Origin of the sequence: Paraburkholderia sacchari (assembly GCF_000785435.2) — a bacterium.
Lineage (GTDB): Bacteria > Pseudomonadota > Gammaproteobacteria > Burkholderiales > Burkholderiaceae > Paraburkholderia > Paraburkholderia sacchari.
Genome location: NZ_JTDB02000001.1, coordinates 399,766 through 455,396, shown reverse-complemented (window position 1 = coordinate 455,396; position 55,631 = coordinate 399,766). Strand labels below are relative to the sequence as shown.

The 55,631-nt window shown below is 66.4% G+C and carries 57 protein-coding genes and 1 pseudogene (2 of these 58 only partly in view); 36 read left to right on the top strand and 22 right to left on the bottom strand.

Translation table 11 applies throughout. The features are described from left to right. The 6 genes in view from NH14_RS02080 to NH14_RS02055 are tightly spaced (at most 24 nt apart) and all read left to right on the top strand, a layout consistent with a single transcriptional unit that may run on beyond the window. On the top strand, window positions 1–1,619 hold the 3' portion of the coding sequence (locus NH14_RS02080; protein WP_035527723.1) for a monovalent cation/H+ antiporter subunit A. Its footprint begins 1,183 nt before the window's first position; only the last 1,619 of its 2,802 coding nucleotides appear in the window; its start codon lies off the left edge, out of view; the stop codon is at window positions 1,617–1,619. Continuing rightward, the gene (locus tag NH14_RS02075; protein WP_035527725.1) at window positions 1,619–1,996 is read left to right on the top strand and encodes a Na+/H+ antiporter subunit C; all 378 of its coding nucleotides are present in this window, start codon (window positions 1,619–1,621) and stop codon (window positions 1,994–1,996) included. The genes NH14_RS02080 and NH14_RS02075 overlap by 1 nt, the downstream gene beginning before the upstream one ends. An 8-nt stretch (window positions 1,997–2,004) precedes the next feature. Then, window positions 2,005–3,696, top strand: coding sequence for a monovalent cation/H+ antiporter subunit D (locus NH14_RS02070; RefSeq protein WP_035528219.1), 1,692 nt, complete (start codon window positions 2,005–2,007; stop codon window positions 3,694–3,696). Between the two features lie 2 nt (window positions 3,697–3,698). Then, window positions 3,699–4,193, top strand: a complete 495-nt coding sequence (locus NH14_RS02065) for a Na+/H+ antiporter subunit E (RefSeq protein WP_035527728.1) — start codon at window positions 3,699–3,701, stop codon at window positions 4,191–4,193. Continuing rightward, on the top strand, window positions 4,187–4,462 hold the full coding sequence (locus NH14_RS02060; protein ID WP_035527731.1) for a K+/H+ antiporter subunit F: 276 nt from the start codon (window positions 4,187–4,189) through the stop codon (window positions 4,460–4,462). The genes NH14_RS02065 and NH14_RS02060 overlap by 7 nt, the downstream gene beginning before the upstream one ends. Before the next feature lie 24 nt (window positions 4,463–4,486). Then, window positions 4,487–4,924 carry a Na+/H+ antiporter subunit G gene (locus NH14_RS02055; RefSeq protein WP_052148105.1) on the top strand — a complete coding sequence of 146 codons (438 nt, stop codon included), beginning with the start codon at window positions 4,487–4,489 and terminating at the stop codon, window positions 4,922–4,924. Here the strand turns inward: NH14_RS02055 and NH14_RS02050 are convergent. Further along, on the bottom strand, window positions 4,912–5,835 hold the full coding sequence (locus NH14_RS02050; RefSeq protein ID WP_035528224.1) for a LysR family transcriptional regulator: 924 nt from the start codon (window positions 5,833–5,835) through the stop codon (window positions 4,912–4,914). The two genes, NH14_RS02055 and NH14_RS02050, sit on opposite strands and share 13 nt — an antisense overlap. 185 nt (window positions 5,836–6,020) lie before the next feature. Between NH14_RS02050 and NH14_RS02045 the strand changes: the two genes are divergently transcribed. The 7 genes from NH14_RS02045 to NH14_RS02015 all read left to right on the top strand — a co-directional run bounded on the left by NH14_RS02045 (window position 6,021) and on the right by NH14_RS02015 (window position 16,261). Then, complete coding sequence (locus NH14_RS02045; RefSeq protein WP_035527735.1) at window positions 6,021–8,162, top strand: 3-hydroxyacyl-CoA dehydrogenase NAD-binding domain-containing protein; 2,142 nt, start codon at window positions 6,021–6,023, stop codon at window positions 8,160–8,162. A 50-nt stretch (window positions 8,163–8,212) separates the two neighbouring features. After that, window positions 8,213–9,421: an acyl-CoA dehydrogenase family protein gene (locus tag NH14_RS02040; protein WP_035527738.1), complete on the top strand. Its 1,209-nt coding sequence runs from the start codon at window positions 8,213–8,215 to the stop codon at window positions 9,419–9,421. 11 nt (window positions 9,422–9,432) lie between these two features. Next, window positions 9,433–10,569, top strand: coding sequence for an acyl-CoA dehydrogenase family protein (locus tag NH14_RS02035; protein WP_035527740.1), 1,137 nt, complete (start codon window positions 9,433–9,435; stop codon window positions 10,567–10,569). 85 nt (window positions 10,570–10,654) lie between these two features. Then, complete coding sequence (locus NH14_RS02030) at window positions 10,655–11,869, top strand: CaiB/BaiF CoA transferase family protein (RefSeq protein ID WP_035527742.1); 1,215 nt, start codon at window positions 10,655–10,657, stop codon at window positions 11,867–11,869. 52 nt (window positions 11,870–11,921) lie between these two features. Further along, window positions 11,922–12,245, top strand: coding sequence for a DUF485 domain-containing protein (locus tag NH14_RS02025; RefSeq protein ID WP_035527745.1), 324 nt, complete (start codon window positions 11,922–11,924; stop codon window positions 12,243–12,245). Beyond that, window positions 12,242–13,933, top strand: a complete 1,692-nt coding sequence (locus NH14_RS02020; protein WP_035527748.1) for a cation acetate symporter — start codon at window positions 12,242–12,244, stop codon at window positions 13,931–13,933. Before NH14_RS02025 ends, NH14_RS02020 begins: the two co-directional genes overlap by 4 nt. Before the next feature lie 264 nt (window positions 13,934–14,197). Beyond that, window positions 14,198–16,261 carry a VTT domain-containing protein gene (locus tag NH14_RS02015; RefSeq protein WP_052148106.1) on the top strand — a complete coding sequence of 688 codons (2,064 nt, stop codon included), beginning with the start codon at window positions 14,198–14,200 and terminating at the stop codon, window positions 16,259–16,261. Window positions 16,262–16,289: 28 nt separating this feature from the next. On the opposite strand, the gene NH14_RS02010 is transcribed toward NH14_RS02015, so the two are convergent. Next, window positions 16,290–16,565 carry a hypothetical protein gene (locus tag NH14_RS02010; protein ID WP_035527750.1) on the bottom strand — a complete coding sequence of 92 codons (276 nt, stop codon included), beginning with the start codon at window positions 16,563–16,565 and terminating at the stop codon, window positions 16,290–16,292. Between the two features lie 301 nt (window positions 16,566–16,866). Here NH14_RS02010 and NH14_RS02005 point away from each other — a divergent pair, with 301 nt between their 5' ends. Together NH14_RS02005 and NH14_RS02000 are read left to right on the top strand one after the other, a co-directional pair. After that, window positions 16,867–17,946, top strand: a complete 1,080-nt coding sequence (locus tag NH14_RS02005) for a Dyp-type peroxidase (protein ID WP_035527752.1) — start codon at window positions 16,867–16,869, stop codon at window positions 17,944–17,946. Continuing rightward, window positions 17,939–18,739 (top strand): family 1 encapsulin nanocompartment shell protein, encoded by an 801-nt coding sequence (locus NH14_RS02000; protein WP_035527754.1) that lies wholly within the window; start codon window positions 17,939–17,941, stop codon window positions 18,737–18,739. The genes NH14_RS02005 and NH14_RS02000 overlap by 8 nt, the downstream gene beginning before the upstream one ends. Before the next feature lie 99 nt (window positions 18,740–18,838). Here NH14_RS02000 and NH14_RS01995 read toward each other — a convergent pair whose 3' ends face one another. Further along, window positions 18,839–21,103, bottom strand: coding sequence for a TonB-dependent receptor (locus NH14_RS01995; protein WP_035527756.1), 2,265 nt, complete (start codon window positions 21,101–21,103; stop codon window positions 18,839–18,841). 301 nt (window positions 21,104–21,404) lie between these two features. Between NH14_RS01995 and ppnP the strand changes: the two genes are divergently transcribed. Beyond that, entirely contained in the window at window positions 21,405–21,725 is a 321-nt protein-coding gene (gene ppnP, locus NH14_RS01990; protein ID WP_035527757.1) for a pyrimidine/purine nucleoside phosphorylase, read from the top strand. A gap of 137 nt (window positions 21,726–21,862) precedes the next feature. Here the strand turns inward: ppnP and NH14_RS01985 are convergent, their stop codons facing one another. The 4 genes from NH14_RS01985 to NH14_RS01970 form a co-directional block, all read right to left on the bottom strand. Then, window positions 21,863–23,023: an enoyl-CoA hydratase/isomerase family protein gene (locus tag NH14_RS01985; protein ID WP_035527759.1), complete on the bottom strand. Its 1,161-nt coding sequence runs from the start codon at window positions 23,021–23,023 to the stop codon at window positions 21,863–21,865. A 3-nt stretch (window positions 23,024–23,026) separates the two neighbouring features. Then, window positions 23,027–23,812 carry an enoyl-CoA hydratase gene (locus NH14_RS01980; protein ID WP_035527761.1) on the bottom strand — a complete coding sequence of 262 codons (786 nt, stop codon included), beginning with the start codon at window positions 23,810–23,812 and terminating at the stop codon, window positions 23,027–23,029. Between the two features lie 19 nt (window positions 23,813–23,831). Continuing rightward, a complete protein-coding gene (locus NH14_RS01975; protein ID WP_035527763.1) occupies window positions 23,832–25,547 on the bottom strand; it encodes an AMP-binding protein in 1,716 nt (571 codons plus the stop codon). A 70-nt stretch (window positions 25,548–25,617) separates the two neighbouring features. Next, window positions 25,618–26,751 carry an acyl-CoA dehydrogenase gene (locus NH14_RS01970; protein WP_035527765.1) on the bottom strand — a complete coding sequence of 378 codons (1,134 nt, stop codon included), beginning with the start codon at window positions 26,749–26,751 and terminating at the stop codon, window positions 25,618–25,620. 249 nt (window positions 26,752–27,000) lie between these two features. On the opposite strand from NH14_RS01970, the gene NH14_RS01965 reads away from it, so the two are divergent. The 4 genes from NH14_RS01965 (at window position 27,001) to NH14_RS01950 (ending at window position 30,695) form a co-directional block, all read left to right on the top strand. After that, on the top strand, window positions 27,001–28,005 hold the full coding sequence (locus tag NH14_RS01965) for an AraC family transcriptional regulator (RefSeq protein WP_035528228.1): 1,005 nt from the start codon (window positions 27,001–27,003) through the stop codon (window positions 28,003–28,005). 112 nt (window positions 28,006–28,117) lie between these two features. Further along, window positions 28,118–28,372, top strand: a complete 255-nt coding sequence (locus tag NH14_RS01960) for a DUF4148 domain-containing protein (protein WP_035527767.1) — start codon at window positions 28,118–28,120, stop codon at window positions 28,370–28,372. A gap of 312 nt (window positions 28,373–28,684) precedes the next feature. Then, window positions 28,685–29,986, top strand: coding sequence for an NCS2 family permease (locus NH14_RS01955; RefSeq protein ID WP_035527769.1), 1,302 nt, complete (start codon window positions 28,685–28,687; stop codon window positions 29,984–29,986). A 175-nt stretch (window positions 29,987–30,161) separates the two neighbouring features. Continuing rightward, a complete protein-coding gene (locus NH14_RS01950) occupies window positions 30,162–30,695 on the top strand; it encodes a cytochrome b (protein ID WP_035527772.1) in 534 nt (177 codons plus the stop codon). A gap of 94 nt (window positions 30,696–30,789) precedes the next feature. Here the strand turns inward: NH14_RS01950 and NH14_RS01945 are convergent, their stop codons facing one another. Continuing rightward, window positions 30,790–31,083, bottom strand: coding sequence for a DUF1488 family protein (locus NH14_RS01945; RefSeq protein WP_035527775.1), 294 nt, complete (start codon window positions 31,081–31,083; stop codon window positions 30,790–30,792). Window positions 31,084–31,380: 297 nt separating this feature from the next. Continuing rightward, window positions 31,381–31,599, bottom strand: coding sequence for a DUF2964 family protein (locus NH14_RS01940; protein WP_035527778.1), 219 nt, complete (start codon window positions 31,597–31,599; stop codon window positions 31,381–31,383). Between the two features lie 223 nt (window positions 31,600–31,822). Here NH14_RS01940 and NH14_RS01935 point away from each other — a divergent pair, with 223 nt between their 5' ends. Both NH14_RS01935 and NH14_RS01930 read left to right on the top strand, forming a co-directional pair. Continuing rightward, complete coding sequence (locus NH14_RS01935) at window positions 31,823–32,953, top strand: VIT1/CCC1 transporter family protein (RefSeq protein WP_035527781.1); 1,131 nt, start codon at window positions 31,823–31,825, stop codon at window positions 32,951–32,953. Next, a complete protein-coding gene (locus NH14_RS01930) occupies window positions 32,950–33,264 on the top strand; it encodes a 2Fe-2S iron-sulfur cluster-binding protein (RefSeq protein WP_035527783.1) in 315 nt (104 codons plus the stop codon). The genes NH14_RS01935 and NH14_RS01930 overlap by 4 nt, the downstream gene beginning before the upstream one ends. Before the next feature lie 104 nt (window positions 33,265–33,368). Here the strand turns inward: NH14_RS01930 and NH14_RS01925 are convergent, their stop codons facing one another. Next, window positions 33,369–33,659 carry a DUF4148 domain-containing protein gene (locus NH14_RS01925; protein ID WP_035527786.1) on the bottom strand — a complete coding sequence of 97 codons (291 nt, stop codon included), beginning with the start codon at window positions 33,657–33,659 and terminating at the stop codon, window positions 33,369–33,371. Between the two features lie 353 nt (window positions 33,660–34,012). Between NH14_RS01925 and NH14_RS01920 the strand changes: the two genes are divergently transcribed. Further along, window positions 34,013–34,276, top strand: a complete 264-nt coding sequence (locus NH14_RS01920; RefSeq protein WP_035528231.1) for a DUF4148 domain-containing protein — start codon at window positions 34,013–34,015, stop codon at window positions 34,274–34,276. A 143-nt stretch (window positions 34,277–34,419) separates the two neighbouring features. On the opposite strand, the gene NH14_RS01915 is transcribed toward NH14_RS01920, so the two are convergent. The 4 genes from NH14_RS01915 to NH14_RS01900 all read right to left on the bottom strand — a co-directional run bounded on the left by NH14_RS01915 (window position 34,420) and on the right by NH14_RS01900 (window position 36,606). After that, window positions 34,420–34,959: a hypothetical protein gene (locus tag NH14_RS01915; RefSeq protein WP_208457201.1), complete on the bottom strand. Its 540-nt coding sequence runs from the start codon at window positions 34,957–34,959 to the stop codon at window positions 34,420–34,422. 138 nt (window positions 34,960–35,097) lie between these two features. Next, window positions 35,098–35,292, bottom strand: coding sequence for a YqaE/Pmp3 family membrane protein (locus NH14_RS01910; RefSeq protein ID WP_035527789.1), 195 nt, complete (start codon window positions 35,290–35,292; stop codon window positions 35,098–35,100). 46 nt (window positions 35,293–35,338) lie between these two features. Then, window positions 35,339–35,533 carry a DUF1653 domain-containing protein gene (locus NH14_RS01905; RefSeq protein ID WP_035528235.1) on the bottom strand — a complete coding sequence of 65 codons (195 nt, stop codon included), beginning with the start codon at window positions 35,531–35,533 and terminating at the stop codon, window positions 35,339–35,341. Window positions 35,534–35,817: 284 nt separating this feature from the next. Continuing rightward, entirely contained in the window at window positions 35,818–36,606 is a 789-nt protein-coding gene (locus NH14_RS01900) for a GntR family transcriptional regulator (RefSeq protein ID WP_084225523.1), read from the bottom strand. Between the two features lie 182 nt (window positions 36,607–36,788). On the opposite strand from NH14_RS01900, the gene NH14_RS01895 reads away from it, so the two are divergent. The 8 genes and pseudogenes from NH14_RS01895 (at window position 36,789) to NH14_RS01865 (ending at window position 43,856) form a co-directional block, all read left to right on the top strand. Continuing rightward, a complete protein-coding gene (locus tag NH14_RS01895; protein ID WP_084225525.1) occupies window positions 36,789–38,069 on the top strand; it encodes a cyanate transporter in 1,281 nt (426 codons plus the stop codon). Between the two features lie 252 nt (window positions 38,070–38,321). After that, a complete protein-coding gene (locus NH14_RS01890) occupies window positions 38,322–38,771 on the top strand; it encodes a hypothetical protein (RefSeq protein ID WP_084225527.1) in 450 nt (149 codons plus the stop codon). 383 nt (window positions 38,772–39,154) lie between these two features. Continuing rightward, window positions 39,155–39,850: an NADPH-dependent FMN reductase gene (locus tag NH14_RS01885; protein ID WP_084225529.1), complete on the top strand. Its 696-nt coding sequence runs from the start codon at window positions 39,155–39,157 to the stop codon at window positions 39,848–39,850. Between the two features lie 354 nt (window positions 39,851–40,204). Beyond that, a pseudogene (locus NH14_RS34090) lies at window positions 40,205–40,298 on the top strand (transcriptional regulator); the annotation flags it as partial. Next, window positions 40,271–40,489 (top strand): transcriptional regulator, encoded by a 219-nt coding sequence (locus NH14_RS01880; RefSeq protein ID WP_407947123.1) that lies wholly within the window; start codon window positions 40,271–40,273, stop codon window positions 40,487–40,489. The pseudogene NH14_RS34090 and the gene NH14_RS01880, both read left to right, overlap by 28 nt. Before the next feature lie 64 nt (window positions 40,490–40,553). After that, a complete protein-coding gene (locus NH14_RS01875; protein WP_035527797.1) occupies window positions 40,554–41,486 on the top strand; it encodes a hypothetical protein in 933 nt (310 codons plus the stop codon). A gap of 38 nt (window positions 41,487–41,524) precedes the next feature. Next, a complete protein-coding gene (iaaH, locus tag NH14_RS01870; protein ID WP_035527799.1) occupies window positions 41,525–42,979 on the top strand; it encodes an indoleacetamide hydrolase in 1,455 nt (484 codons plus the stop codon). 73 nt (window positions 42,980–43,052) lie between these two features. Further along, window positions 43,053–43,856: a transporter substrate-binding domain-containing protein gene (locus NH14_RS01865; RefSeq protein ID WP_035527802.1), complete on the top strand. Its 804-nt coding sequence runs from the start codon at window positions 43,053–43,055 to the stop codon at window positions 43,854–43,856. A 66-nt stretch (window positions 43,857–43,922) separates the two neighbouring features. Here the strand turns inward: NH14_RS01865 and NH14_RS01860 are convergent, their stop codons facing one another. Then, window positions 43,923–44,372: a hypothetical protein gene (locus NH14_RS01860; RefSeq protein WP_176329261.1), complete on the bottom strand. Its 450-nt coding sequence runs from the start codon at window positions 44,370–44,372 to the stop codon at window positions 43,923–43,925. 352 nt (window positions 44,373–44,724) lie between these two features. On the opposite strand from NH14_RS01860, the gene NH14_RS01855 reads away from it, so the two are divergent. The 4 genes from NH14_RS01855 (at window position 44,725) to NH14_RS01840 (ending at window position 48,020) form a co-directional block, all read left to right on the top strand. Beyond that, the gene (locus NH14_RS01855) at window positions 44,725–44,982 is read left to right on the top strand and encodes a FeoA family protein (protein ID WP_035527804.1); all 258 of its coding nucleotides are present in this window, start codon (window positions 44,725–44,727) and stop codon (window positions 44,980–44,982) included. Beyond that, complete coding sequence (gene feoB, locus NH14_RS01850) at window positions 44,979–46,823, top strand: ferrous iron transporter B (RefSeq protein ID WP_035527807.1); 1,845 nt, start codon at window positions 44,979–44,981, stop codon at window positions 46,821–46,823. Before NH14_RS01855 ends, feoB begins: the two co-directional genes overlap by 4 nt. Continuing rightward, entirely contained in the window at window positions 46,820–47,131 is a 312-nt protein-coding gene (locus NH14_RS01845; protein WP_052148108.1) for a DUF6587 family protein, read from the top strand. The genes feoB and NH14_RS01845 overlap by 4 nt, the downstream gene beginning before the upstream one ends. 103 nt (window positions 47,132–47,234) lie before the next feature. Next, a complete protein-coding gene (locus tag NH14_RS01840; RefSeq protein WP_035527809.1) occupies window positions 47,235–48,020 on the top strand; it encodes a CDP-diacylglycerol diphosphatase in 786 nt (261 codons plus the stop codon). Window positions 48,021–48,035: 15 nt separating this feature from the next. On the opposite strand, the gene NH14_RS01835 is transcribed toward NH14_RS01840, so the two are convergent. Beyond that, window positions 48,036–48,539, bottom strand: a complete 504-nt coding sequence (locus tag NH14_RS01835) for a MarR family winged helix-turn-helix transcriptional regulator (protein WP_035527811.1) — start codon at window positions 48,537–48,539, stop codon at window positions 48,036–48,038. A 66-nt stretch (window positions 48,540–48,605) separates the two neighbouring features. Here NH14_RS01835 and NH14_RS01830 point away from each other — a divergent pair, with 66 nt between their 5' ends. After that, complete coding sequence (locus NH14_RS01830; protein ID WP_035527814.1) at window positions 48,606–49,079, top strand: carboxymuconolactone decarboxylase family protein; 474 nt, start codon at window positions 48,606–48,608, stop codon at window positions 49,077–49,079. Window positions 49,080–49,084: 5 nt separating this feature from the next. Here the strand turns inward: NH14_RS01830 and NH14_RS01825 are convergent, their stop codons facing one another. The 6 genes from NH14_RS01825 to NH14_RS01800 all read right to left on the bottom strand — a co-directional run. Next, complete coding sequence (locus NH14_RS01825) at window positions 49,085–49,255, bottom strand: hypothetical protein (RefSeq protein WP_152617164.1); 171 nt, start codon at window positions 49,253–49,255, stop codon at window positions 49,085–49,087. A gap of 69 nt (window positions 49,256–49,324) precedes the next feature. Then, the gene (locus NH14_RS01820) at window positions 49,325–50,494 is read right to left on the bottom strand and encodes a DUF4382 domain-containing protein (RefSeq protein ID WP_035527816.1); all 1,170 of its coding nucleotides are present in this window, start codon (window positions 50,492–50,494) and stop codon (window positions 49,325–49,327) included. A gap of 107 nt (window positions 50,495–50,601) precedes the next feature. After that, window positions 50,602–52,620 (bottom strand): acetyl/propionyl/methylcrotonyl-CoA carboxylase subunit alpha, encoded by a 2,019-nt coding sequence (locus NH14_RS01815; RefSeq protein WP_035527819.1) that lies wholly within the window; start codon window positions 52,618–52,620, stop codon window positions 50,602–50,604. 59 nt (window positions 52,621–52,679) lie between these two features. Further along, entirely contained in the window at window positions 52,680–53,471 is a 792-nt protein-coding gene (locus tag NH14_RS01810; protein WP_035528246.1) for an enoyl-CoA hydratase/isomerase family protein, read from the bottom strand. A 32-nt stretch (window positions 53,472–53,503) separates the two neighbouring features. Continuing rightward, window positions 53,504–55,111 carry a carboxyl transferase domain-containing protein gene (locus NH14_RS01805; RefSeq protein ID WP_035527821.1) on the bottom strand — a complete coding sequence of 536 codons (1,608 nt, stop codon included), beginning with the start codon at window positions 55,109–55,111 and terminating at the stop codon, window positions 53,504–53,506. A gap of 24 nt (window positions 55,112–55,135) precedes the next feature. Then, window positions 55,136–55,631: the final stretch of an isovaleryl-CoA dehydrogenase gene (locus tag NH14_RS01800; protein ID WP_035527825.1), read on the bottom strand. The gene runs 686 nt beyond the window's last position; only the last 496 of its 1,182 coding nucleotides appear in the window; its start codon lies beyond the right edge, outside the window; the stop codon is at window positions 55,136–55,138.

Sequence of the window (55,631 nt, the reverse complement as noted above, 5' to 3'; positions counted from 1 at the left end):
TCGGCGAGACGCTCGCGCAGGGCATGTTCGGGCCATTCAACTGGGCGATCCCCGTGATCGCGATCGTGGCCGCCGCGCTTTCGGTTGCGTACTCGCTGCGCTTCGTCTGGGGCGTGTTCTTCGACGGCGCCGCGCCGCGCGACCTGCCGCATTACCCGCCGCACGAGCCGCCGCGCTTCATGAAGCTGCCGGTCGAGATTCTCGTGGTGGTCTGTTTGCTGATCGGCCTGTTCCCGCAGCGGACCATCGGCAGGCTGCTGGAATCGGCGGCATGGTTCACGCTCGGCGGCAAGCTGCCCGAGTACAGCCTGAGCTTGTGGCACGGCGTGAACACACCATTGGTCATGAGCGTGGTGTCGTTCGCGGCGGGCGCGCTGCTGTTCGTGCTGCGCCGCGACGCGTTCCGCCATCATCGCTCGATGCTCTCGGACATGAACGCGAGCGAAGGCTTCGACCGCCTCGTGCAGCGGCTGGAAAAAGGCGCGGCCGTGGTGGTGCGCGTGTTCGAGACGCGCTCGCTGCCCGACTATCTCGCGTGGATGATCGCAGCGATGATCGTCGTGCCGGGCGCCGCGTTCGTCGCGCTCGGTGCGTGGGGCGGCGACTTCGTGCGCCTGCCCATCGACACCATCACGCTGTGCGGCCTCGTGCTGATGGCGCTGCTCGCCGTGGGCGTCGTGATGGTGCGCGCGCACACGCTCTACGCGCTCGTGATGTTGAGCACCTGCGGGCTGCTGGTGACGCTCGCGTTCGCACGCTTTTCGGCACCCGATCTCGCGCTCACGCAGGTCTCCGTGGAAGTGGTGACGGTGCTGCTGCTGGTGCTGGCCATCTATTTCCTGCCCAACTTGCAAACCGCCATCGAGCCGATTCCCGCGCGCATGCGCAACGGCGCGCTCGCGCTCGCGGGCGGCGCGCTGCTCGGCAGCGTGGCGTACCAGGTCATGACGCGTCCGCCCGCGCAAGGCATTGCGCCGTACTTCCTCGCCAATGCGCTGCCCGGCAGCGGCGGCCACAACGTCGTGAACGTGATCCTCGTGGACTTCCGCGGCTTCGACACCATGGTCGAGGTCAGCGTGCTCGTGGTCGCCGGCCTCGCCGTGAAGGCGCTCTTGCGCGGCCTGCGCCTGAAGGCGCCGGACACCGGGCCGGGCGGCCTGCCGTGGTCGTCGCAGTCGCATCCGCTGCTGCTCGCGATTCTCGCGCGCCTCATGCTGCCGCTCACCGCGCTGGTGGCCGTGTTCGTGTTCCTGCGCGGCCACAATCTGCCCGGCGGCGGCTTCATTGCCTCGCTCATTCTGTCTATCGCGCTGCTGCTCCAGTATGTGGCGAGCGGCGTGCTATGGACCGAATCGCGCATCCGCATCAATTACCGCGCACTCGCTGGGCTCGGCATTCTCGTTGCGGCCGCAACTGGTCTGGGCAGCCTCGCGTTCGGCTATCCGTTCCTCACCAGTGCGTTCGGGCATCTGCATCTGCCGCTGATCGGCGAAATCGAGTTGAGCACGGCCATGCTGTTCGATCTCGGCGTGCTGGGCGCGGTGGTGGGTACGACGCTCACGATCGTTTCGCATCTGGGCGTGCGCGACAAGGACCTGCAATCCGTGGAGAAAAGCTGATGGAAGCCGCTTTCGCCGCCGCAATCGGCGTGCTCTGCGCGTGCGGCATCTACCTGTTGCTGTGCGCGCGCGTGCTGCCCGTGATCCTCGGCATCACGCTGTTCTCGTATGCGATCAACCTGTTCCTGCTCGGCATGGGGCGGCTCGCCACGGGCCAGCCGCCCGTGATCGGGAGCGCTGCGGATAGCGCGGGAGCCCGGTACGCGGACCCGGTGCCGCAAGCGCTCGTACTCACGGCCATCGTGATCGGCTTCGCCATGACGGCGTTTACCGTGGTGCTCGCGCTGCGCTCGCTGGCGCTCACCGGCAGCGATCACGTGGATGGCGATGATGCTGCCAATCCGCAAGGCCACGACGGGGAGACGCACGGCACATGAATCACGCACTGGATCACGCCCTTCTGCTCCCCATCCTGATCCCGCTGTTCGCGGCGGGCGCCATCGTCGCGCTGCCACTTCGCGCCAGGCGCTTGCAGCGCGCGCTCAATGCGATCGCAACCGTGGCGCTGCTGCCCGTCGCGACTGTGCTGGCAGCGCGCGCGGCGCAAGGCGAGATCGCCAGCTACGCGCTCGGCGCATGGCCCGCGCCGTTCGGCATCGTGCTCCAGCTCGACCGCCTTGCCGCGCTCATGCTGCTCCTGACCGCCGTGCTCGCATGCTGCTGCCTGCTGGGCACGTCGAGCGCCGACGCGCGGCGCGGCCGCTATTTCCGCGCGCTGTTCCAGTTCGAGCTGATGGGCCTGAACGGCGCGTTCCTCGCGGGCGACATGTTCAACCTGTTCGTGTTCTTCGAGCTGCTGCTGATCGCCTCGTATGCGCTGCTGCTCCACGGCGGCGGCACGCGGCGCGTGCGCAACGGGCTGCACTACCTGATCATGAACCTCGTGGGCTCGTCGTTTTTCCTGATCGCGCTGGGCGTGCTGTACGGCATTACCGGCACGCTCAACATGGCCGACATGGGCGAGCGTCTCGCGCACCTGCACGCCGGATCGCTGCCGCTCGCGCAGTTCGCGGGCGCGACGCTCATGCTCGTGTTCGGCCTGAAGGCCGCCGTGTTTCCGATGTCGTTCTGGCTGCCCCAGGCGTACCGCAGCGCGATCGGCCCCGTGGCGGCGCTGTTCGCGATCATGACCAAGGTGGGGATCTATGCGATGCTGCGCTGCGACGCACTGGTGTTCGGCGGCGGTGGCGCCAACGGTGGCGTGCTCGATGCGTTCATGCACGACTGGGTATGGTGGCTCGCCATCGCGACCATCGCCTTCGGCGCGCTGGGCGCGCTCGCCGTGTCGAGCCTGAAGACCACCACGGGTTACCTCGTGCTGGTTTCGGTCGGACTCCTGATTGCAGCCGTCACGCAGCAAACGCCGCTGGCGTGGAGCGCGCTGCTCTACTACCTGATCAGCACGACGCTGTGCACGGGCGCGCTGTTCCTGCTCGCCGATACGCTGGAGCCCGAAGCCGCTACGGTGTCCCATTCTGCGAACGCAGCGAACCCCGCAGACGGCGCTCACGGCGCCGAACCCGGCTCGCTCGAAGCGCTCGACGACGCGGCAGCCGCAGCCATCTCGCCCGAGCCGGATCGCGAAGCGCTCGCCACGGCGCAAGCGAGCGCGCCGCAACGGATCGAAAAGACGCGCGCCCCCTGGCCCTCGAACGCCGCCGCCCTGCTCTATCTCGCCGCCGCAGTGGGCGCGGCGGGCCTGCCGCCGCTCTCCGGCTTCCTCGGCAAGGCCATGGTGCTCGCGGCCACGCCCACCCACGAGGCGGCCGTGCTATGGCCCGCCGTGCTGATCTCGAGCCTGCTGTTGATCGTCGCGCTGAGCCGCACCGGCACGCGCCTGCTGTGGGCCGAGCCCGCCGCGCGCGCCGCCGCCTTCGCGCCCGCGCGCGCACCGCGAGGCAGCGCCGCCAAGCTCGCGGCCTGCGCGCTGCTGCTCGCCTGCGTGACCGCGGCCACGCTCGGCGCGGGGCCGCTGCGGCAGTATCTCGACGCCACCGCCGCACAACTGTTCGACCGCGCCGCCTACGTGCACGCGATCCTGCCCGCGCCGGCACCCACCCAGACCAGCGGGAGCTGACGATGCTAAAAAGGCTCTTTCCGCACCCGTGGCTCACCGTCGTGCTGCTCGTCTGCTGGGTGCTGCTCATGAACGACGTCTCGCCCGGCAATCTGCTGCTGGGCGCGGCGCTCGGCACCGTGATCTCGCTCTGCGTCGCCAGAGGATTGTGGCTGCAGCCGGTGCGCTTCGGCAGGCCGTGGCTGCTCGTGCGCCTGTTCGGGCACGTGCTGATCGACATCGTCGTGGCCAACGTGGAAGTCGCGCTGCTGGTGCTCGGCCCCACGAAGCGCCTGCGTCCCGCGTTCATCGACGTGCCGCTCGACAGCACCCACGAAATCGCGCTCACCATGCTCATCAGCATCGTTTCGCTGAGCCCCGGCACGCTGTGCGCCGAACTCAGCGACGATCGCACGCGCCTCATCGTCCACGTGCTCGACCTCGACGACGAAGCCGCGCTGGTCGCGCTCATCAAGTCCCGTTATGAAGCCCCGTTGATGGAGATCTTCGCATGCTAGCCATCGTGATCCCGGTCTCGTTCGCGATCCTCGGCATCGCCTTCCTGCTCACGCTCGCGCGCCTCGTGCGCGGCCCTTCGCTGCCCGACCGCATCGTCGCGCTCGACACGCTCAATGTGAACGCGATCGCGCTGATCGTCGTGTACGGCATCAGCCTGCGCTCGACGGTGTTCTTCGAAGCCGCGCTGCTGATCGCGCTGATGGGATTCGTAGGCACCGTCGCGCTCACGAAGTATCTGCAGCGCGGCGACATCATCGAATTGAACTGATTGAACTGACGAAAAGGCTCGCCGATGCAAACCGTCGTTGAAGTGATTGTGAGCGCGCTGCTGCTGATCGGCAGCTTGTTCACCCTGATCGGCGCGATCGGGCTCGCGCGCCTGCCTGATTTTTTCATGCGCCTGCACGGGCCAACCAAGTCGACCACGCTAGGCGTGGGCGGGATCGTGCTCGCCTCCGTGATCTATTTCAGCACGCACAACAACTTCGCGAGCTTGCACGAGTTGCTGATTCCCGCGTTCCTGTTCCTCACCGCGCCCATCAGCGCGCACATGCTCGCGAAGGCCGGCATCCAGCAGCGCGTGCGGGTCGTGGCGGCCACGCGCGGGCGCCCGCCCACGACTGGCGCGTGCGCCGAGCATGGCGATACGCGCGAGATGCGCGAAGCGAGCGACGGCGACGAAGGCGTACAAGCTGCGCGCCCGGAAGGCGAGCACCGTCAGGATCCCTGATCGTCGGCCACCGCGCCGCGCCCGCTCTTGCGTGCTTCGGCCAGTACGAAGTCGATGAAGGTCGAAGCCGCGCGCGTATGGTGGCGATTGGGCATGTAGAGCATGTACATATGCGTGCCAAATATGCTCAGCCGCCACGTGTCGAGCGATGTAACGACTAAACCATTGCGCAGGTCGTCGTGGACCACGTAGTCGGGCACGATGCCCACGCCCAGCCCTTCCAGAATCGACTGACGCAGAAATAAAAAGTTTTCCGAAATGATCGACGGTTCGAGCAGCACCTCGTGCCGTTCATCGCCCAGGTAGCCCGCGAGGCGCAGTTGCCGCCCGACCACCGTCGCGGTAATGACCGGCGCGCGCGCGAGGTCTTCCAGCGTTTCGGGCATGCCATGCTCCGCGGCCCAGGGCGCAGATGCGCACGCGACATACCGCACCGCGCCCATGTCGCGCGCCACGAGGTTTTGCGGCGGCTCGTGCATCACGCGCACCGCGATATCCACTTCGTCGCGCAGCAGGTCTTCCACGCGGTTCTCGAACATCACGTCGAGCACGATGCCCGGATACAGGCGCTTGAAGCGGATCAGCCACTCGGACATCACGAGTTGCCCGTAGCCGCTAGGCACCGACAAGCGAACGCGCCCCTGCAGGCTTTGCCCGAGCGTGGAAACCGACTCGCGCGCCGCGAGCAGCGCGTTCTGGATCGCGCGCCCGTGTTCGTAAAGCTTCAGGCCGATCTCGGTGGGCTCCACGCGGCGCGTGGTGCGCCGCACGAGTTGCAGGCCGATGGATTTTTCGAGGTGGTTGAGGTGGTAGCTCACGTTCGCGCGGCTCATCTTGAGGCGCCGCGCGGCCTCGCTCAGATTGCCGGCGTCGAGGATCTCCACCAGCAGGGTCAGCGCATTGACGTCCACGATCACGCTCATTGTCAAATAATCTTTGACAGCATGTCAATCAACCATGGGATTGTCAATTGGCGCTGGCATCTACAGAATGAAACCCACATTGGAGAACCGCGATCCTGGCCCGCCGGCCGCCACTGCCGGCTACCGCTGCTGGCCGCCGATTTGGCACCCTAATTCCTCTGGAGACATCCCACATGGCAATCGACACGGCTGCCCCCGCCGCTTCCTCCGCTGTTTCCCCGGTTAGCCACGAACTGCGCGGCAAGGTGCTGCTCGTCACCGTCGACAATCCGCCCGTGAATGCGCTGGGCGTGGACGTGCGGCGCGGTCTCGCCGCCGCCATCGAGCACGCCGAGGCCAACGCGGCCGTGCAGGCCGTGCTGATCCTGGGCGCGGGGCGCAACTTCATCGCCGGCGCGGACATCCGCGAATTCGGCAAGCCGCCGCAGTCGCCCGCGCTGCCCGACGTGGTCAACCGCATCGAAGCCTGCCACAAGCCGGTGATCGTCGCGATTCACGGCGCGGCGCTCGGCGGCGGGCTCGAAGTCGCGCTCGCCGCGCACTACCGGGTCGCTGTGGCCGGCGCGAAGCTCGGCCTGCCCGAAGTCCAGCTCGGCCTGCTGCCCGGCGCGGGCGGCACGCAGCGCACGCCGCGCCTGATCGGCGCGGAAGCCGCGCTTGCGCTGATGCTGAGCGGCCGCCACGTGGACGCGCAGGAAGCGCTCAAGCTCGGTCTGGTCGACCGCGTGGGCGCAAGCGACGACATCCTCGCCGAAGGCCTCGCCTACGCGCAGGAATTGCTGGCCGCGCAAACCCACGTGCGCCGCACGCGCGACGCACAAGGTCTCGCCGACCGCGCCGCCGCGCAAGCCGCCATCGACGCCGCGCGCGCCGACACCGCGAAGAAGTCGCGCGGCCTGTTCTCGCCGATGAAAATCGTCGATTGCGTTCAGGCCGCGCTCGACGAGCCGTTCGAGGAAGGCCTGCGTTTCGAGCGCAAGCAATTCCTCGCCTGCCTCGAAAGCCCGCAGCGCGCGGGCCTCATCCATGCGTTCTTCGCCGAGCGCGAAGTGCAGAAAGCGCCTGAAACGAAGAGCGCCGCGCCGCGCGCGATCGAAACTGTGGGCGTGATCGGCGGCGGCACGATGGGCGCGGGCATTGCCGTAGCCGTGCTCGACGCCGGCCTGCCCGTGACGATGATCGAGCGCGACGACGCCGCGCTCGCACGCGGCCGTGCACACGTGGAAAAGGTCTACGACGGCCTGATCGCCAAGGGCCGCATGAAGCCCGAAGCGAAGGCGCAGATCCTCGCGCGTTTGAACGGCAGCACCGCATACGATGCGCTCGCGAACGCCGACCTCGTGATCGAAGCCGTGTTCGAAGACATGGCCGTGAAGCAGGCCGTGTTCGCCGAGCTCGACCGCGTCTGCAAGCCGGGCGCGGTGCTCGCGACCAACACCTCGTATCTCGACATCGACGCCATCGCGGCCAGCATCAAGCGTCCGCAAGAGGTGGTGGGCCTGCACTTCTTCTCGCCCGCGAACATCATGAAGCTGCTCGAAGTCGTGGTGCCGAAGGCCGTGAGCCCCGATGTGGTGGCCACCGCGTTCGAGCTCGCGAAGAAGCTGCGCAAGGTGCCGGTGCGCGCGGGTGTGTGCGACGGCTTCATTGGCAACCGCCTCCTCGCCGTGTACCGCACGGCCGCCGATCATCTGATGGAGGACGGTGCGTCGCCCTACCAGATCGACCAGGCGGTGCGCGAATTCGGCTTCCCGATGGGCCCGTACCAGGTGGTCGATCTCGCGGGCGGCGACATTGGCTGGGCCACGCGCAAGCGCCGCGCGGCCACGCGCGACCCTAACGCGCGCTACGTGCAGATCGCCGACCGCCTGTGCGAGCGCGGCTGGTTCGGCCAGAAAACGGGCCGCGGCTTCTACCTGTACCCCGAAGGCGCGCGCACCGGCACGCCCGATCCGGAAGTGGAAGCCATCATCGCCGCCGAGCGCGAACGCGCCAGCATCAAGCCGCGCACGTTCAGCAACGAGGACATCATGCGCCGCTACATGGCTGCGATGATCAACGAAGGCGCGAACGTGGTGCACGAAAAGATCGCGCTGCGCCCGCTCGACGTGGACGTGACGCTGCTGTACGGCTATGGTTTCCCGCGCTATCGCGGCGGCCCGATGAAATACGCCGATACCGTGGGCCTCGCGAACGTGCTCGCCGACATCCGCGAATTCGCGAAGGAAGACCCGCTGTTCTGGCGTCCTTCGCCGCTGCTCGTCGACCTGGTCGAGCGCGGGGCGGACTTCGCAAGCCTCAATCACATCGCCTGAACACGGCCCGCGCTCGGCTCACCCGAGCAGGGCAGCAAGGAGCAAGACACATGGATCTGAAATTCACCGCCGAAGAAGAAGCCTTCCGCAGCGAAGTGCTCGACTTCCTGCGCGAGCGTCTGCCACAGCGCGTCGCCGACACCGTGCGCAGCGGCAAGCACCTCACGCGCGACGACATGGCCGCGTGGCACGCCACGCTCAACGAAAAAGGCTGGCTCGCGAATCACTGGCCGAAGGAGTACGGCGGCCCGGGCTGGAGCGCCGTGCAGAAGTTCATCTTCGAGAACGAATGCGCGATTGCGGGCGCGCCGCGCATCGTGCCGTTCGGCGTGAACATGCTCGGCCCCGTGCTCATCAAGTATGGCAACGAGGCGCAAAAGCGCTACTGGCTGCCGCGCATTCTCGACGGCTCCGACTGGTGGTGCCAGGGCTATTCGGAGCCGGGCGCGGGCTCGGACCTCGCTTCGGTACGCACGAGCGCCGTGCGCAAGACCGACGCAAGCGGCGACTACTACGTGGTGAACGGCCAGAAGACGTGGACCACGCTCGGCCACTACGCGAACATGATCTTCTGCCTCGTGCGCACCGCCACCGACGTGCGCAAGCAGGAAGGCATCAGCTTCCTGCTGATCGACATGAACACCCCCGGCATCGAGGTTCGCCCGATCATCACGTTCGACGGCGAACATGAGGTGAACGAAGTGTTCTTCACCGATGTGCGCGTGCCGGCGGAAAATCTCGTGGGCGAAGAGAACAAGGGCTGGACTTACGCGAAATACCTGCTCACTTACGAGCGCACCAACATCGCGGGCGTGGGCTTTTCGGTGGCCGCGCTCGCGCGCCTGAAGCGCGCGGCGCAACAGGTCATGCGCAACGGCAAGCCGCTCGCGCAGGACCCGCAGTTCGCGGCACGCCTGGCCAAGGTGGAAATCGACCTGGAAAACATGAAGACCACGAACCTGCGCGTGATCGCAGCCGTGGCGGGCGGCGGCGTGCCGGGCGCGGAAAGCTCGATGCTGAAGATTCGCGGCACCGAGATCCGCCAGGAGATCTCGTCGCTGCTGCGCCGCGCGATGGGCCCGTACGCGGCGCCCTTCGTCGAAGAAGCGCTTCAGGAGGGCTACGAGGGCGAGGCCATCGGCCCCGACGAAGCCGCGAGCGCCGCCGCGCTTTACTTCAACAACCGCAAGCTGTCGATCTTCGGCGGCTCCAACGAGATCCAGAAGAACATCATCTCCAAGATGATTCTCGGTCTTTAAGAGGTCCGGCTATGAATTTCCAGCACACTGAAGACCGCCGCATGCTTGCGGACACGCTCAATCGCTTTATCGCGGAGCAATACGGTTTTGATACGCGCGATAAGATCGCGCGTTCCAGCGAGGGTTTCAGCCCCGACATGTGGCAGCGCTTCGCCGAACTCGGCGTGATCGGCGCGCTGTTCGACGAAGCCGATGGCGGATTCGGCGGCCAGGGCTTCGATGTGGCCGTCGTGTTCGAATCGCTCGGGCGCGGCCTCGTGGTCGAGCCGTTCCTCGACACGCTGATCGTGGGCCGCGCGCTCGCGCATGCGGGCAGCGAAGCACAGCGCGCGCGCATTGCGTCGTTCATCGACGGTTCGCAAATCGCGGCGCTCGCGCACGACGAGCCGGGCTCGCATTACGAAGCATCGCGCGTGAGCACGCGCGCTGAAAAGCACGGCGACGGCTGGGTGCTGCAAGGCGCCAAAGGCGTCGTGCAGCATGGGGAACATGCAGACGTGCTGCTCGTCTCCGCTCGCGTCTGCGGCAACGAATTCGACGAAGCCGGCATTGCGCTCTTCCTCGTGCCGCGCGACGCGAAGGGCGTGAGCGTGCGAGGCTATCGCAAGATCGACGGCGGACGCGCGGCGGAAGTCACGCTCGATCACGTGACGCTTGGCGCCGACGCGCTCGTGGGCGCGCAAGACGCGGGCTTCGCGACGCTCGAGCATGCGCGCGGCTACGGCCTGCTCGCGCTCGCTGCGGAAGCCGTGGGCGCGATGGATGTCGCGCGCGACCACACGCTCGAATACCTGCGCACGCGCAAGCAGTTCGGCGTACCCATTGGCAGCTTCCAGGCGCTGCAGCACCGCATGGCCGACGTGCTGCTCGAAATCGAGCAGACGCGTTCCGCTGTGATCAACGCGGCGGCGGCCATCGACGCGCCGCGCGTGGCGCGCGAGCGCGCGCTTTCGGCGGCGAAGTACACGGTGGGTCGCATCGGCGCACGCGTGGCCGAAGAAGCGATCCAGCTGCACGGCGGCATCGGCATGACGTGGGAGCTGCCGCTCGCCCACTACGCCAAGCGCCTCGTGATGATCGACCACCAGCTCGGCGACGAGGATCATCATCTCGCGCGCTACATCGCGCTGGAATCCGCCGCAGCATGACCGTTGCGAAGGCCGGCCGCCACGCTCCCCTCACGGGCATGCGCAGCGCGGCCTTCCATTCACAACGAACCAGGAGTGCCTTCCGATGCAGACCGACAACAGGAGCCTGCCGCTCGCTGGCGTACGCGTGCTCGATCTTTCGCGCGTGCTGGCCGGGCCGTGGAGCGCGATGGTGCTCGGCGACCTCGGCGCCGAGGTCATCAAGGTAGAGCACCCCGGCCGCGGCGACGACACGCGCGACTGGGGCGTGCGCGTCGGCAAGACCGAGACGGCCTACTTCAATAGCGTGAATCGCAACAAGCGCTCGATCACGCTCGATCTGCAAACGCCGGAGGGCCAGCAGATCGCGCGCGATCTCGCGAAGACCAGCGACGTCTTCATCCAGAATTTCAAGTCGGGCGGCGCGGCGAAGCTGGGCCTCGGCTACGAGGCGCTGAGCGCGGAAAACCCGCGCCTCATTTATTGCTCGATTACCGGCTACGACAGCACCGGACCCGAGGCGAAGCGCCCCGGCTACGACCTCGTCGTGCAGGGCGAAGCGGGCCTGATGGCGCTGAACGGCGAAGCGCATCAGCCGCCGCTGAAGTTCGGCGTGGCCGCCGTCGATCTGTTCACGGGCATGTACTCGGCGCAGGCGATGCTCGCCGCGCTGTATGAGCGCGAGCGCACCGGGCGCGGGCGCCACATCGAAATGGCGCTGTTCGACTGCGGCCTCATGATCACCGCTTATTACGGGCTCGAAGCGCTGCTGCTCGGTGAAGACCCGCCGCGCTACGGCAACGCGCATCCGTCCATCGTTCCTTATGGCGTGTTCGATGCCGCAGATGGTCCGCTCGTCATCACCGTGGGCAACAACGCGCAGTTCGAGCGCTTCTGCCGCGAGGTGATCGAGCGCGACGACCTCGCCGACGACGCGCGCTACAAGACCAACATCCTGCGCGGGCAGAACCGCGCGACGCTCGTTCCCGAACTCACGCGCGAACTCGGCAGCCGCCCGCGCAAGCTGTTGCTCGAACGTCTCGCGAACGCCGGCATTCCGTGCGGCGAGGTGGCGGGCCTGCGCGAAGCGCTGCTCTCGCCACGCGCCGCACGAGGCGGGCTCGTCACGCAGCAACCGCACCCGGACACGGAAAGCGGCACCACGCCGGTGCTCGCGCCGCCGTGGCGCTTCGACGGCGAACGCATGCCCGTGCGCCGCGCGCCTCCGCAACTCGGCGAAGGCACGCGCGACGTGCTAGGTGAGACGCTCGGATACTCAGCGGAAAAAATTTCCGAGCTGAAAAACAAAGGCGTGATCTGATCGAGACACTCGACACAAAAGCACAAGAGACATTGGAGACACAGGAGACATCATGACTACCCCCGCGATCGACACGATCAAGGCGCACCCCGAATACCGGCAGCTCGTCGCCGTGCGCCGGCGCTTCAGCTTCACGCTCACCGCGCTCATGATCGCCCTCTACTACGGCTTCATCCTGATCGTCGCGCTCGCGCCGCACCGGCTCGCGCAGCCGGTCTATGCGGGCGCAACCATCAGTGTCGGGATTGTCGTGGGCGTGGGCATCATCGCCGGCGCCATCGCGCTCACCGGCTTCTATGTGCTGCGCGCCAACCGCCGCTTCGATCCCGCCATGCGCGCGCTCGTCGCGAAGTTCCAGGGCGAGGTGCAAGCATGAAGCTCTGTCGCCTTCTCGGCTCACTCGCGCTCACAGCCGTCAGCAACCTCGCCCTCGCCAATATCCCGGGCGCCGCGGCCGCGCCCATGCCCAAGCCGCAGCACAACCCTGTCGCCATCGGCATGTTCCTGCTGTTCGTGCTCGTGACGCTCGGCATCACGCAATGGGCCGCGCGCCGCACGCGCACCGCGCGCGACTTCTACACGGGCGGCGGCGGCATCAGCGGCTTGCAAAACGGTCTCGCGATTGCGGGCGACTACATGTCGGCGGCCTCGTTCCTCGGTCTTTCGGGCATGGTGTTCATGTTCGGCTTCGACGGCCTCATCTACTCGATCGGCTTCCTGGTCGGCTGGCCGTTCGTGATGTTCCTGATCGCCGAACCGCTGCGCAATCTCGGCAAGTTCACGTTCGCCGACGTGATCGCCTATCGCTTCGAGCAAGGCCCGATCCGCCTGATGACCTCGGCCAACGCGCTGATGGTCGTGATCTTTTACCTGGTTGTGCAGATGGTGGGCGCGGGAAAGCTCATCGAGCTGCTGTTCGGCCTGCCCTACTGGATTGCCGAGATCGTGGTGGGCGCGCTGATGGTGATCTACGTGTTCTTCGGCGGCATGAAGGCCACCACCTGGGTACAGCTCATCAAGGCCGGGCTGCTGCTGTGCGGCGCGACCTTCATGGCGGTGCTCGCGCTCGCGCACTTCGGCTTCAGCCCGAACGAGATGTTCCGCGAGGCCGTCAACGTGCACCCGGGCGCGCTCTCCATCATGGCGCCGGGCAAGCTGATCCGCGACCCGCTCAACGCGCTCTCGCTCGGCATCGCGCTGATGTTCGGCACGGCCGGCTTTCCGCACATCCTGATGCGCTTCTTCACAGTGCCCAACGCCAAGGAAGCGCGCAAGTCGGTGTTCTACGCGACGGGGTTCATCGGCTATTTCTACCTGCTCACGTTCGTGATCGGCTTTTCGGCGATCGCGCTGCTCGCGCAGCATCCGGAGTTCTTCCGCGTCGACGCGGCGGGCCACTTCCATCTCACGACCGACCTGCTCGGCGGCTCGAACATGGTGGCCGTGAAGCTCGCTCAGGCGGTGGGCGGCAACCTGTTCTACGGCTTCATCGCGGCGGTCACGTTCGCGACGATCCTTGCCGTGGTGGCCGGCCTCACGCTCTCGGGCGCGACCACGGTCTCGCACGATCTCTACGCGAGCTGGCTGGCGCGCGGGCGCAAGAACGAGCAGCGCGAGATGCGCATCTCGCGCGTGGCGACGCTCGTGCTCAGCGCGGTGGCGATCGGTCTCGGCATCCTGTTCGAGCATGCGAACGTGGCGTTCCTCGTGGGGCTCGTCGCGGCCGTGGCGGCCAGCGCCAACTTCCCGGTGCTCGTGATGTCGATCTTCTGGAGCGGCATGACCACCCACGGCGCGGTGGCGGGCGGCGTGCTCGGGCTCATTTCCTCGGTACTGCTCACGGTGTTCTCGAAGTCGGTCTGGGTGGACGTGCTCCATCATGCGCACGCTCCCGTGTTCCTCGACAATCCCGCGCTGGTCTCGGTGCCGCTCGCGTTCGCCGGCATCTGGGCGGTCTCGCGGCTCGACACCAGCGCACGCGCGCGCAAGGAACGCGAGGCGTTCGCCGCGCAGGAGTTCTACGGGCAGACCGGGCTCCTGCCGATGGAGGCCGTGAAGCACTGAGGCACTGACAAACATCGGCGCCGTTTTGCGCACCGTCGCGCCCCGCAGCGTCAAGCACACTGCGGGGCGCATTGCTTTTGGCGACGTGACCGACGTGACCGACGTAATCGACACAACGGGCGTACGAACATCACGGACGCGCCGGCCGCTCCCGCTCCACACGCGTAATTGCGCAGCCGGTTATATTGCGCATGGGGCGCAGCCCCTTGCCCCTTGACCTTTGCCGATCAACCGCCGCCCCGCCAGCCCCCAACCGCCTTCCCGATGGAGCACGCCTACGCCCAGTTGCTGCACCTGCTTGCCGACTATCCGGGCTGGACGCTCGCGTTCGTGGCGTTCGCCGCCTTCGTCGAATCGCTCGCGCTGGTCGGCACGTTTTTCCCGGGCAGCACGGCCATGTTCATCGCGGGCGCCTTCGCCGGCACCGGCGCGCTCAATCTGGGCTGGCTGTTCGCCTGGGCCATCGCGGGCGCGGTGGCCGGCGACGCGCTGAGCTTCTGGCTCGGCCGCCGCTATCGCGACTCGATCGCGCAGGTCTGGCCGTTCAGCCACTACCCCGTGATCCTCGAGAAAGCGCAGGTCTACTTCCAGAGCCACGGCACGCGCAGCGTGATTCTCGCGCGCTTCGTCGCGCCGATGCGCGCCGTGGTGCCCGTGGTCGCGGGCATGGCGGACATGTCACCGACGCGCTTCTTCGTGATGAACGTGATCTCGGCGCTCGTCTGGGCGCCCGCGCACATCTTGCCGGGCGTGGTGTTCGGCGCATCGCTGCAACTCGCGGGCGCCGTATCGTTCCGGCTCGTGGTCGCGCTCGCGATCATCGTGTTCGCGGGCTGGCTGGTGTGGAGCGTCACGCGGATGATGCTCGGCCATCTGGACGCCTGGGCCAGCGCCTCGCGCCGCGCGGTGGCGGGCTGGGCCGCGGGCCACCGGGGCCCGGCGGCGCGCCGTCTCGCGCGGACGCTCGATCCGCGGGAGCCGGCGCTCGGCGCGCTCATCGCCGTCACGGCGCTCGTGCCCGTGTGCGCGGCGGTGTTCTCTTACGTGCTCAGCAATCTGCTGCACGGCGCCCCGCTCGTGCAGATCGACCAGTCGGTGCGCCAGTTTCTGCGCTCGATCCACACCACCTGGGCCGACGACGTCCTCGCCCATGTGGAAATGCTCGGCAGCAACTACACGCTCGCGGCGCTCGTGGCCATCGTCACGCTCTGGCTCGCACTCGAGCGGCGCTGGCGCACCATCGGCTACTGGGCGCTCGCCGCGGGCGTCTCGCAGGTCCTCATCGTCGTGCTGCGCGTGGCGATCCATCACGACATCGCCGGCGCCGCCCACGTGGGCGCCTATGTGTTCCCGAGCGACCGCGTGGCCTCGATGGTGATCGTCTATGGCTTCGCGATGTTCCTGCTCGTGCGGCGCGTGAACGTGGTGCAGGCGGCCATGGTCGCGATGCTCGGCAATGGGATCGTGGTGGCGGTGACGTTCGCGGGGCTCTATTTCGACCGCTTCCTGTTCTCCGATGCCATTGGCGGCGCGGCCTTCGCCTCGATCTGGGTGTGGATGGTCGTGCTGCTCTCGCTGTGGCGCTATCCGCAGCGGCCAGCGAATCGCAACTTCATGCCGTCCGTCGTGTTCGCAGTGCTTGCGCTGGCTTTCGCGCTGCAGCGCGGCGCGGCGCAGCGCGAGGTGGCGCTCGCCTCGCATGCCGAAGCGCCGCCGCAAGCCGTCACGCAGCTCGTATGGACCGATTCGCTCTGGAGGACATTCGCGTGCTACCGCATCGACATGAAAGGCGAGCGGCGCGAACCGATGACGATCCAGTGGGCCGCCAGCGCCGCCGACCTGCGCGCGGCGCTGCGCGACGCCGGCTGGAGCGAGGGCGCGCAATTCTCGCTGAAGAGCATGCTCTCGCTGGTCGCGCCGAACGTGGACGCGCTTGCGCTGCCGCTGCTGCCCAAGCTGAACAACGGCATGCCCTCGCCATTGGTATTCGAGCGCGCGCATTTGCCGCATCTGCCCGATGACATCGCGCGCCCCGGCAGCCGCCGCGACGTGCTGCGCTTCTGGCCCACGGGCTATGCGCTGGCTCCGGCGCAAACGGCGAACGACGCCGTGCCCACGCCGATCTGGGTGGGCTCGCTCGTGCACGAGCGCCTGCGGCGCGCGTCCTGGCCGTTCAATATGCTGGTGACTTATGCCGGCAGCCACGACGACACCGCCCCCGTACTGGCCGCACCCGGCCAGCCCGCAGGCTGGCGCGCGATCACCAAGCCCGGCAGCGAGGGCTGCGAGGGCCGCTCCGTGACGCTGATCGTTTCAGGCGGACGCTGAGCAAACCCTGAATCCGCTGACCCGCGCGCTAACCGCCCTGGCTTTCACCCCAGCTCCCCGTGGCGTGGAACCGGTCGATGCGCTTGCGCGCGTCGGCATAGGCTGCGTCCAGCGCGGCGTCGGAGCCAGCATGGTTGCGCATCAGATCGTGGAAGCGGATGCTGCGCCCTTCCACATGCGCGTCCGCGCCATGGCGGCAGATGTAGCCGCTGTAGTGAAACAGCGGCTCGGGCGAGCGCGGGCCGAATGCCGGAATCGGCAACACCCAGATTTCGAAACCTTCATGCTCGGTGTGATCCCACATGACGTCCCTCTCGAACTGTCGACCGGACTTAGCGCTTTAGCTGTCGGCAGGAGTAAGTGCTTCAGCACTTACTCCGGTCCCATGTAAAGCTCTGTGACGATGCCTATCGTCGCACGCCAGGCCACTCGCCTGCAAACCGCCCGTTTCCGCGAGTTTGGCTAAACTATGCGGTCAGCCGGCACGCGCGGCGCGCCGTGCCTGCGCCCGTGCCCGAAACCGCTACAAGCCAACCACAGACCAACCCCAAGCCAACCCCAAGCCAACCCCGACGCCGAATCCAGTCAAGCGACCAGCCCACACCATGACGCAGCCCATTTCAACGCCCGATCCCCAGCCAGTCTCCACCACCGTCACCCGCAGCGCGATCTTCATCGTCGCGACCGTCAACGAAGACGCCGCGAGCCGCGCGACCGTGCGCGCCTGGTGCGCTGACGTCGCCAACCTCGCGCGCGCGGTCGGCAAGCGCGTGCCGAGCGGCAATCTCTCGTGCGTAGTGGGCTTTTCGTCTGACGCATGGGATCGCCTGTTCGGCGACCCGCGCCCGGCCGAGTTGCATCCGTTCCGCGAGTTCGGCTCGGGCGAGCGCGTGGCCGCGGCCACGCCGGGCGACCTGCTGCTGCACATCCGCGCGGACCAGACCGACCTGTGCTTCGAGCTGGCCACACAGTTGATGAACCGTCTCGAAGGCGCGGTCACGACCGTGGACGAAGTGCACGGCTTCCGCAATTTCGACATGCGCGCGATGATCGGCTTCGTCGATGGCACCGAAAACCCCACCGGCAACGACGCCGAGCACTTCACGGTGATCGGCGCGGATGAAGACCCCGGGTTCGCGGGCGGCAGCTACGTGCTCGTGCAAAAGTACCTGCACGACATGAAGGGCTGGAACGCGCTGACCGTGGAGGCGCAGGAACGCATCATCGGGCGCACGAAGCTCCAGGACATCGAGCTCGACGCGGACGTCAAGCCGAGCTGCTCGCATAGTTCGCTCACCACGCTCACCGACGCCAACGGCGACGAAGTCAAGATCGTGCGCGACAACATGCCGTTCGGCCGGCCCGGCTCGGGCGAATTCGGCACCTACTTCATCGGCTACGCGCGCTCGCCCGCGCCCATCGAGCAGATGCTGGAAAACATGTTCGTCGGCAAGCCGCCCGGCAATTACGACCGCCTGCTCGATTTCAGCCGCGCCGTTACGGGCAGCCTGTTCTTCGTGCCTTCGCAGCCGCTGCTCGAAGCGCTCGCCGAGCGCGAGCCGAGCCTGGCCGGAGCGGTGGATGCAAGCATCGACAGCCAACCCTCATTCGAGCCCGCCGCCGCGCTCAGCGCGGACGGCTCGCTCGCCATTGGATCTCTCAAAGGAGCACCCCGGCATGAATAATCTCCATCGCGAGCTGGCGCCCATTTCCTCGGCGGCGTGGTCGCAAATCGAAGAAGAAGTCGCACGCACCTTCAAACGCTCGCTCGCGGGCCGCCGCGTGGTGGACGTGAACGGCCCCGGTGGCGTGGATCTCGCCGGCATCGGCACGGGTCACCAGAACGGCATCGAATCGCCGCTCGAAGGTATCCGCGCGCGCCAGCGCGAAGTGAAGGCGCTGGTCGAGCTGCGCGTGCCGTTCGAGCTGTCGCGCGAAGCCATCGACGACGTCGAGCGCGGCGCGCAAGACTCCGACTGGCAGCCCGCCAAGGACGCGGCCACGCGTCTTGCGTTCGCCGAAGACCGCGCGATTTTCGACGGTTACAAGTCGGCGCAAATCACGGGCATCCGCGAAGGCACCTCGAACCCGATCCTGCAAATGCCCGCCGACGTGGCCGATTACCCCGTCGTGATCGCGCGAGCGCTCGAGCAACTGCGTCTGCAAGGCGTGGACGGCCCGTACGCGGTGCTGCTCGGCTCCGACGCCTACACTGCCGTGAGCGAGGCGAGCGATTCGGGCTACCCGGTTCTCGAGCACATTCGCCGCCTCGTGAAAGGCGAGATCATCTGGGCGCCGGCGCTCGAAGGCGGCAGCATCCTCACGACGCGCGGCGGCGACTTCGCGCTGCACCTGGGCCAGGACGTCTCGATCGGCTATTCGTCGCACGACGAGAACACCGTGCGCCTCTATCTGCAGGAGAGCTTTACGTTCATGATGTTCACGTCCGAGGCTTCGGTCACGGTTGCGGGCGAGTAAGGAACAGTAAGTTCGGAAAAGCAAATCCCGCAAAAAAGCAGGGGGCGCCCGTTGTACTTCAGGCACCCCCTGCTTCGTTTACATCCCAGGCTCAAAGCTTCACTGATAAAAATTGAGCGTCACCATCGCCGAGCGGCCCGGCGCCCAGGTCGCGTAGATCGGATACGCGCTCTGGTAGTACTTCTTGTCGAAGATATTGTTCACGTTCAGCTGCAAGTCCACCGACTTCGTCACGCGCCACGTCGCCGAGGCGTCGAAGCGCGCGTAGCCCGGAATCCACTTGCGCGTAGTCGACGTGACCGACGCATACATCTCGCTCGACACCGTAGCGCCCGCGCCCAGCGCGAGCTTGGGCATCACGTCATAACTGGTCCACAGCGTGAAGTTGTGCCTGGGCACCATCACCATCGGCAAGCCCGAATTCTGCGGGCTGGTCGGACCCGCGTTGGTCGTGATCGCGTCGAGATACGAATAGCCGCCGAACACGGCCCACTTGTTCGTCACGTTGCCCGCGAAGCCGAACTCGAAACCGCGCACGCGCTGCGAGCCCGCGTTGATGGTGCCGCCCAGGCCGTCGCTCACGCGCGCATTGGTCTTGTCGGTCTGGAACAGCGCGGTGGTCAGCGACAGGCGCTCCTGGAGCACGTCCCACTTCGCGCCCACTTCGATATTGCGCGCGCGCTCGGGCGCGAGGTCCTGGTTGGTCGCCGTGATCTGGTCGGTGCCGCCGCCGAGGCCCGAGTTCGAACCCGGCGGATTCGCCGACGTGCCGTACGACGCGTACAGGCTCACCGTGCGCACCGGCTTGAACACGAGGCCGAACTGGTAGCTGAAGAGGTTCGAGGTGTTCGACAGATCGGGCACGCCCGCCTGCTGCGCCGTGACGTCATAGCGGTCGAAGCGCAGCCCCGCGTTGAAGATCCAGCGCTCGGAAAGCTGCACGCTGTCGAACAGGTAGGCCGAGGCGATGTTGGTCTGCGTGTTCGTGGTGGGCCCCGGGAAGGCCTTGTCGCCGTTGAGCAGCACGCTGCCGGTCCACGGATTATTCGGGTTCCAGTACGCGAGCGGCGTGCAGTTGTAGGCCACCGAGCAAGGCCCGCCCGTGCGGATGTTGTTGCCCTTCGAGTCCGTGACGAGATAGCCCTCGTAGCGGTTCTGCTCGTTGCTGAACTCCACGCCCGCCGTGAACGTGTGGCGCATGCCGTAGAGGTCGAATTTGCCGTTGGCCTCGGTCTGGTTCGCGATGCTGTTGGTCGCGTATTTGCCGCTCTTCGCCTGCAGGCTCAGGATGTTCGAAGTCGCGCTCGTGAGCTGCGGATTCGTCGCGATGTAATCGAGCGTCGAGCGGCCGAACATCGTCGTGTTCTTGATCTTCCAGGCGTCGTTGATGCGATGCTCCACCTTGATCTCGCCCGTGTCGTTCTGGCCGCGCCGGTAGTCGCGCGCATTCAGGCCGTAGAACTGGCCCCGGTCGGTGGGCACCGGCGTGCCGCCCGTCGAGCGGAATGGCACGCTGAAGTCGGGCATGTCGTAGCTGTTCAGGTGGTAGTAGCTCAGCGTGACCGTGGTGGGCGTGTTCAGGCCGAACGCGATCGACGGCGCGACGCCCCAGCGCTTGCTGTAGATGTCGGTGCGGCCCGGCTGGTCGGCGTCGTGGCCCATCGCGTTCAGGCGGATCGCGGTGGTGTCGTCGAGCTTCTGGTTCCAGTCGATGGTCGCGCGGCGGTAGCTGTCCGTGCCGAGGCCGAGGCTGCCGTTGAAGAAATTGTCGTTTAGCGGCGTCTTCGTGGTGATGTCGATGCTGCCGCCCACCGAGCCGCGCCCTGCGTAGACCGAGTCCGGGCCCTTGATGACGCTGATGTTCTCCACGTCGAAGGTCTCGCGGTTCTGCACGCCCGAATCGCGCATGCCGTCCACGAAAATCGAGTTGCGCGACTCGAAGCCGCGAATCACGGGGCGGTCCGCCGACGGGTTCGCGGCCGCGTCGCCGCCGAGGAAGGTGACGCCGGGCACCGTGCGCAGCGCATCCTGGAAGGTCGTGACGTTCTTCTTCTTGAGCACTTCCTGCGGAATCACGGTGACCGAGCGCGGCGTATCGATGAGTGGCGAGGTGAACTTGTACGAGTCGAGCGTCTTCGCCTGCATCTCCGAAGCTGCCGATATCACCTTGACGGCGGGCAGCGTGGCTTCGGCGGCGCTGGGGGCGTTGGTGACGTTTGCTGTCGCTGGCGTGGCAACTGCCTCAGGCATCGCGGATGCCGGCTGCGTGGTCTGGCCGTGAACGGGCGATGCAAAAAAACCGGAGCAATAGAGGGCTGCAACGGACGCGACAGCGCGCATCGGCGTCGGGAAGAGGACGGACATGGTGAGCGGTTGGATCGAAGGCGGAGACGTCTTGAGCCGGGCGTCACGCGCCGCCCGCGTCAAAGGAATCCTGTGTTGAATCTTTTTTGCAAATGCTTATGATTCTCATTTGCTTTTATTGATTGTAATAACTTGTCAGGCGTGTGTAAACATTCACTACGCATTTCGAGGGGATTTCGAGGAATTTCGCTGAAGGCGCGCGGCGAGTGCCGGTATGATGTCGGTCCGGCTGCAGGCGCGCAGGACCGCACCCGCCATACGCCAACGCACCCATTTCACGAAGACTAAGAGGAAGACCGCCATGACGGCTGCAACACAATTCGACCAGGTTTCCGTGGTCCGCAAGGCCAATGTCTATTTCGACGGCAAGTGCGTCTCGCACACCGTGCTGTTCGCCGACGGCTCGCGCAAGACGCTCGGCGTGATCCTGCCGGGCCAGCTGAACTTCGGCACCGACGCGCCCGAACTCATGGAAGTGCAAGGCGGCAAGTGCCGCATCCGCCTCGATGGCAGCGACGAGTGGAAGACCTACGGCGCCGGCGAGTCGTTCTCGGTGCCGGGCAAGAGCCGCTTCGATATCGACGTGGTCGAGACGCTCGACTACTGCTGCAGCTATCTGTAAAGCGCGCTGGAGCGCCAGCGGCTGCAAGCCCGCGCCCGCCGTGCTTTGCGCACGGCGGGCTTTTTTTTATTTCCTCCTGGCGGGCTATGGATTGCTGAGGAACACGCCGCGCGGATTCAAATGCGCGGCGGCGCACATCACGCGCCCAGCCCGGCGAGCGGATGCTTCTCCTCGCGCCACGGCGAGCACAAGAAATGCTGCACGCGCTCCTCGCGCAATTCGGCGAGCGTCGCGGGCGCCCAGCGCGGCTTGCGGTCCTTGTCGACGAGATGCGCACGCACGCCTTCGCAGAAGTCGCCCTCCTCGATTGCGCGCGCAACGATCCCGAGCTCCATGCGGAAGTTCTCCGCGAGCGTCATTTGGCGGCCGCGCAGCAGCGCCTCGCGCGTGACTTCGAGCATGGTCGGCGAATAATGTGTGAGCGCTTCGAGCGTGGCCACGAGCCATGCGCGCACGTCCTCAGGCTGATCGTGTTCGAGATCGGCCTGCAACGAAGCAACGATCTGCTCAACGCGCGCACGGCGCACGAAGTGCCGCTCGATCAGCGGTGCACGCGCGGCCAACGCGCTTGAAGCGTCTGATGCACCCGACGCGTCGCCCGACACATCAAACACGCCGCGCAGCGCCGCAAACACGTCGCCATCCATGCTCGCCCGCGCGAGACGCGCCTCATAACCGTCGAGCCATTCACCCGGCACGCAAATATCGGCGAGGTGGCAATGGAGTGCGTCGGTACCGGTGAGCAGCACGCCGGTCAGCCCCACATAGAGCTCGGTCTCCACTGGCATCTTCGCGAGGAAATGCGTGGCGCCCACGTCGGGCAACATGCCGATGCGCGTTTCCGGCATCGCGATCTTCGTGCGCGTGGTGGCCACACGCAGCGACGCCGCCTGGCCGAGGCCCATGCCGCCGCCCATCGTCACGCCGTCGAGCAGCGCGACGAGCGGCTTGTCGAACGTATGCAACGCGTAGTCGAGCCGATATTCGTCGACGAAAAACTGCTGCCAGCCGTTGTCGCCGAGCCGCTCGCCCGCGCGCGCGAGACTGTCGATCGCGCGCACGTCGCCGCCCGCGCAAAAGCCCTTCGGCCCCGCGCCTTCGAGCACGAGCGCGACGACGCTGTCGTCATGGCGCACGCGTTCGAGCAGCATGGCAATCTCGCGCACCATCGCGTGCGAGAGCGCGTTGAGCGCGGCGGGACGATTCAGGGTGATGATCGCGACGCGATTGACCACGCGGTACAGCACGTCCGGTCCGGCCTCCGATGCTGTTTGAGCGGAAGCGGGTGTTGCATTCATTGCTTAATTCTCCGTATCAATTTGCCATTGCGGCTTGCGCTTCTCGAGGAAGGCGTTGACACCTTCGCGCTGGTTGGGCGAATCGAACAGGTCGACGAAACGCTCGCGCTCCACGGCAAGCGCCGCGCCGCGCGGCACGCCGTTGCGCGCCTGATGAATGAGCGACTTGCTGAACGACACGGCCTGCGGGCTCAGCGACGCCACGCGCGCGGCCATGGCGAGCGCGACTTCACGCGCACCGCCCTGCGGCACCACTTCCTCCACGAGGCCGATGCGCAGCGCCGTGGCGGCATCCACGCGCTCGCCGGTCAGGACGATGCGCTTGGCCCAGCCCTCGCCCACGAGCCAGGGCAGCGTCTGCGTACCGCACCCGCACGGTAGCAGGCCCACAGCGGGTTCGGGCAGCGCGAGTTGCGCATGCTCCTCGGCGATGCGGATATCGCAAGCGAGCGCGCATTCGAGCCCGCCGCCCATCGCGTAGCCGTTGATCGCGGCAATCACCACAGGCCGTGCAATCTGCAGCGCCTCGAACGCGGCGCCGAATGCCGCGGCCGCCGTGCGCGCGATTTGGCGATCGCCCGTGGCGAACGCGTTCAGGTCCGCGCCCGCGCTGAAGAACTTCGTGCCGTGGCCGGTGATGACGATGGCGCGAACTTTCGCCTCGCGGTCGAACGCCTCGATCACCTCTTGAAGCTGGCACAGGCCATCGACGGTAAAGGCGTTCGCGGGCGGTCGCGCCAGCGTGATGAGCGCCACCGTGCCGTCATGCATGTACTCGAATTCGATCATTTCGGATTCCACTCCGTTTTCATCGCAGCTCGGGAAAATCCTCTTCCCAGTATTCGTCGGGCTGGCGCGCGGGTTCCTCGGTGCGCTCCATTTCGCGGCGGCGCAGTTCGACGCGACGAATCTTGCCCGAGATCGTCTTCGGCAAGTCGCTGAACTGAAGCCGGCGAATGCGCTTGTACGGCGCGAGCTTTTCACGCGAGAAGCGGAACACCTCGCGCGCAAGATCGGGGCCGGCCTCGTAGCCCTGGCGCACGATCACGAATGCCTTGGGCACCGAAAGCCGCAACGGGTCGGGGCTCGGCACCACCGCTGCTTCGGCAATCGCCTCGTGCTCGATCAACACGCTCTCCAGTTCGAACGGGCTCAGGCGGTAGTCGGATGACTTGAACACGTCGTCGGCGCGGCCCACGTAGACGAAGTAGCCGTCGTCGCGGCGCATTGCGACGTCGGACGTGTGATAGTACCCGTTGCGCATGGCCTGCTCGGTGGCCTTTGCGTTGTTCGCGTAGCCGGTCATCAGGCCGAGCGGGCGCTGCGACGGGTTCTGCCCGAGCGTCAACGCGATTTCGCCTTCGCTCACGGGCTGATCGTCGGGATCGACGAGTTCGACGCGGTAGCCCGGAAGCGGCCGGCCCATCGCGCCCGCCACCACCGGCTGGCCCGGCGAGTTGCCGATCTGGCAGGTGGTTTCGGTCTGGCCGTAGCCGTCGCGGATCGTGATGCCCCACGCGTGGCGCACGCGCTCGATGATCTCGGGATTGAGCGGCTCGCCCGCACCCACGATCTCGCGCAGCTTCACCGCGTAGCTCGCGAGCGGTTCCTGCACGAGCATGCGCCACACGGTAGGCGGCGCGCACAGCGTGGTCACGCCGCATTGCACGAGCACGTTGAGCACATCCTTCGGCACGAAGCGCGCGTAGTTGTAGACGAATACGCACGCCTGCGCATTCCACGGCGCGAAGAAGCAGCTCCACGCATGCTTGGCCCAGCCCGGCGAGCTGATGTTCCAGTGCACGTCGCCAGGCATGAGGCCGATCCAGTACATCGTGGAGAGGTGCCCAACGGGATAGCTCTGATGCGTGTGCTCGACGAGCTTCGGCTTCGAGGTGGTGCCCGAGGTGAAGTAGAGCAGCATCGGGTCGCTCGCGCGCGTCGGGCCATCGGGCTCGAACGCGGCGCTCGCTTCATAGGCACGCGAGAGATCGATCCAGCCGTCGCGCGCCCCGCCCACCGCGATGCGCTTCACGCTCGCATCGAGCGCATCGAATTTCGCAAGCTCGGCCGCATCGACTACCACGAAGCGCGCGCCGCCGGCTTCCACGCGCTCGCGCACGTCGCCGGGAGCCAGCTGCGTGGTGGCCGGCAGCACTATGGCGCCGAGCTTCATCGCGGCCAGCATCACGTCCCACAGTTCGACGCGGTTGGGCAGCATCAGAAGGAGACGATCGCCGCGGCCCACGCCGTTTTCGCGCAGGAAATTCGCCATGCGCGAGGAGCGCTCGGACATCTGCGCGAACGAATAGCGCGTGCCGCCGTTCGCGAGATCGTCGACGATCCAGAGCGCCGGATTGTCGTTGCCGCGCGCCATCACGTCGAAGTAGTCGAGCGCCCAGTTGAAGGTGTCGAGCTGCGGCCACGCGAAGGCTTCATACGCACGCGCATAGTCGGTGCGGTGACGCAGCAGCAGCTCGCGTGCGTCGATGAAGGCCTGCGCGGATGAGGTGAACCCGGTCATCGTCGTCTCCTGTTAGTCTGCGGCGCGTGCGCGCTCTTTTTCAAAGCATCGAATACTTCGCCATCCTTTCTTATAGCTGCCGTGCGATCACCATGCGCTGCACTTCGCTCGTGCCTTCATAGATTTGCGTAATGCGCGCGTCGCGGTAGTGGCGCTCCACCGGGTAGTCGTTCAGGAAGCCATACCCGCCGTGAATCTGGATCGCGTGCGAGCACACTTCCTCGGCCATTTCGGACGCATAGAGCTTGGCTTGCGAGGCTTCGGAAAGGCAGGGCAAGCCGCGCGTGCGCAGCTTCGCAGCATGATGCACGAGATGGCGCGCGGCGTTGATGCGCGTGTGCATGTCGGCGAGCATGTTCGCCACGCTCTGATGCCGGATCAGCGGCTCGCCGAACTGCACGCGCTCGTGCGCATAGGTACGCGCCGCATCGAAAGCCGCGCGCGCGATGCCAAGCGCCTGCGCCGCAATGCCGATGCGCCCGCCTTCGAGATTCGACAGCGCGATCTTGAGGCCCTCGCCGCGCTGGCCGAGCAGGTTCGCCTCGGGAACCGCGCAGTCGACGAGCGAGATCGGGCAGGTGTCCGAGGCGCGAATGCCCATCTTCTTCTCATGCGGCCCGACGTTGAAGCCCGGCGTATCGGTGGGCACGACGAAGGCCGAGATGCCGCGCTTGCCCGCACCGGGATCGGTCACCGCGAACACGATCGCGAGGCTCGCGCGCGAGCCGTTCGTCACGAATTGCTTGTTGCCGTTGAGCACCCACTTGCCGTCGCGCAGCTCGGCGCGCGTGCGCAGGTTGTTGGCCTCGGAGCCGGCCTGCGGCTCGGTCAGGCAGAACGCGCCGATCAGCTCGCCGCTCGCGAGCTTCGTGAGCCAGCGGTCTTTCTGTTCCGCATTGCCGTACTGGAGGATCGGCCCGCAGCCCACCGAGTTGTGCACGCTCACGAGCGTCGCGCACGACGCGCAGCCCGCGGCGATCTCCTCCATCGCGAGCGCATAAGCCACGTAGTCGGTATAAGAGCCGCCCTGCTCCTGCGGCACGATCATGCCGAGAAAGCCCAGCTCGCCCAGTTGCTTGACGACCTCGTCGGGCAGCCTGGCGTCGCGGTCCCATTGCGCCGCGTTGGGCGCGAGGCGCTCGCTCGCGAAATCGCGCGCAGCGTCGCGAATCATGCGCTGGTCGTCGGTATAGAACTCGTCCATCTGTGTCCCCTTCCTGTCTTGCCTGCGCGCTCGCGCCGCGAGACGCGCGTTCGGTGCATCCACTGTCGCGCCGTGCAGCCGTCGCCGCAAGGCCCATGAAAAGTTTAGGCATCGGCGCGCGCTCATTCGATGCCCGCCACGATCAAAATCGATGAGCGAATTTGCCATAATGTCGTCGATAACCCCACCGGAGGCCGATCCGTGCAGCCAGGACAAACCAGCAAAGTGAGCGAAAAAGGCACGATCGCGATGAGCCTCGTGCGCGAGACGGTTGCGCGCGCGCGCGTGGGCGGGTTCGACGTAGCGCCCATCGTCGAGGCGGCAGGCATCGCGGCGAGCGCGCTCGATGCGCCGCACGCGCGCGTGAGCGCGGCGCAGTACGGCGCGCTGTGGGCCGGCATCGCGCGCGCGCTCGACGACGAATTCCTCGGCCAGGACTCGCACGCCATGAAGAGCGGCAGTTTCATCGCCATGACGCACGCGGCACTCGGCGCGCAGACGGGCCGCCAGGCGCTGCAGCGCAGCGTGCACTTCATGCGCCTCGTGCTCGACGACCTGGGCGGAGAAGTCGACATCGACGCCACCCGCGTTCGCATCGCATTCCGCCAGCGCGCGGGCACGCCCGTGCCGGCAATGTTCGCCTACGCCACCTGGTTCATCCTCGTCTACGGCCTGCTGTGCTGGCTCGTGGGCCGGCGCATTCCGGTGCTTGCCGCGCGCTTTCGCTGCGCCGCGCCGCCCGACGCGCGCGAGTATCAACTGATGATCTGCGAGGACATGGCCTTCGACCAGCCCGATTCGTGGTTCGACCTCGCGCCCGCGTTCCTCGACCTTCCCGTAATTCAGAGCGCAGCCTCGGCGCGCGCTTTCCTGCGCAACGCGCCCGGCAATTTCGTCGTGAAGTACCGTAATCCGGCCTCGTTCGCCGCGCGCGTGAGGCGCGCGCTGCGCGCCCTGCCTGCTCACGCGTGGCCCGACGCCGACGCCCTCGCGCAACGCCTGAACGTCGCGCCCGCGACCTTGCGCCGGCGCCTGCACCAGGAAGGCCACAGTTGTCAGTCGATCAAGGACGAACTGCGCCGCGACCTCGCGCTCGAGGCTTTGCGCGACCCCACGCGCTCGGTCGCCGACGTCGCGGCCGCCGTGGGCTTCGCTGAGCCGAGCGCATTTCATCGCGCGTTCCGCAAGTGGACCGGGCGGCGTCCCGCCGAATACCGGAAGCTGTCCGAACGACCAGCTTCGAAGACGCGCTGAATACGACAGCAGGATCGACGCATGGCACGCGCATTTTTCTCATTGCAAACCTTTCCCTTATCGAGATAAGACCTATAATTTTAGGGTTATCCCTTATACGAAAGGCATAGCCATGGACACTCTTTCACGTGTGGCGCTTGGCGTGCTGACAGTGGCTTGCTGTGTTGTTTCGGCAAGCGCGCTGGGCCAACCGAATAACCCCACGGGCCCGCTGACACGCGCCGAGGTGCGCGCCGATCTCGCAGCATGGCGTGCGGCGGGCTACGACCCGCTCGATTGGCTGCACTACCCCGAAAACGCCCAGCGCGCCGCGGCAATCGTCGCGCAACGCCGCGCTTCGGGCGCGATGCCGCAGCCGGCGCAGTAAGCGCACCGCGCTGCAGATTCTCCCCACTGCGGGAGCGTCGATCCGTCTGCGAAGACGGACCGCCGCTCCCGCTTTGTGCTTTTTAGAGCTGACACGCTGGCGCTCGCTGATACTCGCTGACACCCGCAATTGACGCATAGCAACCTGTTGCGGCCCTTCCACGCTCGTCCAAGCTTTTATGCGCTTGCGGAACAATTGTTTACAATCGCGCCCATCAATGCGTGAAGCGGCCCGGAGCGACACTCCCATCGCCCCTGCCCACGCCGAACGCCAGAACAAATCAACCCTCACGACTCTCGAGGCCCAACCTCCATGGACGCCATCAAACGCTATTTCGGATTCGAAGAAGCAGGCACGAACCTGCGCACCGAAGTGCTAGCCGGCTTCACCACGTTCCTCACGATGGCGTACATCATCTTCGTGAACCCGGCGATTCTCGGCGACGCCGGCATGCCCAAGGACGCCGTGTTCGTCGCCACCTGCCTCGTCTCGGCGCTCGCCTCGATCATCATGGGGCTCTACGCGAACTACCCGATCGCGCTCGCGCCCGGCATGGGCCTGAACGCGTACTTCGCGTACGCCGTGGTCAAGGGCATGGGCTTTACGTGGGAGGCGGCGCTGGGCGCGGTGTTCATCTCCGGCTGCCTGTTCTTCGTGGTCACGCTGCTGCGCGTGCGCGAGGCCATCATCAACGGGATTCCGCATTCGATCCGCGTGTCGATCACGGCCGGCATCGGCCTCTTTCTCGCGATCATCTCGCTCAAGACGTCCGGCGTGATCGTCGCGAGCCCGGCCACGCTCGTCGAACTCGGCAATCTGCACGACCCGCACACGCTTCTCGCGATCGTCGGCTTTTTCGCCATCGTCACGCTCGACGTGCTCAAGGTGCGCGGCGCAATCCTGATCGGCATCGTGGGCGTGACGGTCCTCTCGTTCTTCTTCGGCGGCAATCAGTTCCACGGCATCTTTTCCGCGCCGCCCTCGATCGCGCCGACCTTCGCCCACCTCGACATCAAGGCTGCGCTTTCGACCGGCATCCTGAACGTGGTGCTGGTGTTCTTCCTGGTCGAGCTGTTCGACGCGACCGGCACGCTGATGGGCGTGGCCAACCGCGCGGGCCTGCTCGTGCACGGCAAGATGCACCGCCTGAACCGCGCGCTGCTCGCGGACAGCACCGCGATTCTCGCGGGCTCGGTGCTCGGCACCTCGTCGACCACGGCCTATATCGAAAGCGCTTCGGGCGTGCAGGCCGGCGGCCGCACGGGCGTGACGGCGCTCACCGTGGCCGTGCTGTTCCTCGCGAGCCTGTTCGTCGCGCCGCTCGCGGGTGTGGTGCCCGCCTACGCCACGGCGCCGGCGCTGCTCTACGTATCGTGCCTGATGCTGCGCGAACTCGCGGAACTGCCGTGGGACGACGCCACCGAAGTCGTGCCCGCCGCGCTCACGGCGCTCGCGATGCCGTTCACGTATTCGATCGCGAACGGCGTGGCCTTCGGCTTCATCTCGTATGCGGGCCTGAAGCTGCTGACGGGCCGCGCGCGCCAGGTGCGTCCGATCGTCTGGATCATCGCGGCGGTGTTCCTGTTCCGCTACTTCTACCTGGGCTCGGCGTAAGTCCTTCAGTCTCGGGGGTTCGCGCACGCCCCGGCGGCGTGCGCCCGTGGTCCGGATCCGGCGGTGCCATATCAAGGATTCCGGCCACGCAAATGCCCGGCGCGCGGCGGCGTCCTTATCATACGGATACTCGACCATCCCGACGATAACGATCCATCCATCAAGGAGCCGCCCCGTGGCCACCTATTCCGCCTCCTCAGAGCGCTACTCGAAGCCCGCCATCTTCTTTCACTGGGCGGTCTTCCTGCTCGTCGCGCTCGCCTATCTCGCCATCGAAGTGCGCGGCCCCAAGGGCTCGGACAGCCGCGAGTTCTGGAGCAACGTGCACTTCTGGGCGGGCACGCTAGTGCTCGCGCTCGCCGCGCTGCGCCTGTTGTGGCGCATGTGGGAAGGCGCCCCGCGGGACATCGATTCCAACCGCCTGCTCACGTTCCTTTCGCGGCTCGTGCACGTGGCGCTTTATGTGTTCATCGTCGCGCAGCCGCTGCTCGGCATCCTGACGATCAATCTGGGCGGCAAGCCCGTCATGCTCGCGGGCATCGACCTGCAGATCACGCTGGTGGGCGCGGACCCGGTCGCGCGCAAGGCCGTCAAGGCCGCGCACGAACTCATCGGCAATGCGTTCTACTGGATCATCGGCATTCACGCGCTCGCGGCCATCGCGCACCACGTGATGTTCCGCGACAACACACTGCGCCGCATGATCTGACGCGCACGCGCGAGCCACGCGGAAGAACAAACGCAAACACCCCGCGGCCTCTCACTGGCCGCGGGGGAATCTCAAGACATCAACAACGGGAAACTCAGGACGCCGCGCCGTGCGCCTGCACGAAGCGGACGTAGCCGCTGCGCAGCGTGAGGCATTGTGCGCGCGTTTCGGAAAGCAGGCGGCGCGCGACCGCCTCGATGCGCTCGCGATGGTGATCGAAAGCGTCAAGCATGTCTTCCGCGCGCGGAGAGGCCGCGCCGAAGTGGTCTTCCAGCGCCGCCGCCGTGATCGTACATTCCACCCGCTCTCCATCGATCATTGCCGGAAACGCCAAGGTCAAATCGGGTCCCGAGTATTCGGGCGCCTCATTCGGAAACAGGATCTGCATGGGAATGGCCTTAGGTTGAGGGTCAGCGGGCCGCGCCTGTACGATGCACCTCCTCGGCATACGCGCGGATTAAATGCCGACCGCCGCAAGTGTCGCTACGTTCGACACGATTGCGGCGGCCGTCTGGATTCACTTTAGGATACTTCCCGCGACCCGCAAGGGCGACTTTGTCACACGCGCGAAAAGATTCGCGCGGCCCGGTTTTTCCGGTGTTTTTTCAGCGTTTTGCGAACTGGCCGTTGCGCGCGCAAACAGCTTTCCCTCGCTCGCGGCATGGCGCACCGCAACATCGCGCGCTCACGATTCACGATGCTGTCGATGCTCGATTTCGATGTCCTTCGGGTGCACGGTGAGCATCGCCACGAACGCGACGATGCCGCACGCTACGATCGTCATGCCGTACAGCACGACCCGAGGTTCGTCGAAGAGCAACCCATGAATCGCAACCGCGAGACCCGCGAGCGCGACAAAGACGGCCAGCGCCGCCACCAGGATCCTCAATTCGCCTTGGACCATGACAGCCCCTCCGCAAGGAGCCGCAGCCGCGCCAAAGACCCCGTATACCCGCTGCGCCGCCGCCGGGACGCGCATGCGCGCGCCCCTGTCTTCATCATGGCACTCGCGCGCGCAAAGGCAAGCGGCACGTGCGGCGCACGGGAAGCACGCAAGGGCTGGGCGAGGCGAATCGAGCCAGGTGAACCAGGTTAAGCTTCGCTGGAACGCATTTCCAACACGCATCATGGCCTCCGCCCAGGAACTCCACCGCTACCGGCGCAATCTCGCCGACGAACTCGACAGCGCCGCTGTCTACGACACGCTCAGCGCCGTCGAAAAAGACGCGGGCAGGCGCCAGATCTTTGCCGAGCTTGCGGCGTCGGAGCGCGAGCACGCCCAAGTCTGGCGCGACAAGCTTGCCGCCAACGGCGTGCGCGTGCGCTCGCACCGGCGCAGCGCGAAGACACATCTCTTGCAAACGCTTACACGCATCTTCGGCCCCTCGGTCGTGCTGCCCACCGTGGCGGCCACCGAATACGCCGACCGCGACCGCTACGCGCGCGAGCCCGGAGCGGAAACGCTCTCGGCGCAGGAGCATCAGCACGCCGCGATCGTTCAGTCGATCGTCGCCAGCAAGCGCGCGCACGGCCAGTCGAAGGGCGCGCAGATCGCAGGCGCCGAGTCGTGGCACAAGGGCGCGACCTCGGGCAACGACTTGCGCGCAGCCGTGCTCGGCGCAAACGACGGGCTCGTTTCGAACTTCTGCCTGATCATGGGCGTGGCCGGCGCGGGCAGCGCCAACCGCGCGATCCTGCTGACGGGCCTGGCCGGGTTGATCGCGGGGGCGTGCTCGATGGCGCTCGGCGAATGGCTCTCGGTAACCAACGCGCGCGAACTCGCGCGCACCCAGCTCGCCAAGGAAGCCGACGAGCTCGAACACACCCCCGACGCCGAGCGCCACGAACTCGCGCTCATCTATCAGGCGAAGGGCATCGACGCCGATGAAGCCCGCCGTGTAGCCGCGCAGATCATGCGCGACAAGAACGAGGCGCTCAACACGCTCGCGCGCGAAGAACTGGGCATCGATCCGAAAGAGCTGGGCGGCAATCCGTGGACGGCCGCAGCCGTGTCGTTCTGCCTGTTCGCGCTGGGCGCGGCGTTTCCGACAGCGGCGTTCCTGTGGGCGCACGGCACAGCGGCCATCGTCCAGTGCGTCGTGCTGAGCGCGCTCGGGCTCGCTGCCGTTGGCGTTTTCACGTCGCTGTTCAACGGGCGTAGCGCGGCGTTCTCGGCGTTCCGGCAAATCGCCATCGGCCTCGCCGCCGCCGCGTTCACCGCGGGCGCGGGCCATTTGCTGGGGGTATCGGTGTCATGAGCGCCAACGATTTGCCCGCAACGCAAGCGGTGCCGCTCGTGCGCGTGGAGCCGCTGGGATACACATTCGAGGCGCCGCCCGAGCTCACGCTGCTCGAAGCCGCCGCATTCGCAGGCATTCGCCTGCCGCGCCTGTGCCGCAACGGTACGTGCCGCACCTGCCTGTGCCGCGTCGTGAGCGGCGAGACAAGCTTCACGATCGAATGGCCGGGCCTGTCACGCGAAGAAAAAGCCGAGGGCTATGTGCTGACCTGCGTAGCGGTGGCGCGCACCGATCTCGTGCTCGACGTGCCCGAAGCCGAGCTTCTGTAGTTTTCGTAGACCACGCCCATCCAAAAAGAAACCGGCCCGCGACGTCACATCGCGGGCCGGTTGTCTTGTGCGCAAGCCGGCGGACGGCGCCCCGGCGAACGGCGTTACTGGCCGCCGAAGTACACCGATTGCGGACCCTTGCGGGCCGCTTCGGAAACGTAGCGCGCGCCGGCCATCGACGTGGCGCTGCTCACGCCACCGTACGCGCTGTCGCCCTGGGTAACGGGCGTGGCGACGGCTGCCGTGACCACATTCTGATTGCGCTGGGTCTGCTGGAACTCGACGAGCTGGGCGCGCACCTGATCGCGCGTGAGGCCCTGGTTGGACTGGGCGAAAGCGGCCAGCGGCGCAGCGCAGGCAGTGGCGATGACAACGGCTTGAATGAGCGACTTCATGACGATTACCTCCGATATTGTACGAATCGCCTGAGATGCGGGTTTGTGTCGCACAGCAGGCGTCGACTGGATTCTAGGCAAGCGGCCATGCCGGATATAGCGCGATTACGGCGAATTCCAGTTGCTGATTTTGCAATAATCGGCGCGCCCGACGGCTCGAATATGGTCCAGGGAGAATTTCTTGGGCGGCTTCGGGACGGAATAATCAGACAAAAGGTGGCTCGGATTATTTCAGTTAGAAGAACACTGAATTCGCTTTATAAGTATTTACCCTTAGAGCAAGAAGGCCTAAAGTGCGGCCATGGGTCACGCCGTCGTGCGGACCACTTATAAAGAACCTGGAGGTCATCGTTATGAAGTCGCTCATCAAGGCAGCCGTGTTTGCCGCCATCGTCGCCGTGCCGGCACTTTCGTTCGCTCAAGCGCAGCAACAACAACCCGTCACGCGCGCGGAAGTTCGCGCCGAACTCGCCCAGCTGCGCGCAGCAGGCTACGATCCGAGCGACTGGATGCACTATCCGCAAAACATTCAGGCAGCAGAAGCGCGCGTTGCCGCCGAGAAGGCCAATACGGCCTACGGCCCGTCGACGACCGGCACTTCGCAGTCGGGTCAGTAATTTCCAGACGGTTACGCCTGCGCTTTCCCTGCCAGGCACGTAGCGCCGAATAAATCAGGCCCGCCGCTCGTGAGAGCGGCGGGCCTGATCGTTTTTACAATGGATATATCGGCGCGGTGAGCGGGCCAGATTTGCTGTGATGGTCAGTGACGGCTTTCGTGGATTTCTCCATCGCCGTTACCGTTGCCAGTGCGGCCACTGCTCCAAGACCCGCCACGGCCTCCTCCGCCGCCGCCACCACGCGAGTTATTCGCGTCGCCGCCACGATTGCCACCGCCGCCATGCCAGCCGTTCGCATCGCCGCCACGATTGCCACCGCCGCCGTGCCAGCCGTTCGCATCGCCGCCACGGTTGCCACCGCCGCCATGCCAGCCGTTCGCATCGCCGCCACGGTTGCCACCGCCGCCATGCCAGTTGCCCGAGTCGCCGCCTGGCCGGCTCCACCATCCACCACGGCCGCTGTCGTTCCAGCCACGGCGATCATAATCACGGCCACGGTAATAATTATCGCCGCCGCCCCAGATGGCGACATTCACGCCGCCGTACACCGGCTCGGCATAGCCCGGCGCGTAGCTGTAGTAATTGTCATAACCGGGTTGGCCATAGCCGTAGTTGTCGTAACCCGGCGCCACACACCCTGCTAGCAGGGCGACAGCGCCAGCCATCAGCGCATACTTGAACATGACGTAGTCTCCTTTCCGTCTGTAAGAAAGGGGCGCTCGTCTTAGGTTCTCGCCCAATTGTGAGCATGCGTTAAGAATGTAACCGCGCTGCCGGCCAACGCCTTCCAATCCACCCTTCATCCACTTCATGATTGGTATTTAGTTTCGGCGGCCCAGTGCGGCGTCGATCTTCTGATCGGTCTTGAACTGGCTGAGCGAATACACGGCCCAGATCGCGGCGGGAATCCAGCCGATCAATGTGCATTGCAGGATCAGGCAGATGATGCCGGCGATCGGCCGGCCAATCGTGAAGAACAGCAACCACGGCAAAACGAGTGCAATCAGTAGACGCATTGCGGGACGAGCCTCGTAAGTAAAAAGCGTTATTAGTTAGTTAAAGTTAGTTGACGGGCGCGAATCGCGGCACGAGCGCGCCTTCGAATTCGACCTGTTCGAAGAAAACCGAGGCGGGCCGCGTCCAGATCGTGCCGTTCGCCGCCCGATACACGATCATCGTGACGGAAGGATCGGATTCGAGCGTCGCCTCGCATACCAGTTCGTAGATACCACCCTTGTAGTGCCGATAACGCACCATTGCCGTTCCCCAGTCAAACACGCCGATCGCGCAAAACGCGTAGTTTAACAACGGTTCGCGCGCGTCCCCGAAGGCGCATTGGCCCGCGCCGACGTGCCGCAGATCAGGGCCACGCCGGCCGCCGCCGTCGCGCGCAACGTTGCATGCGGCTCGCCCGCACGCGCGCGCCATGGCCGAAGAGCTCGAACTTTTCAGGCGCGAACGCGAAAAGCAGCAGTAGCCGGCAAGTGGGGGCGAGACGCTTGTCGATGCGCGCCGGTGCGCGCCGGTGCGCGCCGGCACGCTCAAATCGCGAAATCGGCGAACACGGCTTTCAGGTCGCGGCCCGCGCGCGCACGCGCCTGGCGCACCACGCGCTCCTCGATTTCGGCGAGGTGCTCGCGCAGGGTCGTGAGCGCCGCCGCCTGGTCGCCGGCCTCCAGTGCCGCGATGATCTGCTCGTGCTCGTCGGGCGCGCACGAGGTGGCCTTCGATGGATCGAACAGCGCCTTGTAGAGCTCCGTGCGCGCGACGAGCTGCGCGAGCGCCGCCACCAGCGCCGCGCCGCCCGCGAGCTCGGTCAGGATCAGATGGAACTGGCCCGCGAGGCGCACCGCTTCGTCCACGCGGCCCTCGCGCAGCGCTTTCTTCTCGCTGCGCACGTGCGCGGCGAGCTTGCGGCGCATGCCCGCGTCGAGCGCGCCGCACAGCGTCACGGCCACGCCCGCCTCCACCACCTGGCGCGCGCGGTAGGTCGCGCGAATGTCTTCCTCGGACGGCGACGGCACGAATGCGCCGCGATTGGGTTCGAGCACGAGCTTGCCTTCGAAGCCGAGGCGCGCGAGCACCTTGCGCAGCGCGCCGCGCGTGCAGCCGAACGCAGCCGCGAGCTCGCGCTCCACGAGCTGCTGGCCCGGCGCGAGCTTGCCTTGCAGCAGCGCCGAGTTGATGGAGGCGTAGACGAGCGCTTCGACGTCGTCGGCGCTTTCGCCCACTACGGGCTCGGCAGGTTTGCCCGTCGCTTCGCGAATGCGAGCAACTTGAGGCGGCTCGCCCGCGCAGGTGGATCGTGCGGATCGTGTTGAAGAAGCCATGTGAAATCGCGCATGCGGACGGAATCAGGCGGCATTGTAGCGACGCGCACCCACCGATGAAATACGCGGGGCGCGCCGCACCACGAATTCTCTCGCTATACCCAGCATAGCAGCGCCGCCCATGATTGTTGACAATCATTTCGTATAATGGTCAACCAAAAGTTGCAATTAAGGTTGACCCGATGAGCACGACTTCCGACCCTTTCGACTCCTGCCAGCGCGCCACGGGCGTGTCGGCGCGCACGAGCGCGCTCGTCTGGTACGCCGCCATCGTCGCTATCGGGTTGAATCTGCGGCCACTGCTCACGTCGATCAGTCCGCTCATGGCCACCATCCGCGAAGCCACCGGCCTCTCGTTCTATGGCGCATCGCTGCTCACGAGCCTGCCTGTTGTAGCGATGGGGCTGGGCGCATTCGGCACCGGCATGCTCGCGCGGCGTCTGGGCGAGACGCGCGGCGTGGCGCTCGGCCTCGTCGCGATCGCGGCGGCCTGCGCCGCGCGCGCATTCGCGTCGACGGGCGGCGCGCTCATGCTCACGGCCACCGCGGCCGGCGCGGGTGTCGCGGCCATTCAGGCGCTGCTGCCCGCCGTGATGAAGCAGCGCTTCGCGCACCGCGTGCCGCTCGCGATGGGCCTTTTTTCGGCATCGATCATGGGCGGCGGCGGCCTTGGCGCGAGCCTGAGCCCGTTGGCCGCCCACCTTGGCGGCTCGTGGCACGCGGGGCTCGCCGTCTGGGCGCTGCCCGCGCTCGGCGCGCTCGCGCTGTGGATCGGGCTTAATCGCGGGGCGCACGCCAGCGCCAGGCAGGCAGCCAATCCAGCAACAAGCGCGGCCGCCAGCGCCAACACCCACGTGCCGGTCTGGCGCAAGCGCCGCGCGTGGACGCTCGGCCTGCATTTCGGTCTCGTGAACGGCGGCTATACGAGCCTCGTGGCGTGGCTGCCCGCGTACTATCAGCAACACGGTGCGAGCGTCGCGGCCAGCGGCTCGCTGCTCGCCGCCATGACCGTCTTCCAGGCCGTCTGCGCGCTGTTGCTGCCGCTCGCAGCAGCACGCTTCACGGACCGCCGCCCCTGGCTCATCGCCGGGCTCGCCGCGCAGCTGTTCGGCATCGCCGGCCTCACGGCCTGGCCCGAGGCCGCCCCGGTCCTGTGGGTCGCATTCGCGGGCGCGGGGCTCGGCGGCACCTTCTCGGTCTCGCTCGTGACCGCGCTCGACCACTCGGGCGACCACCGCATCGCCGCCAGCCTCGTCGGGTTCGTGCAAGGGCTCGGCTTCGTGATCGCCTCAATCGCGCCGGTCGTGGCCGGCCGCGTGCGCGACCTCACCGGCGGCTTCACGGGCGCATGGATCATGCTCGCGATTTCCATCTCCGCGATGATCGTGCTCACGCTCGCTTTCTCGCCGCGCAGCTATGGCCACTGGCTCGGCCGGCACGGCCGCGCCGCGCCCAAGGCCTGAGCCGCTCGCACATCGGTTACCGTATCGGCGCAACGCCAACGCAACGCCAACGCAACCCCGGCGCAACATCCACGCAACATCGGCGTGGGATGCTCCGTCAAACGTTTGCATTCACCTCTGTACGAATGTACAGTGCGTGCAGCCGACCCTTTGCGCCGCCCCGCGTCCTTCCCTCGGGTGGGCGCGCCAGCCTCGCACCGCGCGAGGCCGATGCGGCAAGGCGGGCCGGCTCACCGATACGGAGATCACGACGTGCGACTCATCTTGACGGGGACCTTGCTGTGCGTCCTCGCATCCACCGCGCTCGCTGGGGAACATTACACCGAGGTCTGGAATCCGCCGGAGGCACGACTGCCCGAGGCGCGAACGCCCGGTGCGCATCCATCCACGCCCGACAAGAAGGCGCACGCGCACCATGGCACGAAGCACAAGCTCGCCAGCGCCGGGCGACTCGATACGCGCAAGGTGGCCGAGCCCGCCGTGCGCGCCTCGGCGCCTACCGTGCCGATGCTGCCCAACAACGCCGCAACCAACGGCGCGAAGTCGAACCGCGACCGCACGCCCTTCATCCCGCCCCAGATCGGCCCCGACGGCAACGTCCTGCAAGTGAGCTATGCTGCGCCCGCGCGCCGTGCACAAAGCCCGCTCAGGCCTTTGGCAACCGCTCCGGCCACCGGGCCAACTTCCTCTGGCGCACCCTGAGCGCCGCCCCCGGAAAATCCGCAGACAAAAAAATGGCCCCGTCACCTTGCGGTGCGGGGCCGAATCCCATGTCAAGGAGATGCTCATGTGCTCTGCATGGGATGGGACCAAGAGCTTTGCATGGGACCGGAGTAAGCGCTAAAGCACTAACTCCGGCCGACAGCTAAAGCGCCAAGTCCCATCGACAGGAGACGCATTCATCCTAATCGCCCCGTAGCGCCGAACCAACCAACGCTTTGAGCTATGCATATAGCCGCAGACATGCACGGCCAACTGGCCTCGCGGGCATATCCTTAGAAAAAAAAGTCGTTTCGCGCAGCGCGGCGTGCTCACTAAGATGGCGTTTTGGGTCTCGACCCGGCCATGAATCCCAGGAGCACCCCTTGAGCATCACCGATTCCAGACACCGCCCGCTCGTCGTCGGCATTGGCGGCACGACGCGCGAAGCGTCGTCGACCGAGCGCGCGCTCGCCTTCGCGCTGCGCGGCGCGGAGCAGGCCGGCGCTCGCACGCGGCTGTTCGGCGGCACCTTCCTGCACAGCCTGCCCCATTACGCACCCGAAACCGCCACGCTCACCGACGCCCAGCGCGAGTTGATAGAAGCCGTGCGCGCGGCGGACGCCGTCATCATCGCCACGCCCGGCTATCACGGCGGCGTCTCGGGCCTCGTGAAGAACGCGCTCGACACGCTAGAGGAACTGCGCGCCGACACGCGCCCGTATCTCGACGGCCGCGCCGTGGGCTGCATCGTGACCGCTTATGGCTGGCAAGCCACGGGCTCGGTGCTCACTTCGCTGCGCTCGATCGTGCATGCGCTGCGCGGCTGGCCTACCCCGTTCGGCGCCGGCATCAACACGCTGGAGACGCGCTTCGACAGCGCCCATCAATGCTCAGACGAGAAAGTCATCGATCAGCTCTTTGCGGTCGGCCAGCAAGCCGCGCAGTTCGCGCTCGCGTTCAAGCTTGCGTCTGATACCGACAAGCAGCGCGCGGCCTCGCAGCCCGGCGCCGCGGGCAAGATTGCGGCAGGCGCCGCCGGCGCGGCGCGCAATGAGGACCGCCTGAGCGTCGCCGTTTGATTCGTTCCCGGCGCGCCATGCGCGCGCCGCGGCCCTCCTCCGCACGAGTCCCGATCCGCCAGCATTTTCACGCGCTGCGCGCTTTGCGCGCTGGCGCACACAGGCATGCGCGTTGCGTCATCCAGACCACAGACGCCGCGCGCCGCGCGGGCCACATTGAAGGCAAACCGTAATCTCGCCCCATCCGGATCAACCTGCTGACCGTTCCCGGCCGCCCGTGATTAGCTTGCGACGAATGATTGGTTCCAGGCGCGCACCGCAGCCCCTACGCTTTCCCCGTACCGGCATACGAGCCACGAGGCGCCCATGCGTAATACGCATCCAGGCAGGACGTACCAGCAGGATCCAGAAGCCATGAACGCACCTATTCGTTACAAAGGCTACGAAGTCGCGCCGAGCGCACAGCGGCTTCCCAACGGCCTGTACGCCGCCAATCTCACGATCGGCCCGCTTGCAGCCACCCCGGCGCCGTCGCAAACCGTGGCGACATCCGGCACCCAGGCAAGTCAGCCGGAAACGCTGCGCAGTGCGCTCGTTTCCTTCGACGCGCTCGACTACTTCTTCGACGAACGCCACGCGCTCGCCTACGCCTGCCGCTGGGCGCGCATGTGGATCGACGAGCAGCGCCGCTGCGCGTGATGCCTCCGACCCCCTTACAGATGTGACAGAATAGGAGTCAAATCACCGTCATCCATTACGCTCAATGTCCGACACCCTGACGCATTCAGCTGAAGGCGCAAGCGACGTAGACAGCGCCCTCGCCGCCCAGGACGCCGCGCTGCGGCACTGGACTCATGCCACGCCAGGGCCGATCCGGATCGGATCGGACGAGCATCGGAAAATGTTCTGCCGGATGCTGCTGGCCACGCACGACCCCTATCGCCCGGCCGTGCTCGACTGGCCGACGCTCGAGCCCGACGCGCTGCGGCGGCTGACCTCGCTGCCGATCTGGGACATTGCGGTGCAGACCGAAGGCCGCGCGTCGATCCGCGTGAAAACCTATGCGGCCACCGTGAGCGATCCGCTCCTGCGCGCGGCCATCGAGATGGACGGCGACGAGGAAGCGCGCCACAAAGTCGTGCTCTCGCATCTCGTCAAGGCCTATGGCATCGCCCTCGCGCCCGAACCGGACTACCCGCCGCCGCACGATCCCGAATGGGCGTGGATGTTCACGGGTTACAGCGAATGCATCGACAGCTTCTTCGCGTTCGGCCTGTTCCGCTCGGCGCAGCGCTCGGGATTTTTTCCCGCGGCGCTAGTCGAAACCTTCGAGCCCGTGATCCAGGAGGAAGCGCGCCATATCCTTTTTTTCGTGAACTGGGTGGCGTGGTATCGCAAGAATCTGCCCTGGTGGCGCCGGCCCTGGCACTCGCTGAAAGTCGGGGCAATCTGGGTCAAACTGGTGTGGGACCGCGTGGCGATCGCACGCGGCATCGACGCCGAAGGCGTTGCGCACGACTCGAACTTCCTGCCCGCCAACCGCGAAGTGCTGGGCGACTCGCTCAAGCCGCGCGAGATGATCGAACTGTGTCTGCGTGAAGACCGGCAGCGCATGAGCGGCTACGATTCGCGCCTCTTGCGTCCGACGTTCGTTCCCGCGCTCGCCCGGCTCGCGCTGCGCTTCATGAAGCCATAGCGGGCGCCGCCAACGCGGCCGCACGCGGAGGAAACCGCATGACCTGGACTGTCGACCAGCAACTGGAACTGAGCGCGACGCAAGCCGTCGCGGCCATTCGCGAAGGCCGGATCAAAGCCACCGACTACGTCGCCACCTTGCTCGCGCGCGCACAGGCGCTGGAAAACCTCAACGCGCTCACGACGCTCGACGTGGAAGGCGCGCTCGCCGCCGCGCAGCGCATCGATGCGCTCGGCCCGAACGAACGCTCGCATCTGCCGCTGGCCGGGCTGCCCGTGGTCGTGAAGGACAATATCAACACGCGCGGCCTGCAAACCTCGGCGGGCACGCCCGCGCTCGAAGGCTTCGTGCCCGCGCGCCACGCGCCTTCGGTGCAGCGGCTCGTGGACGCGGGCGCGGTTCTGCTCGGCAAGGCCAACATGCATGAGCTCGCGTTCGGCATCACCAGCACCAATCTCGCGCCGCACGCGGGCCCCGTGCGCAATCCCTGGGATCCCGAACGGATTCCCGGCGGCTCGTCGGGCGGCACGGCCGCCGCCATCGCGGCGCGCATCGTGCCGGCCGGGCTCGGCACCGACACCGGCGGCTCCACGCGCATCCCCGCCGCGCTGTGCGGCATCGTCGGCCTGCGCCCGAGCGTGGGCGACGGCGGCACGCAGCGCCGCTACCACGACCCGCACGCCGTCGTGCCGATCAGCCGCACGCGCGACACCGTGGGGCCGATGGCGCGCACGGTCGCCGACATCGCGCTCATCGACGGCGTGATCACCGGGCACGGCCCGCTCGCGCAGGCCGTCGTGACGAACCTGCGGGTGGGTTTGCCCGCGCCGTTCTGGTCGGGTCTGGAAGCCGCGACCGAGAACGTGGCGCGTGCGGCGCTCGCGAAACTCGAAGCGGCCGGCGTAACGCTCGTGCCCGTGGAAATGAGCGAAATTTTCGCGCTCAACGACCGCGTGAGCATGGCTATCGCGCTGCACGAACCGATCGAGGACCTGCAAGCGTGGCTCGACGCGAACCACCCGAGCGCGCGAACCGTCGCGGACGTGGCGGCGCGCATCGCAAGCCCGGACGTGCGCGCGGCCTACGACGCGATCCTCGCCGATGCGCGCGGCGCCGATTACCCCACCGCAATGACGCTCTGGCGTCCGCGGCTGCAGCAGCTCTATGCGCAAACCTTCGCCGCCAGCGGCCTGGACGCGCTGCTGTTTCCGACGACGCGGCTCGCGGCGGTGCGCATCGACTGGGTGAATGGATCGTCGAGCGTGTCGATCGACGGCGGCGCGCCCATAGACGAACTGGAGGCATATCTGCGCAACACCGATCCCGCGAGCAATGCGGGCATTCCTGGTCTGGCGCTGCCTGCGGGCCTCACCGATGCGCGCCTGCCGGTCGGTCTCGAACTCGACGGCCCGGCCGGCAGCGACCGCCGGCTGCTCGCAATCGGGCTCGCCTTCGAAGAGATTTTGGGAACGCTGCCAGCACCGGAAATTTGACGCGGTAATATGCCTTCGCGCGGCCTCGCGCACTCCACCGCAGTCCTCAATTCGAAGAACCAGGAGACGTGCCATGAAGCTATCGAAGCTCCTTCTTACCAGCGTGCTTGCCGCATCCGCTTTCGGCCTCACCGCCGTGGCCGCCCATGCGGAAGATCTGCTGGACAGCGTGAAACAAGCCGGCGTGCTCAAGATCGGCCTCGAAGGCACGTATCCCCCGTTCGACTCGCGGGACAGCAAGGGGGAACTCGTGGGCTTCGACGTCGACGTCGCGAAGGCGGTGGCGGCCAAGCTCGGCGTGAAGCCGGAATTCATTCCGACCGAATGGAGCGGCATTATCGCGGCGCTGCAAGCCGGGAAATTCGATGTGATCGTCAATCAGGTGACCATCACGCCGCAGCGCCAGCAGGCGCTCGACTTCAGCCAGCCCTATACCTATTCCGCGGCCCAGCTGATCCAGCGCGCCGACGACAAGCGCGAATTCAAGTCGCTCGACGAGTTCAAGGGCGACAAGAAACTCGGCGTCACGCTCGGCACGAACTACGACCAGATGGCGCGCGCCGTGCAGGGCATCAATGTGCAAACCTATCCGGGCGCGCCGGAAAAACTGCGCGATCTTGCCGCGAAGCGCATCGACGCCACCATCGACGACCGCTTGATGCTGCCGTACATCATCAAGACCTCGCAGTTGCCGCTGCGCCCGGGCGCGGTGCTCAAGGGCGCCAATCAGGACATGGGCATCCCGTTCCGCAAGGGCAATCCGAAGTTCGAGAAAGCGCTCAACGACGCGCTCACTTCGCTGAAGCAGGATGGCACGCTCAAGAAGATCTCGGAGCACTGGTTCGGCTCCGATGTCACGGTGCCGGTCGCACAGTGATGGCCTGAGCGGCTGTTGCGCGCGCCGCGCCCAACCCGGAGGACGGCGACGGCGGCGCGCGCGTGATCAGTGGTAGGTCGTCTTCGTCGCTTGCAGCTTCGTCAGCGTGCCGTTCTTGAGCCGGAACCAGCCTTCCGGGCTCTGCATCACGGCTTCGTCGGGCTGCCAGAACACGCGCTTGACCGTCATGCGCACGTTCGCGCGCTGCACGAGCGGCGGATTGCGGCGCAGGTCGTACACCACCGGGCCGTACGCCGTCTGCACGAGTGTGCGGGTGATCGCGCCGTTCGCTCCGACTTCGTCGAAATGCATGAGCGTCTTCGCGTCGAAGCGATCGAATTTTTCGCGGTTGAGCATCGACACGAAATCGCGATCGTCGCGCACGAATTGCAGCTCGCCCGACGGTGTGGCGAATGGCCCGGATGCATTGCTTTGCGCGCGCGCGCCAGTGACGAGCGAGGCGGTGGCGAGAGCCGCCGCGAGCGCGGCGAATAACAGTGGTTTCAGTCGTTTCATTTCGCTTTCCAGATCGAGCAGCGGCGCCAGCAGCGGGGCCTGACTCATGAAGATTCCCGCGCAGCATTCTCGCCAATTTCAGGCATTACGTCGACTCGCCCGGGCGTGCCTGGCGCTGCGCGTTTCGGCGCGAAGTTCTGAACGCGCTGAAGCGGCACTGAAGACGCGCTGAAAGCCGGGGCGTTTCGATGCGGCAAATCGGCACACTAAGCCGTCCGGCTCCCGCCGCGGCGCCCGATCCCCGGCCCGCACGCCTTTCGCGTCGATAGCAGCCTGCCCGGCTGCGCACCCACGCCTCCGCATCGCCGCTACAATGAGAACCATTCTCATTTTCAAGACAAAAGAATTCCTCATGCGGTTGACTGACCTGCCCAAGAACGCCACTGCCTGCGTCGAGCACGTCGAGGACGTCTCGGCCCGCGACCCGATCGCCCAGCGCCTGCGCGACCTCGGCTTCGTGGCCGGCGAACCCGTGCGCGTGGTGGCGCGCGCGCCGTGGGGCGCCGACCCGCTGCTCGTGCAGATCGGCTCGACGCGCTTCGCGCTGCGCCGCGCGGAGGCGCAGCGCGTGAGCGTGAGCCTGAACGCCGGCGCGGGAGCCGCCGCATGAGTCAGGCACCGCTGCGCATCGCCCTCGTTGGCAATCCCAATTGCGGCAAGACCGCGCTGTTCAATCTGCTCACGGGCGCGCGCCAGAAGGTGGCCAACTACGCGGGCGTGACCGTCGAGCGCAAGGAAGGCCGCTTCGCCACGCCGGGCGGCCGCCATATCCAGGTGCTCGATCTGCCCGGCGCCTACAGTTTCGAATCGACCAGTCCCGACGAGTGCGTCACGCGCGATGTGCTGCTAGGCCGCTATGCGGGCGAGGCCGCGCCCGACCTGATCGTCTGCGTGGCGGACGCCACCAACTTGCGCCTGCATCTGCGCTTCGTGCTCGAAGTCAAGCGCATGGGCCGTCCGGTCGTATTGGCGCTCAACATGATGGACGCCGCGCGACGCCGTGGCGTGGTGGTCGACGTCGCCGCGCTCTCGCGCGAACTCGGCATGCCCGTGGTCGAAACCGTGGCCGTGCGGCGCGACGGCGCGCATGGGCTCATCGAACTGATCGATCGCGTGGGCAACGATGCGGCTCCCGCATCGCACGAAGCCAGCGCCAACGACACCGACGCCCACGCCACTGTGCGGCGCATTCTCGCCGCCACCGTGACGATGCCGCGCGCCACCGATGCGCGCGACGACGCCATCGACCGGTTCGCCCTGCATCCCGTGTTGGGCCCGCTGATTCTCGCGGCGGTGATGTTCCTCGTGTTTCAGGCCGTGTATTCGTTGGGCAAGCCGCTAACCGACGCCATCGGCGACGGCTTCGGCTGGCTTGGCGGCGTGGCGGGCGCGGCGCTGCCCGACGGCCCGCTGCGCAGCCTCGTCACCGATGCGCTGTTCGGCGGCGTGGGCACCGTGCTTGGCTTTCTGCCCGAGATTCTCGTGCTGTTCTTCTTCATCCTCGTGCTGGAGGAATCGGGCTACCTGCCGCGCGCGGCCTTCCTGCTCGATCGCATGATGGTCTCCGTGGGCCTGACGGGCCGCTCGTTCATTCCGCTGCTCTCGAGCTTCGCGTGCGCGATTCCGGGCGTGATGGGCACGCGCAGCATCTCCGATCCACGCGACCGGCTCGCTACGATACTTGTCGCGCCGCTCATGACGTGCTCGGCGCGGCTACCTGTCTATGCGCTGCTGATCGGTGCGTTCATTCCGCACCGGCTGATCCTCGGCGTGTTCAACCTGCAAGGGCTCGTGCTGTTCGCGCTCTACGCGGCCGGCATCGCGGGCGCGATGGCGGTGGGCTGGGTGATGAAGCAACTGCGCCGCGATCACGGCGAACACGCATTGCTGATGGAACTGCCTTCGTACCGCCTGCCGCGCGCCCGCGACGTCGCCATCGGCTTGTGGGAGCGCGGCTCGATCTTTCTGAAGCGCCTGACCGGCATCATCCTCGCGCTGACCGTGCTGATGTGGTTCATCTCCACGTTCCCCTCGCCGCCCGAGGGCGCAACGCTGCCCGCCATCGACTACACGATCGCGGGCTATCTGGGCCACGCGCTGCAATGGCCGTTCGCGCCGCTCGGCTTCAACTGGCAGATGAGCCTCGCGCTCATTCCCGCGTTCGCCGCGCGCGAAACGGCGGTGGCGGCGCTCGCGACGGTCTATTCGGTGGCGAGCGGCGACGGCGACATTGCCGCGCTCGGCCACACGCTCGCGCAAAACTTCTCGGTGGCCAGCGCGCTTTCGCTGATGGTGTGGTTCGCGTTCGCGCCGCAATGCATGTCGACGCTCGCCGTGATCCGCCGCGAAACGCGTTCGTGGCGCGCGGTGGCGATTTCGTTCGGCTATATGTTTGCGGTGGCCTACGCGGCCTCGTTCATCACCTACCAGATCGCGAGCCGCTTACTGTGAACACGAGCCTCGTCCTTCAATATGCGGTTGTCGCGCTGCTGGTGGCGGCAAGCCTCTGGACCGCGCTGCGCAAGCTCGCGCCGAAGACGACCACGCGCTGGCAAGCCGCCGCCGCGGCGGTGCTGTTGCGCCCGCAACGCGGCGCGTTCGCGCAGCGCATGGGACGCTTCGTGCAGCCCAAAGGCGCCACCGGCCATTGCGGCGACGGCTGCGACACCTGCGGAACGTGCGGGCCCGCCGACGCAACCTCGAGCACGCGCGCGGCTTCGCGCGAGCAATCCGTCACGTTTCACCCGCGCCGTAAATAGGCCTGCCACATTGCATCGGCTACACTCGCGGCAGCAAGGCGAGCCCGCGCGAGCGCATCGCGCGGCCCATTTCCGAATTGCCTCATACGTCCGTTTAGCACCGATGCCTCAAGTTTCCTTTGCCGCATCCTCCGCCCGCGCCGCGCGTTTCGCTTCCTGTGCTGCGGCGTTTGCCACCGTATTGCTCACCACCAGTTGCGTGCGTCTTTCCACGCTCGACTCGAACGGGCTCTGGAAGGTCGTTGGCGAACAATGCGTGCCGAATGCACGCGACAAAGGCAATCCCGGCCCCTGCACGAGCGTCGATTTCCAGAAGCGCTATGCGGTGCTCAAGGACATCAACGGACGCGCGCAATATCTGCTGATCCCGACAGACCGCGTGCCAGGCATCGAAAGCGCCGAGATTCTCTATGGCGGGTCGCCCGAATACTGGGTTGGCGCGTGGGCCGCGGGCCGTTACGTGGACGCAAAACTGAAGACCATGCTCGCGCCCACTCAACTCGGCCTCGAAATCAATTCTTCTCAGCGGCGCTCGCAAAACCAGTTGCATATCCACGTCGATTGCATGCGCAACGATATTGCCGACGCGCTCGCACCGTATCGCCACGACGCGCCCGGCACGTGGCGCTGGACGACGCTGGATGGCAAGCGTTATCGCGTCACGCGCGTGATGAGCCTCGCCAATCAGGGCAATCCGTTCCGCGTGGTCGAGCGCGATCTGCGGCCGACGCAAAGCATGGCTGTGCAGACGATACTCGTGACCGGCGCCGGCCCCGACACCGCGCGCGACGGCTGGCTCGTCGTCAATAGCGGCCTGGACGTGGAAGGCGGCACGGGCACCGCCGAGGGGCTGCTCGACCATTCCTGCGCGCTCGCTCGCGCACAATAAGACCGCGCACCACGCTCATACCGCTTCGTCTTCGCGCGCCAGCCGCACGAGCCAGCGGCGGATCACCTGTTCTTCGTCATGGGTGAAGCCTTCGGTCATCTGCGCCTCGAGTTTCTTCACGCGCGCGCGGCACTGCTTGAGCAGGGTCTCGCCGGCCACCGTCACCTCGATCTGCTGAATGCGGCCATGCACCGGATGCGGCCGGCGCTCGATCGCGCCGCTGCGCTCGAGATTCGCGACGATCACGCTGACCGTCTGCGGCGTAAGCACCGCGAGCCGCGCGAGATCTGCGCCGGAAACGCCGGGATAGGCCGCAAGCATCGTCAACACCACGAACTGCGGCGGCGTGATGCCGAAATCGGCCAGCGCGCGCTCCATGCGCAAGCGCTGCGCCGCGCCCGCCTGGCGCAGCAGATAGCCCATGTGGCCGGACTCGCCCCGCTTGCCTTCGCCGGGCGCGGGAATGGGCGCACCGCGCTCGCCCTGGTTTTTTGTCGCGGATTTCGCGGTCTTGCGCATGATGTCAGAGTTCGAATATTATGTTCGTGCTCTGATATTATCCCGCAACCGAAGCGAGGTCCAGTCATGTCCAGCCCATCCTCCCGCATCAGCTACGAAGCCTTCCGGCGCGACGCTGCCCAGGTGGCCAGCGCGCTTTCGGCCATGAGCAAGGCCGTCGACGATTCAGGGCTCGAAAAGCCGCTCACCGAATTGTTGAAGATCCGCGCGTCACAAATCAATGGCTGCGCGTTCTGCATTCAATTTCATTTGAATATCGCGCGCGAGAAGAATGTGCCGCGCGGGAAGCTCGATCTGGTAGCGGCGTGGCATGAGGCGCCCGCACTTTATAGCGAGCGCGAGCAAGCCGCGCTGTCCTATACGGAAGCGCTCACATCGAAGCTGCACGAAGGCGTGAGCGACGCGCTGTACCGGAAAGTGGCAGAGCAGTTCCCCGGCGAGCAGATGGCGTTCTTGACAGCTGCCATCGCCAATATCAATGCGTGGAACCGGATTGCGGTGGCGCTGCGGTTTGCGCCACCGGTGAAGGAGGAGGCGTAAAGGTCCTAGCAGTTGCCTTTTTTCGCCTGACCGGGCGGGCAGAAGCCATTGCCCGGACCACCCTGCGGACCGCCTTGCGGCACGACCACGACGCCCGCCGGCGGCGGCACGTATACGGCGCACCCGCTCAATCCCAGCCCCACCGCAGCCAGAAGCCCAATCGCGATTTTTTTCATTTCGTTCTCCGCACCAAAAGGAAAGGGTCGCAAGCGACCCTTTCCAATCATACCGCCTGATTCGTCACATCAAAACGCGAAGTTGACGCCCGTCGGGTTGGTCGCCGCGTTGACGTTCGCCGACTGCACCGCGCCAGACGCCGCATCGGCCTCGATCGTGTATTGCCCCGCAACGGTCGATGCCGCCGTAAGCGCGATCGGCAATGCATTCGAGTAGGTCCCGGCGAACGGCGCGCCCGTCGGCAGCGACAGCGCGTAGTTGCCGGTATCCCCATTCGCGTTGATCGCCGCGATCTCGTACGGACTCCCGCCGATCACCTGCAGCGCGCGCACGAATGCTTGCGCGGAAGACGTCACGTTGCCGCTTACGCTGCCCATCGGCGATGCCGGCAGCGTGATGGGCGCGCCCGACGTCGACACGGGCGTATCCGCGTTCACCACCACGGGCACCGAGCGGACGATACCCGACGCAAAATTGTTCTCCACGATCACGACATCGTAGTTACCCTGGGTCGAGCTCTGGACGAGCGGCGATAGCACGAACTTGCCGGTGCCATCGGCAACCGTGCCCTTGACGACCTTGCCGTTCTGCTCCGCGTATACGGTTGCGCCCGCCTCGGCTTGCGCGACGTAACCCGAGATCGAGCCGCTCACGACGGTTGGCGTCGCGGTCACGACCGGCTTCATCTGATAGCCGCCGTTGCCCTTCTGCACGATCGACTTGCACGCGTTGAAGTCGAGGATGAGATCGACGAGCGTGTTCGGCTGCACCGTGAACGGCGTGATGATCTTGTAGCCGCTTTGGGTCGCGCTCGGCGTCGCGAGCGGCTGCTCGGTGCCGCCCGTCGGCACGACCGAGTTCGACAGCGTATTGCCCGTATTCGACACGAGCACGAGGCGGACTTGCTGATATTGGCCGGCCGGCAGCGCGGTCTGGCCGAGGTCGGCCAGCGCGCCGTTGGTCAGCGACAGCAGGTCGATCTTCTGCGGCGTCGCCAGCGTAATCGTCGACCAGCCGGCGTCGTTATCGCCAGCATTCGCACTCGCGTTTACCCGAACCTGCGAGACCGTGACGTACACGTGATCGAAGCCGCAAGACGGTGCGTCGGTCATTGAAACCTTCAGCGTGCCGGTTTGCGCGGTGCTGCTGCTATCGCTGCTGCCGCCTCCACCGCCACAGCCTGCAAGCGCGAGCGGAATCAGGCCCGTGAGGGCTAAAGCCTTCCAGGTTATGTTCATGATGCTCCACCCTCCCTCTCGTTGTTGGTGCGCGAAGCATAGCTTTTTGTCAGCTCACAGTTTGGGCAATTTTGAAACCGATCGTAACAATTTGCTCACCGCTCCGCTCACCCCGCTTCGAGCACCAGCAGCTGGGCGCCATCGGCCACCTGGTCGCCCACTGCATAAAGCACGTCAGTCACCTTGCCGGCAGCAGGCGCACCGATGGTGTGCTCCATCTTCATCGCCTCCATCACGATGAGCGGCGCGCCCTTCTCAACCACCGCGCCCGGCTCCACGAGCACAGCAATTACCTTGCCCGGCATCGGCGCCGTGAGGCGGCCTTCGCCGTGCTCGGCATCCGCCGCGTGCGCGAGCAGGTTCTGCCATTCGAACGCCATGCTCGCGCCGAGGCAAAACACATGGAACACGTCGCCGTCGATGAACACGCGGCCCGTCACGCGCTTGGTGCCGATGGTCGCGCCGTATTCGTTCGCGCCTTCGCCGCGCCACCACGTGTAGCGCTCCTGGGTTCCTGCGCATGCGAGCGTCTGCGCGCCGCCGTCGTGCGTGAACACCGTCGACAAGTCCGCATCGCTTTCGATGTCGCGCCATCCGAAGGTCTGCTCGAAGCCGCCATTCAGACGCCAGTGCGCGAGCGCCTGCCATGGCGATGCGCCCCGGCCCAGGCCGCCTTCGCGCGCGATCAGCGCCGCGCTGGCCAGTGCGAGCGCCTCGCGCAACGGCTTCGTTTGCGGCGCGAATAGCGCATCGTGATGACGTTCGATGAGGCCCGTGTCGAGGTCGGCGTTCGCGAACGGCTCGCAGGTCACGAGCCGGTGCAGGAACTCCACGTTCGTGTGCGGGCCGACAACCTCGCATTCTTCCAGCGCGCGCCGCATGCGCGCGAGTGCATCGTCGCGCGTCGCGCCATGCACGATGAGCTTGGCGATCATCGGGTCGTAGAACGGCGTGATGGTGTCGCCCTCGCGCACGCCGCTGTCGATGCGCACGCTCGCGCGCTCGCCGCCATCGCCACTATTGCCGATGCTGAACTCGACGCCCTCGGGCATGCGCAAATGCTTGAGCGTGCCGGTCGACGGCAGGAAGCCGCGCGCCGGATTCTCGGCGTAGATACGTGCTTCCAGCGCGTGCCCGGTCACCGTGAGCTGCGACTGTTCGAGCGGCAGCGGATCGCCCGCCGCAACGCGCAATTGCCATTCGACGAGATCGAGGCCCGTGACCATTTCCGTCACCGGGTGTTCGACCTGCAAACGCGTATTCATCTCCATGAAGTAGAAGTCCGCGCCCGTCATGATGAACTCGACGGTGCCCGCGCCCACGTAGTTCACGGCGCGCGCCGCCGCCACCGCGGCTTCACCCATCGCGCGCCGCACGCTCGCGTCGAGCCCCGGCGCGGGCGCTTCTTCGAGCACCTTCTGGTGACGGCGCTGCACCGAGCAATCGCGGTCGAACAGATACACCGCGCCGCCGTGTTTATCCGCGAACACTTGCACTTCCACATGACGCGGACGCATGAGGTACTTTTCTATCAGCACGCGGTCGTTTCCGAAGCTGCTCGCTGCCTCGCGCTTGCACGACGCGAGCGCTGCTGCGAAGTCTTCGCTGCGCTCGACCACGCGCATGCCCTTGCCGCCGCCGCCCGCGCTTGCCTTGAGCAGCACGGGATAGCCCATCGCGTCGGCTTCGCTCTGAAGCAGCGCGGGATCCTGATCGTCGCCGTGGTAGCCCGGCACGAGCGGCACGGCTGCTGCGTGCATGAGCGCCTTGGCGGCGGCCTTCGAGCCCATCGCCGCAATCGCCTCAACCGGCGGCCCGATAAAGACGATGCCGGCCGCTTCACATGCGTGCCCGAAATCTTCGTTTTCCGAAAGAAATCCGTAGCCCGGGTGAATGGCTTGCGCGCCGGTCGCCTTCGCGGCCTCGATGATGCGCTCGATGCGCAGATAGCTCTGCTGGGCGCTCGCCTCGCCGATATGCACAGCCTCGTCGCACGCGGCAACGTGCTTGGCGTTCGCGTCGGCGTCAGAATAAACGGCCACGCTCTTCACGCCGAGACGTCGGCAGGTAGCCGCGACGCGGCAGGCAATCTCGCCCCGGTTGGCGATCAGGATCTTGTTGAACATGAGAAGTCTCTCTGTTTGGCTCGGGTTTGCCTGTCGATTACGCTGCGATCATGCTGCGATCACGCCGGATCGCGCCAGCGCGGCGCGCGCTTTTCGAGGAACGACGATACGCCGTCGCGGCCCTCCTCGCTCGCGCGAATGCGTGCAATTCGCACTGCCGTGTCTTCGATTAGCGCGTTGTCGATCGATTCGCCCGCGATGTCCTGCACGAGTTGTTTGCACTCGCGCACCGCGTTCGGGCTGTTCGCGCAAAGCGTGCCGGCAATGCGCGCCACGGTGGCGTCCAGCTCGTCCGCGTTCACCGCTTCGCTCACGAGGCCGAGGCGCAGCGCCGTCGCGCAATCGAACGCCTCAGCCGTGACGAAGTAGCGGCGCGAAGCCTGCTCGCCGAGCGCGCGAATCACATACGGCGCGATGGTCGCGGGCATGAGTCCGAGGCGCGCTTCGGAAAGGCAGAAGTTCACGGTCTGGGCAGCCACGACAATATCGGCCGCGCACACGAGGCCCATGCCGCCCGCGTAGGCGTCGCCGTGCACGCGCGCGATCACGGGCTTCGGGCAGCGGTAGACAGCGGAGAGCATGCGCGCGAGGCGCAATGCGTCGGCGCGATTTTCCTCGTCGGAATAGCCGGCCATCTTGCGCATCCAGTTCAGGTCCGCGCCCGCGCAGAAGGCCTTGCCGTTGCCCGCGAGCACGATGACGCGCACGTCGCCGCGCGCGCCAAGCGCGGTGAAGGCGGCGGTGACGTCGGCGATCATCGTCTCGTTGAACGCGTTGCGCACGTCGGGCCGATTGAGCGTCACGGTCGCAACTTGGGCGCTCACGTCGACCAGCAGCGTTTCATATTGCATCGTCATGGTCTCGTTCTCCGCGTTCTGCGCGCTTACATGCGGAACACGCCGAAGCGCGTCTCTTCGATCGGCGCGTTCATCGTGGCCGACAGCCCGAGGCCGAGCACATCGCGCGTCTGGGCCGGATCGATCACGCCATCGTCCCACAGGCGCGCGCTCGCATAGTACGGATGACCCTGAAGCTCGTACTGATCGCGGATCGGCTGCTTGAAGGCCTCTTCCTCTTCGGCGCTCCACGTGCCGCCCTTGGCCTCGATGCCATCGCGGCGCACCGTGGCGAGCACGGAAGCTGCCTGCTCGCCGCCCATCACCGAGATGCGCGCGTTCGGCCACATCCACAGGAAACGCGGCGAGTACGCGCGGCCGCACATGCCGTAATTGCCCGCACCGAACGAGCCGCCGATGATGACCGTGAACTTCGGCACCTTGGCCGTGGCCACCGCAGTCACCATCTTCGCGCCATTGCGCGCGATGCCTTCGTTCTCGTACTTGCGCCCGACCATGAAGCCGGTGATGTTCTGCAGGAACACGAGTGGAATCTTGCGCTGGCAGCACAGTTCGATGAAGTGCGTGCCCTTGAGCGCCGACTCGGAAAAGAGAATGCCGTTGTTCGCGATGATCCCCACCGGGTGGCCCCAGATGTGCGCGAAGCCCGTGACGAGCGTGGTGCCGTAGCGCGCCTTGAATTCGTCGAAGGCCGAGTCGTCGACGATGCGCGCGATCACTTCGCGCACGTCGAAGGGCTTGCGCGTATCCACGGGAATCACGCCGTAGACGCTCTTTGCGTCGTAGCGCGGCGGCAGCGGCTCGCGCATCACGACGGGCGGCGTTTTCGTGCGGTTCAGATTGCCGACGATCGAACGCGCGATCGCGAGCGCATGCGCATCGTTCTGCGCGAGATGATCGGCCACGCCCGAAAGTCGCGTATGGACGTCGCCGCCGCCGAGATCCTCGGCGCTCACTTCTTCGCCGGTCGCGGCCTTCACGAGCGGCGGGCCGCCGAGGAAAATCGTGCCCTGGTTCTTCACGATGATCGACTCGTCGCTCATCGCCGGCACGTAGGCGCCGCCCGCCGTGCACGAACCCATCACCACGGCAATCTGCGGAATGCCTTGCGACGAGAGATTCGCCTGGTTATAGAAGATGCGGCCGAAGTGGTCGCGATCGGGGAACACGTCGTCCTGGTTGGGCAGATTCGCGCCGCCCGAATCGACGAGATACACGCACGGCAGATGGTTTTCCTGCGCGATTTCCTGCGCGCGCACGTGCTTCTTCACGGTGATGGGATAGTACGTGCCGCCCTTCACGGTAGCGTCGTTGCAGACGATCACGCATTCCTGACCCGCAATGCGCCCGATGCCGGTGATGATGCCCGCGCCCGGCGCGTCGTCGTTGTACATGCCGTAGGCCGCGAGCTGCGAGAGTTCGAGAAACGGCGTGCCCGGGTCGAGCACCTGCGCGATGCGCTCGCGCGGCAGCAGCTTGCCGCGCGAGACGTGCTTGTCGCGCGCCGCCTCGCCGCCGCCGAGCGACAGCTTCTGGATCTTCTCGCGCAAGTCCGCAACCAGCGCCTCGAGCGCGGCGGCATTCGTCTTGAAGTCATCCGAGCGCGGATTGAGCTTCGATTCGATGATCGGCATCTCGTCTATCCTCAGGATTGCGAATCAGGCGGTTTCGGCGAACAGTTCGCGACCGATCAGCATACGGCGAATCTCGCTCGTGCCCGCGCCGATTTCGTAGAGCTTCGCGTCACGCCAGAGGCGCCCGACTGGATACTCGTTGATATAGCCGTTGCCACCGAGGATCTGAATAGCTTCGCCGGCCATCCACGTGGCCTTTTCGGCGGTGTAGAGAATCACGCCCGCGCAGTCCTTGCGTACCTGGCGCACGTGCTCCGTGCCGATCGAGTCGAGTTGCCGGCCGACCGCGTAGAGATACGCGCGGCACGCCTGGAAGGTGGTGTAGAGATCGGCAACCTTGCCCTGGATGAGCTGGAATTCGCCGATGGCCTGACCGAACTGCTTGCGCTCGTGAATGTACGGCACGACCGCATCCATCACGGCCGCCATGATGCCCGTGGGGCCGCCCGCGAGCACGGCGCGCTCGTAATCGAGGCCGCTCATGAGCACCTTCACGCCGCCGTTGAGCTGACCGAGGATA

Coding starts and splice junctions, on each gene's coding strand:
- NH14_RS02075 (WP_035527725.1), top strand. CDS start 1,619: ATGGAAGCCGCTTTCGCCGCCGCAATCGGCGTGCTCTGCGCGTGCGGC.
- NH14_RS02065 (WP_035527728.1), top strand. CDS start 3,699: ATGCTAAAAAGGCTCTTTCCGCACCCGTGGCTCACCGTCGTGCTGCTC.
- NH14_RS02060 (WP_035527731.1), top strand. CDS start 4,187: ATGCTAGCCATCGTGATCCCGGTCTCGTTCGCGATCCTCGGCATCGCC.
- NH14_RS02055 (WP_052148105.1), top strand. CDS start 4,487: ATGCAAACCGTCGTTGAAGTGATTGTGAGCGCGCTGCTGCTGATCGGC.
- NH14_RS02045 (WP_035527735.1), top strand. CDS start 6,021: ATGGCAATCGACACGGCTGCCCCCGCCGCTTCCTCCGCTGTTTCCCCG.
- NH14_RS02040 (WP_035527738.1), top strand. CDS start 8,213: ATGGATCTGAAATTCACCGCCGAAGAAGAAGCCTTCCGCAGCGAAGTG.
- NH14_RS02035 (WP_035527740.1), top strand. CDS start 9,433: ATGAATTTCCAGCACACTGAAGACCGCCGCATGCTTGCGGACACGCTC.
- NH14_RS02030 (WP_035527742.1), top strand. CDS start 10,655: ATGCAGACCGACAACAGGAGCCTGCCGCTCGCTGGCGTACGCGTGCTC.
- NH14_RS02025 (WP_035527745.1), top strand. CDS start 11,922: ATGACTACCCCCGCGATCGACACGATCAAGGCGCACCCCGAATACCGG.
- NH14_RS02020 (WP_035527748.1), top strand. CDS start 12,242: ATGAAGCTCTGTCGCCTTCTCGGCTCACTCGCGCTCACAGCCGTCAGC.
- NH14_RS02015 (WP_052148106.1), top strand. CDS start 14,198: ATGGAGCACGCCTACGCCCAGTTGCTGCACCTGCTTGCCGACTATCCG.
- NH14_RS02010 (WP_035527750.1), bottom strand. CDS start 16,565: ATGTGGGATCACACCGAGCATGAAGGTTTCGAAATCTGGGTGTTGCCG.
- NH14_RS02005 (WP_035527752.1), top strand. CDS start 16,867: ATGACGCAGCCCATTTCAACGCCCGATCCCCAGCCAGTCTCCACCACC.
- NH14_RS02000 (WP_035527754.1), top strand. CDS start 17,939: ATGAATAATCTCCATCGCGAGCTGGCGCCCATTTCCTCGGCGGCGTGG.
- NH14_RS01995 (WP_035527756.1), bottom strand. CDS start 21,103: ATGTCCGTCCTCTTCCCGACGCCGATGCGCGCTGTCGCGTCCGTTGCA.
- ppnP (WP_035527757.1), top strand. CDS start 21,405: ATGACGGCTGCAACACAATTCGACCAGGTTTCCGTGGTCCGCAAGGCC.
- NH14_RS01985 (WP_035527759.1), bottom strand. CDS start 23,023: ATGAATGCAACACCCGCTTCCGCTCAAACAGCATCGGAGGCCGGACCG.
- NH14_RS01980 (WP_035527761.1), bottom strand. CDS start 23,812: ATGATCGAATTCGAGTACATGCATGACGGCACGGTGGCGCTCATCACG.
- NH14_RS01975 (WP_035527763.1), bottom strand. CDS start 25,547: ATGACCGGGTTCACCTCATCCGCGCAGGCCTTCATCGACGCACGCGAG.
- NH14_RS01970 (WP_035527765.1), bottom strand. CDS start 26,751: ATGGACGAGTTCTATACCGACGACCAGCGCATGATTCGCGACGCTGCG.
- NH14_RS01965 (WP_035528228.1), top strand. CDS start 27,001: ATGAGCCTCGTGCGCGAGACGGTTGCGCGCGCGCGCGTGGGCGGGTTC.
- NH14_RS01960 (WP_035527767.1), top strand. CDS start 28,118: ATGGACACTCTTTCACGTGTGGCGCTTGGCGTGCTGACAGTGGCTTGC.
- NH14_RS01955 (WP_035527769.1), top strand. CDS start 28,685: ATGGACGCCATCAAACGCTATTTCGGATTCGAAGAAGCAGGCACGAAC.
- NH14_RS01945 (WP_035527775.1), bottom strand. CDS start 31,083: ATGCAGATCCTGTTTCCGAATGAGGCGCCCGAATACTCGGGACCCGAT.
- NH14_RS01940 (WP_035527778.1), bottom strand. CDS start 31,599: ATGGTCCAAGGCGAATTGAGGATCCTGGTGGCGGCGCTGGCCGTCTTT.
- NH14_RS01935 (WP_035527781.1), top strand. CDS start 31,823: ATGGCCTCCGCCCAGGAACTCCACCGCTACCGGCGCAATCTCGCCGAC.
- NH14_RS01930 (WP_035527783.1), top strand. CDS start 32,950: ATGAGCGCCAACGATTTGCCCGCAACGCAAGCGGTGCCGCTCGTGCGC.
- NH14_RS01925 (WP_035527786.1), bottom strand. CDS start 33,659: ATGAAGTCGCTCATTCAAGCCGTTGTCATCGCCACTGCCTGCGCTGCG.
- NH14_RS01920 (WP_035528231.1), top strand. CDS start 34,013: ATGAAGTCGCTCATCAAGGCAGCCGTGTTTGCCGCCATCGTCGCCGTG.
- NH14_RS01915 (WP_208457201.1), bottom strand. CDS start 34,959: ATGTTCAAGTATGCGCTGATGGCTGGCGCTGTCGCCCTGCTAGCAGGG.
- NH14_RS01910 (WP_035527789.1), bottom strand. CDS start 35,292: ATGCGTCTACTGATTGCACTCGTTTTGCCGTGGTTGCTGTTCTTCACG.
- NH14_RS01905 (WP_035528235.1), bottom strand. CDS start 35,533: ATGGTGCGTTATCGGCACTACAAGGGTGGTATCTACGAACTGGTATGC.
- NH14_RS01900 (WP_084225523.1), bottom strand. CDS start 36,606: ATGGCTTCTTCAACACGATCCGCACGATCCACCTGCGCGGGCGAGCCG.
- NH14_RS01895 (WP_084225525.1), top strand. CDS start 36,789: ATGAGCACGACTTCCGACCCTTTCGACTCCTGCCAGCGCGCCACGGGC.
- NH14_RS01875 (WP_035527797.1), top strand. CDS start 40,554: ATGTCCGACACCCTGACGCATTCAGCTGAAGGCGCAAGCGACGTAGAC.
- iaaH (WP_035527799.1), top strand. CDS start 41,525: ATGACCTGGACTGTCGACCAGCAACTGGAACTGAGCGCGACGCAAGCC.
- NH14_RS01865 (WP_035527802.1), top strand. CDS start 43,053: ATGAAGCTATCGAAGCTCCTTCTTACCAGCGTGCTTGCCGCATCCGCT.
- NH14_RS01860 (WP_176329261.1), bottom strand. CDS start 44,372: ATGAAACGACTGAAACCACTGTTATTCGCCGCGCTCGCGGCGGCTCTC.
- NH14_RS01855 (WP_035527804.1), top strand. CDS start 44,725: ATGCGGTTGACTGACCTGCCCAAGAACGCCACTGCCTGCGTCGAGCAC.
- feoB (WP_035527807.1), top strand. CDS start 44,979: ATGAGTCAGGCACCGCTGCGCATCGCCCTCGTTGGCAATCCCAATTGC.
- NH14_RS01840 (WP_035527809.1), top strand. CDS start 47,235: ATGCCTCAAGTTTCCTTTGCCGCATCCTCCGCCCGCGCCGCGCGTTTC.
- NH14_RS01835 (WP_035527811.1), bottom strand. CDS start 48,539: ATGCGCAAGACCGCGAAATCCGCGACAAAAAACCAGGGCGAGCGCGGT.
- NH14_RS01830 (WP_035527814.1), top strand. CDS start 48,606: ATGTCCAGCCCATCCTCCCGCATCAGCTACGAAGCCTTCCGGCGCGAC.
- NH14_RS01825 (WP_152617164.1), bottom strand. CDS start 49,255: ATGAAAAAAATCGCGATTGGGCTTCTGGCTGCGGTGGGGCTGGGATTG.
- NH14_RS01820 (WP_035527816.1), bottom strand. CDS start 50,494: ATGAACATAACCTGGAAGGCTTTAGCCCTCACGGGCCTGATTCCGCTC.
- NH14_RS01815 (WP_035527819.1), bottom strand. CDS start 52,620: ATGTTCAACAAGATCCTGATCGCCAACCGGGGCGAGATTGCCTGCCGC.
- NH14_RS01810 (WP_035528246.1), bottom strand. CDS start 53,471: ATGCAATATGAAACGCTGCTGGTCGACGTGAGCGCCCAAGTTGCGACC.
- NH14_RS01805 (WP_035527821.1), bottom strand. CDS start 55,111: ATGCCGATCATCGAATCGAAGCTCAATCCGCGCTCGGATGACTTCAAG.